Origin of the sequence: Sorangium sp. So ce726, assembly GCF_051521405.1 — a bacterium.
Classification (GTDB): Bacteria; Myxococcota_A; Polyangia; order Polyangiales; family Polyangiaceae; genus Sorangium.
Genome location: NZ_CP150349.1, coordinates 6,967,916 through 7,025,586, shown reverse-complemented (window position 1 = coordinate 7,025,586; position 57,671 = coordinate 6,967,916). Strand labels below are relative to the sequence as shown.

The 57,671-nt window shown below is 68.1% G+C and carries 37 protein-coding genes and 2 pseudogenes (2 of these 39 running past the window's edge); 18 read left to right on the top strand and 21 right to left on the bottom strand.

The genetic code is table 11. From position 1 onward, the window contains the following. The 4 genes from WME79_RS26070 to WME79_RS26055 form a co-directional block, all read left to right on the top strand. Positions 1-1,212, top strand: partial view of a protein kinase domain-containing protein gene (locus tag WME79_RS26070; protein WP_437520144.1) — the end only. It extends 1,533 nt beyond the left edge of the window; the window shows 1,212 of its 2,745 coding nt (coding positions 1,534-2,745); the start codon falls outside the window, past its left edge; the stop codon is at positions 1,210-1,212. 44 nt (positions 1,213-1,256) lie between these two features. Beyond that, positions 1,257-2,363, top strand: coding sequence for a serine/threonine-protein kinase (locus WME79_RS26065; protein ID WP_437520141.1), 1,107 nt, complete (start codon positions 1,257-1,259; stop codon positions 2,361-2,363). A gap of 520 nt (positions 2,364-2,883) precedes the next feature. Continuing rightward, entirely contained in the window at positions 2,884-4,527 is a 1,644-nt protein-coding gene (locus WME79_RS26060) for a DUF1592 domain-containing protein (RefSeq protein WP_437520138.1), read from the top strand. Further along, a complete protein-coding gene (locus WME79_RS26055) occupies positions 4,527-5,903 on the top strand; it encodes a DUF1552 domain-containing protein (protein WP_437520135.1) in 1,377 nt (458 codons plus the stop codon). Before WME79_RS26060 ends, WME79_RS26055 begins: the two co-directional genes overlap by 1 nt. Positions 5,904-6,167: 264 nt before the next feature. Here the strand turns inward: WME79_RS26055 and WME79_RS26050 are convergent, their stop codons facing one another. From WME79_RS26050 to WME79_RS26020, 7 genes are all read right to left on the bottom strand, one after another. After that, on the bottom strand, positions 6,168-7,247 hold the full coding sequence (locus WME79_RS26050; RefSeq protein WP_437520132.1) for an SGNH/GDSL hydrolase family protein: 1,080 nt from the start codon (positions 7,245-7,247) through the stop codon (positions 6,168-6,170). 140 nt (positions 7,248-7,387) lie between these two features. Continuing rightward, on the bottom strand, positions 7,388-8,707 hold the full coding sequence (locus tag WME79_RS26045) for a PAS domain-containing protein (protein WP_437520129.1): 1,320 nt from the start codon (positions 8,705-8,707) through the stop codon (positions 7,388-7,390). A gap of 48 nt (positions 8,708-8,755) precedes the next feature. Continuing rightward, positions 8,756-9,907, bottom strand: a complete 1,152-nt coding sequence (locus WME79_RS26040) for a poly(ethylene terephthalate) hydrolase family protein (protein ID WP_437520126.1) — start codon at positions 9,905-9,907, stop codon at positions 8,756-8,758. 133 nt (positions 9,908-10,040) lie between these two features. Beyond that, positions 10,041-11,480 carry a DUF1552 domain-containing protein gene (locus tag WME79_RS26035; protein ID WP_437520124.1) on the bottom strand — a complete coding sequence of 480 codons (1,440 nt, stop codon included), beginning with the start codon at positions 11,478-11,480 and terminating at the stop codon, positions 10,041-10,043. Beyond that, positions 11,477-13,129, bottom strand: coding sequence for a DUF1592 domain-containing protein (locus WME79_RS26030; RefSeq protein ID WP_437539954.1), 1,653 nt, complete (start codon positions 13,127-13,129; stop codon positions 11,477-11,479). The genes WME79_RS26035 and WME79_RS26030 overlap by 4 nt, the downstream gene beginning before the upstream one ends. Before the next feature lie 194 nt (positions 13,130-13,323). Beyond that, positions 13,324-14,478: an alpha/beta hydrolase family esterase gene (locus WME79_RS26025; protein ID WP_437520121.1), complete on the bottom strand. Its 1,155-nt coding sequence runs from the start codon at positions 14,476-14,478 to the stop codon at positions 13,324-13,326. Between the two features lie 123 nt (positions 14,479-14,601). Continuing rightward, a complete protein-coding gene (locus WME79_RS26020) occupies positions 14,602-15,387 on the bottom strand; it encodes an alpha/beta hydrolase family esterase (protein WP_437520118.1) in 786 nt (261 codons plus the stop codon). A gap of 1,287 nt (positions 15,388-16,674) precedes the next feature. Here WME79_RS26020 and WME79_RS26015 point away from each other — a divergent pair. From WME79_RS26015 to WME79_RS25990, 6 genes are all read left to right on the top strand, one after another. After that, positions 16,675-17,796 carry an alpha/beta hydrolase-fold protein gene (locus WME79_RS26015; protein ID WP_437520115.1) on the top strand — a complete coding sequence of 374 codons (1,122 nt, stop codon included), beginning with the start codon at positions 16,675-16,677 and terminating at the stop codon, positions 17,794-17,796. A 578-nt stretch (positions 17,797-18,374) separates the two neighbouring features. After that, complete coding sequence (locus WME79_RS26010; protein WP_437520113.1) at positions 18,375-20,069, top strand: DUF1592 domain-containing protein; 1,695 nt, start codon at positions 18,375-18,377, stop codon at positions 20,067-20,069. Beyond that, positions 20,066-21,442 (top strand): DUF1552 domain-containing protein, encoded by a 1,377-nt coding sequence (locus tag WME79_RS26005; RefSeq protein WP_437520110.1) that lies wholly within the window; start codon positions 20,066-20,068, stop codon positions 21,440-21,442. The genes WME79_RS26010 and WME79_RS26005 overlap by 4 nt, the downstream gene beginning before the upstream one ends. A gap of 101 nt (positions 21,443-21,543) precedes the next feature. Next, positions 21,544-22,752, top strand: a complete 1,209-nt coding sequence (locus tag WME79_RS26000) for an endo-1,4-beta-xylanase (RefSeq protein WP_437520107.1) — start codon at positions 21,544-21,546, stop codon at positions 22,750-22,752. 41 nt (positions 22,753-22,793) lie between these two features. Further along, entirely contained in the window at positions 22,794-24,536 is a 1,743-nt protein-coding gene (locus WME79_RS25995) for a glycoside hydrolase family 43 protein (RefSeq protein ID WP_437520104.1), read from the top strand. A gap of 30 nt (positions 24,537-24,566) precedes the next feature. Continuing rightward, positions 24,567-25,745: a family 16 glycosylhydrolase gene (locus WME79_RS25990; RefSeq protein WP_437520101.1), complete on the top strand. Its 1,179-nt coding sequence runs from the start codon at positions 24,567-24,569 to the stop codon at positions 25,743-25,745. A 527-nt stretch (positions 25,746-26,272) separates the two neighbouring features. Here WME79_RS25990 and WME79_RS25985 read toward each other — a convergent pair. Next, positions 26,273-26,695, bottom strand: a pseudogene (locus WME79_RS25985) (tyrosine-type recombinase/integrase); the annotation flags it as partial. 285 nt (positions 26,696-26,980) lie between these two features. Here WME79_RS25985 and WME79_RS25980 point away from each other — a divergent pair. Beyond that, positions 26,981-27,166 carry a hypothetical protein gene (locus WME79_RS25980; protein WP_437520099.1) on the top strand — a complete coding sequence of 62 codons (186 nt, stop codon included), beginning with the start codon at positions 26,981-26,983 and terminating at the stop codon, positions 27,164-27,166. Positions 27,167-27,669: 503 nt separating this feature from the next. On the opposite strand, the gene WME79_RS25975 is transcribed toward WME79_RS25980, so the two are convergent. From WME79_RS25975 to WME79_RS25935, 9 genes are all read right to left on the bottom strand, one after another. Then, positions 27,670-28,197, bottom strand: coding sequence for a hypothetical protein (locus WME79_RS25975; RefSeq protein ID WP_437520097.1), 528 nt, complete (start codon positions 28,195-28,197; stop codon positions 27,670-27,672). 845 nt (positions 28,198-29,042) lie between these two features. Beyond that, positions 29,043-29,513: a hypothetical protein gene (locus WME79_RS25970; protein WP_437520094.1), complete on the bottom strand. Its 471-nt coding sequence runs from the start codon at positions 29,511-29,513 to the stop codon at positions 29,043-29,045. Positions 29,514-29,852: 339 nt separating this feature from the next. Next, positions 29,853-30,596 carry a hypothetical protein gene (locus WME79_RS25965; RefSeq protein WP_437520092.1) on the bottom strand — a complete coding sequence of 248 codons (744 nt, stop codon included), beginning with the start codon at positions 30,594-30,596 and terminating at the stop codon, positions 29,853-29,855. A gap of 311 nt (positions 30,597-30,907) precedes the next feature. Next, positions 30,908-33,112, bottom strand: a complete 2,205-nt coding sequence (locus WME79_RS25960; RefSeq protein ID WP_437520089.1) for a hypothetical protein — start codon at positions 33,110-33,112, stop codon at positions 30,908-30,910. Next, positions 33,109-34,569, bottom strand: a complete 1,461-nt coding sequence (locus tag WME79_RS25955; RefSeq protein WP_437520087.1) for a hypothetical protein — start codon at positions 34,567-34,569, stop codon at positions 33,109-33,111. Before WME79_RS25955 ends, WME79_RS25960 begins: the two co-directional genes overlap by 4 nt. A gap of 136 nt (positions 34,570-34,705) precedes the next feature. Continuing rightward, a complete protein-coding gene (locus WME79_RS25950) occupies positions 34,706-34,930 on the bottom strand; it encodes a hypothetical protein (protein ID WP_437520084.1) in 225 nt (74 codons plus the stop codon). A 45-nt stretch (positions 34,931-34,975) separates the two neighbouring features. Beyond that, positions 34,976-36,484, bottom strand: coding sequence for a hypothetical protein (locus WME79_RS25945; protein WP_437520081.1), 1,509 nt, complete (start codon positions 36,482-36,484; stop codon positions 34,976-34,978). 35 nt (positions 36,485-36,519) lie between these two features. Then, positions 36,520-38,154, bottom strand: a complete 1,635-nt coding sequence (locus WME79_RS25940) for a hypothetical protein (protein WP_437539952.1) — start codon at positions 38,152-38,154, stop codon at positions 36,520-36,522. A gap of 20 nt (positions 38,155-38,174) precedes the next feature. Further along, positions 38,175-39,077, bottom strand: a complete 903-nt coding sequence (locus WME79_RS25935) for a hypothetical protein (protein WP_437520079.1) — start codon at positions 39,075-39,077, stop codon at positions 38,175-38,177. Positions 39,078-39,504: 427 nt separating this feature from the next. On the opposite strand from WME79_RS25935, the gene WME79_RS25930 reads away from it, so the two are divergent. From WME79_RS25930 to WME79_RS25920, 3 genes are all read left to right on the top strand, one after another. Beyond that, complete coding sequence (locus WME79_RS25930) at positions 39,505-40,635, top strand: sigma-70 family RNA polymerase sigma factor (RefSeq protein ID WP_437520077.1); 1,131 nt, start codon at positions 39,505-39,507, stop codon at positions 40,633-40,635. A gap of 120 nt (positions 40,636-40,755) precedes the next feature. After that, positions 40,756-41,652: a helix-turn-helix transcriptional regulator gene (locus tag WME79_RS25925; protein WP_437520074.1), complete on the top strand. Its 897-nt coding sequence runs from the start codon at positions 40,756-40,758 to the stop codon at positions 41,650-41,652. A gap of 193 nt (positions 41,653-41,845) precedes the next feature. After that, positions 41,846-42,409 (top strand): sigma-70 family RNA polymerase sigma factor, encoded by a 564-nt coding sequence (locus WME79_RS25920; protein WP_437520071.1) that lies wholly within the window; start codon positions 41,846-41,848, stop codon positions 42,407-42,409. Positions 42,410-42,891: 482 nt separating this feature from the next. Here WME79_RS25920 and WME79_RS25915 read toward each other — a convergent pair. Then, positions 42,892-43,149 (bottom strand): annotated as a pseudogene (locus tag WME79_RS25915) (transposase); the annotation flags it as partial. A gap of 74 nt (positions 43,150-43,223) precedes the next feature. Between WME79_RS25915 and WME79_RS25910 the strand changes: the two are divergent. The 4 genes from WME79_RS25910 (at position 43,224) to WME79_RS25895 (ending at position 52,267) form a co-directional block, all read left to right on the top strand. Next, positions 43,224-47,318, top strand: coding sequence for a protein kinase domain-containing protein (locus WME79_RS25910; protein WP_437520068.1), 4,095 nt, complete (start codon positions 43,224-43,226; stop codon positions 47,316-47,318). A gap of 1,792 nt (positions 47,319-49,110) precedes the next feature. After that, positions 49,111-50,457 carry a pectate lyase family protein gene (locus WME79_RS25905; RefSeq protein WP_437520065.1) on the top strand — a complete coding sequence of 449 codons (1,347 nt, stop codon included), beginning with the start codon at positions 49,111-49,113 and terminating at the stop codon, positions 50,455-50,457. A 680-nt stretch (positions 50,458-51,137) separates the two neighbouring features. Then, on the top strand, positions 51,138-51,932 hold the full coding sequence (locus WME79_RS25900; protein ID WP_437520062.1) for a hypothetical protein: 795 nt from the start codon (positions 51,138-51,140) through the stop codon (positions 51,930-51,932). After that, complete coding sequence (locus WME79_RS25895) at positions 51,851-52,267, top strand: nuclear transport factor 2 family protein (protein WP_437520060.1); 417 nt, start codon at positions 51,851-51,853, stop codon at positions 52,265-52,267. Before WME79_RS25900 ends, WME79_RS25895 begins: the two co-directional genes overlap by 82 nt. Positions 52,268-52,333: 66 nt before the next feature. Here WME79_RS25895 and WME79_RS25890 read toward each other — a convergent pair whose 3' ends face one another. From WME79_RS25890 to WME79_RS25880, 3 genes are all read right to left on the bottom strand, one after another. Beyond that, complete coding sequence (locus WME79_RS25890) at positions 52,334-56,524, bottom strand: ATP-binding protein (protein ID WP_437520057.1); 4,191 nt, start codon at positions 56,522-56,524, stop codon at positions 52,334-52,336. Positions 56,525-56,667: 143 nt separating this feature from the next. Beyond that, positions 56,668-57,069 carry a nuclear transport factor 2 family protein gene (locus WME79_RS25885; RefSeq protein WP_437520054.1) on the bottom strand — a complete coding sequence of 134 codons (402 nt, stop codon included), beginning with the start codon at positions 57,067-57,069 and terminating at the stop codon, positions 56,668-56,670. A 112-nt stretch (positions 57,070-57,181) separates the two neighbouring features. After that, positions 57,182-57,671 carry the 3' portion of a type I polyketide synthase gene (locus WME79_RS25880; RefSeq protein ID WP_437520051.1) on the bottom strand. 4,952 nt of this gene lie beyond the right edge of the window, so only the last 490 of its 5,442 coding nucleotides appear in the window; its start codon lies beyond the right edge, outside the window; it ends in the stop codon at positions 57,182-57,184.

Here is a 57,671-nt window from a genome sequence, read left to right as displayed (position 1 = left end):
GAGCACGACGCGCGCGCGTCGGTCTACGTGGCGCGGGGCGACCCCCTCGGCGCGGGCGCGCCGTTCGGCATGCTGGGCGAGATCGTCCTCGCGGCCGCCGGCTGCCTGCCCGGCGAGGCCCTCGAGGCGCGCCGCGTCAAGATCCGCGAGCACGTCGCGCGGGCCGTGCCCGCGCCGGCCGACGATGCGCGGCGCGTCGCCTGGTACCTCGGCGAGATCGCGGGCACGCCGTTCGACGATCCCGATCTGGAGCTGCGCGTCGCCCGCGGGGACGCGGTCGCCGTGGGCGATCAAGCCCGCCGCGCCGTGCTCGAGTGGCTCGCCGCGCGCTGCGGCGAGGGGCCGGTCGTGGTGGTGCTCGAGGACATGCACTGGAGCGATCACGCCTCGGTCTCGGTGCTGGACGAGGCGCTCCAGGCGCTCTCGGATCGCCCGCTCCTCGTGCTCGGCTTCGCGCGCCACAGCGTGATGGAGACGTTCCCCGGCCTCTGGGGCTCGCGCGGCGTGCAGCACATCAAGCTCGGCGCGCTCAGCCAGCGGGCGGCCGAGCGGCTCGTCCGCAGCGTGTTCGGCGAGGAGCTCTCGCTGCCCGAGGTGGCGCGGCTGGTCGAGCACGCGGACGGCCACCCCTTCTTCCTCGAGGAGCTCATGCGCGCGCGCGCGGAGGGCCGGAGCGACATGCCGCCCACGGTCGTGGCGTTGATGCACGCGCGCATCGAGGCGCTGCCGGCCGAGGCGCGGCGCACGCTGCGGGCGGCGAGCCTGTTCGGCGGCAGCTTCTGGCCGGACGGCGTGCGGCAGCTGCTCGGCGCCGGCACCTCGGCCGAGTCGCTCGACCGCTGGCTGAAGAGCCTGCTCTCGGAGGAGCTCGTCGCCCGGCGCGGCGTGTCGCGCTACCCGGGGCACGACGAGCTCACGTTCCGTCACGCCCTGGTGCGCGACGCCGCCTACGGGATGCTCACGGACGGCGATCGCGCCGCCGGCCACCGGGGGGCCGCGCGCTGGCTGCGCTCGGTGGGCGAGACCGACGAGCGGGTGCTGGCCGAGCACGCCGAGCGCGGCGGCGACGCCCCCACGGACAACGAGGGCCTCGTCGCCCGCGGCCCTGCGCAGGACCGCGCGCGGGAAGGCGGGGGCGGAGGAGGACAAGGCCGCCCCCCGGAGCGCAAATCCGAGCGTGAACGGAACGAAGCGCAAGGGGGCCAAGGTTGATGATCTTACATTGACGTGATAATCCGCCGCCCAGAGCATTGAGCATGGACTCGACTGATCTGGGCACCGCCGGTCCTTACGAGCTGCTGTTGCAGCTCGCCAAGGGCGGCATGTCCGAGGTCTTCATCGCGCGTCGCGCCGGCGCTGCAGGCAGAGGGGACGCGGGCGGCGCGGCGGGGGCGGGCGGCGCGGGTCTGGAGCGCGAGTCGCTCGTGGCGGTGAAGCGGATCCGGGCCGATCTGCGGTACGAATCGAGCTATTCGTCCATGCTCTTCGACGAGGCGGGCATCGCGTCGCGCGTCGCGAGCCCGCATTTCGTGCCCGTCCTCGATTACGGTCTCGACGAGGGCGCGCCGTACATCGTCATGGAGCTCGTCGTGGGGGTCACCCTCAAGCACCTCACCCGGGCTCCGGGGGCGCTCGGGATCGGCGACGCGATCGAGCTCATCGCCCAGGCCGCCGAGGGGCTGCACGCGGCGCACGAGGCGCGCGACAGCTCGGGGGAGCTGCTCCAGGTGATCCACCGGGACATCTCGCCGTCCAACGTCCTCGTCGGCGTCGACGGTCGGGCGTCCATCTGCGATCTCGGGCTCGCGTATGCCCTGCGCCGCACGACGCGGACGAAGACCGGAATGGTGAAGGGGAAGCTGAGCTATTTCTCGCCGGAGCAGGCGAACGCGCGGCCGCTGGATCGGCGCTCGGACGTGTTCTCGCTCGGGGTCGTGGCGTGGGAGGTGCTCGCGGGCAGGCGGCTGTTCGCCGGCAGCAACATGGTCTCGACCCTCCACGCCGTGCTGGAGCGCGAGGTGCCGCCCCTCTCGAGCGAGCGCGAGGGCGTGGGCCAGGCCGTCACGGCCGCCGTCGCGCGGGCGATCGAGCGCGATCGCGACGCGCGCTGGCCCACGGCGGCCGATTTCGCGCAGGCCCTCCGGGCCGCGGCCGAGGAGGAGGGGCACGCGGCGTCGCGCGACGCCATCGGCGCGCGGGTCGCCGAGGTGCTCCCGCCGCCCCTGAAGCCGCTCGCGCCGTCCTACGTTCCGGGCGGGCCGTGGGTCACGGAGGAGATCGTCGCTGCCTTGCAGTCGATGGGCGCGGCGGGCGAGGGGGACTCCGGCGGCCTGGCCGTGGCGCGGCGGCCCTCGCGCGGCTGAGCGCGCTGCTGCAGCGTCGGCCTCCGCGGGGGAGCCCGGAGCCTGGGCGCGCGCTGAACCCCACGACCAGGAGAATCATCCCGTCCATGTGTGGACGAGGGCAGGGGGCGAACCTCGGTGCGCCCCGCAGCGTCACCTTGCCCCACGTCGATAGGCGTTGACATCGGCAATGTGAGCGTTCACATTGCGGTGGTATCCTTTTGCTTCGCTCTGGGTGGGTCGTCATGTGCACCGCGAGCTTCGTCGTCGGGTATCGGGTCGATCCTGGCGCCGGCTCCGTTCGTTCGGTCGTCGCGCAGACGAGCGTCGAACGATGGTGATCGGCGTTTCACCAGGAGTGAGCGACCAGAGAACGCGACAGACATCGCCTGTTCCACGATTGTCGCGAAAAAATCATGGGTATTGCTCCCCGTAGCGTGCCCGCAGCGGGCGAAGAGAGAGAACCATGCATAGGCCCTCAGATCATGAGCAGGCGCGTCCTCTCCTGGGCTCTCGGTCAGCTGTCTCGATCGCGTTGATCGTGGCCAGCGGCTGCACGGGAGACCTGGGCGGGCTTCATGCCGAGGATTCCACGACGACGACGACGGACCCGCCGCCCACCACGGCGGGCCCGTCCGCTTGCGAGGACGGCGCCGTGTACCCCGGGCGAGCGCCGCTGCGGCGGTTGACGCGCTTCGAATACAACAAGACAGTTCGCGACCTCCTGGGCGATACGACCGAGCCAGCCTTTTCACTGCCGAGCGAGGATGTCGGGAACGGCTTCGGCAATGACGCGGACACGCTGTCGGTCTCGAGCCTGCTCGCCGAGCAGCTGGGCACCGTCGCGGAGGGCGTCGCCAAGCGCGCGACCGCCACCCCGGAGGCGCTCGCGAAGCTCGACCCTTGCGCGAGCAGCGTGACGGCGGAGAACGAGGAGGCGTGCGCGCGCACGATCATCGAGCGAATCGCGCCGCTCGCGTATCGAAGGCCGCTCGCCGCCGGCGAGGCGGACGAGCTCCTCGCGCTGTACAGCGCCGGCCGGACGGATGCCACGTTCGACGCCGGCGTCGCGACGGTGATCGAGGCGCTGCTTCAATCGCCGGATTTTCTCTACCGCATCGAGTTTGGCACACCCGACCCGGAGCGCCCCGAGCTCCGCCGGCCCACGGGCGACGAGATGGCGACGCGCCTATCGTACCTGCTCTGGGGCACGATGCCCGACGAGGAGCTGCGCATGGCGGCGCAGGCAGGTGAGCTCTCGACCAAGGAAGGCGTGCGCGCTCAAGCCGAGCGCATGCTCGACGATCCTCGGTCCCGGACCACCGTCCGGTACTTCTTCGACAACCTGCTCCCCATCAGCAACCTCGCGGATCTCGAGCGAAACGCGGAGTCGTTCCCGACCTTCTCGCGGACGATCGGTTCGCTCCTGCGTGAAGAGACGCAGCGATTGATCGAGCACGAGATCTTCGAGGAGAACGGTACCTGGGGGTCCGTCTTGACGGCCCCGTACACGTTCATGAATGGACCTCTCGCGGCGTTCTACGGCGTCTCCGGCGTGACGGGCGACGAGTTCCAGCAGGTGCAGCTCGACACGACCCAGCGCCTCGGGCTCCTCACCCAGGCGGGTGTGATGGCCGGGACGACGCATTCGAACAACACGAACCCCGTGGTCCGCGGCGCGTTCGTGCTCGACAAGCTGATGTGCCAGAAGATCCCGCTCCCCACCGGCGACATCCTGGAGAAGGTGAAGCCACCGGATCCGTACACCGGCGCGACGGCGCGGGAGCGCTTCAGCCAGCACAGCAAGGACCCGGTCTGCGCGGGGTGCCACCAGTTCATGGATCCGGTCGGGTTCGCGCTCGAGAACTACGACGCGGTCGGGCTGTACCGCACAACGGAGAACGACGTCCCGATCGACGCGAGCGGCGCGGTCCCGGGCACGGACATCAAGGTGAGCGGGCCGATCGAGCTGGTGCAGGGGCTCGCCCAGACCGAGGCGGTGCAGAGCTGCTTCGCCACGCACTGGACCGAGTACGGCTATGGTCTCACGCTTCGCGCCGAGGACGCTTGCACCAAGAAGGCTGTCACGGACGCCTTCAAGGCGTCCGGATACAATGTAAGGCAGCTCCTGATCGAGCTCACGCAGACGGATGCTTTCCACTACATGGCTGCCCAGGAGGAGTGATGGTTATGTCGAACTTTCGTTTGAGCCGACGTGCCGTGCTGCGCGGCGCTGGCGCCATCGCCATCGCGCTCCCCTGGCTCGAGGTCATGGGCACCGAACGCACGGCGAGCGCGCAACCCGCCCCCGCCAAGCGTTTCCTCTCCGTCTACACGCCGGGTGGGACCGTGATCAACCGCTGGCGGCCGACCGGCACCGAGACGAACTTCACCTTGGGGCCCATCCTGTCGCCGCTCGCGCCGGTGCAGGACAAGCTGCTCGTCGTCGACGGCCTCGACATGAAGAGCGCGGTCGGTGAGCAGCACCAGGCCGGGATCATCGCCTGGCTCACGGGCATGGCTCAAGGTCAGGCCGGCGGCTACGGGAACGGGCCGTCCATCGATCAGGTGATCGCCTCCCGGATCTCCGCCGGTCAAAAGGCGAAGGCGAGCATCGAGATCGCGGTGCGCTGGGCGACGGGCAAGTCCCACGGCCTGCTGTCACCGATGAACGCCGCGAATTTCGAGAGCGCCGCGCCGTTCAGGCCGATCCCGCCGCGCCTCGATCCGACGGAGATCTTCACCGAGCTCTTCGGCACGCTGGATCCCAGCGCCGGCAACGATGCCGCCCGTCGACTCGCGCGGAAGAAATCGATCCTCGACTTCCTCGACGGGCGCTACTCCGCCCTGTCCACGCGGCTCGGCGCCGCCGACAAGCAGAAGATCGACCAGCACCTGACGAAGATCCGCGAGATCGAGATGGGCCTCAGCAACGTCCCGGTTGAGACGAGCGCCTGCAAGGCGCCGGAGAGGGTCGACACGTCGGACTACAACCCGCGCACGGGGTTGAACTCCTCCGACAACGGCTCGATCAAGGACACCTCGACCGACGCGGCGATCCCCAAGGTCGGCAAGCTCCTGATGGATATGCTGGTGATGTCGCTCGCCTGCGACATCACCGCGGTCGGGACGCTGCAGTGGAGCGACACCGAGGCGAAGCACACCTTCCCCTGGCTCAACCTGACCGAGCACCACCATTTCTACCAGCACGACGGCGGCTTCAGGGCGGCCGAGTGCGAGCTCATCTGCAACTGGTATTCGAAGCAGCACCTCTATCTCCTGCAGGAGATGGCGAAGGTCGACATGGGTGGACACTCGCTGCTCGACGAGAGCGTCGTCTTCTTCGGGTCCGAGCTCTCGGATCCGCCGAGCCACAACAAGTCGAACATGCCGTTCTTGCTGGCCGGCGGCGGCGGAGGCCTGCGCACTGGACGCTGGGTCCGGTACTCCAACCGCCCGCACAACGATCTGCTCGTCTCGATCTTGAACCTGTTCGGCGACAGCCGAAACACATTCGGCGACCCGAAATACTGCACCGGGCCGCTCACGAACCTGACGTAGCCGTCGCAAGGGCGGAACGCCGGCCGGCGCGAACTCAACGACGCCGGCCGGCGCTCCTCGAGGTACAGGCTGGCGCCGTCACGGGGCGCGGCGCGCGCGGGATCGTCGCCCGGGGAGGGCGCGACCGCGACGTCGCCTCACCGCAGCAGGTCGCCGATCGCCGCGTACCAGACGTTCGCCATGCGCGCGTAGCCGGGCTCGTTCGGGTGTATCCTGTCCGGGAGCTCCGCTGTCGGAAATCCGGTGTGCGTTCGCCTTTCGATTTCAGCGGAGGTACGGACTCAACGCCTGGAACCAAACCTCGGCCATGCGGTTATACCCTGCCTGGTTCGGGTGGAGATTGTCGCCGAGGAGGGACTGCCTGTAGTTCGTGTCGTTGGTGAACGCTGTGTACATGTCCACCAGCACGATGTGCTGCCCCTTGCTGACGCGCGTCGAAACCAGGTCGGGCATGGCCGCGTTGTAGGCCTTGATGGCGTTGTTCGTGCCGTCCGTTCTCGTCGGCACGATCTGCGCGAGCACCACGAGGATGTTCGGATCACGCATGAAAATCGAGTCGAGCAGCTTGCCCAGGCGATTCGGTGCGTCCGCAAGGTTGATGTTACCGTTGATGTCGTTCGTTCCGATCATCAACGTAATGATGTTGGGCTTGTAATTCGGAATGCTGGTGCCCACGAGCTGCGCGATGCCGTTGTTGCCCTCGATCGTCCAACCGCCGTGACCCTCGTGGTTCCTCGGGAACGTCACTCCGTCCACCATGGGCACGCTGTAATCACTGGCGGAACCGACGAAGGTGATGTCGCGGTTCGCTTCGAGCGCGAGGTGGAACAGCGGGGCGCGGTAGCCGCCGGCGACGTTGAAACCCTGCGTGATTGAATCGCCGAAGGGCATGATCTTACAGGAGCCGCTCGCCGGGCAGGGCTGGAATGACGGGCCGCCGCCCGCGCCAGCGCTGCCCCCTGCGGCACCTCCGTCGCCCGTGGTACCTCCGACACCGTCGGATGCGCCGCCCATGCCACCCGAGCCCGCTTCGCCGGCGCCCCCGGTGCCGCCGCCGTCACCGCCGCCCGAGCCTGTCGAGCCGCTCGTGGCGACTCCCCCTCCAGCGCTCCCGCTGGTCACGCCGCCGCTCGTCACCCCCTCGCTGGTCGCGCCCGTCGTAGCGCTTGCGCCGGCTCCGGAGCTGGTCGACGTCGCTCCTTCCGGATCATCGGAACACCCGCTGAACATCGCCACCAGCGCGGCAGTCCCCACCAGCGTGGCCCACGTCGAGCGGCGCGGTCTCCGGATCTCCGCATCGTTCCGCTCGCGCGACCCACACAGCGAACCATTCCCTTGAACCATACGCATCGCATTCCTCCGTCCCACGCACGCCGAAGCGGAGCGCCGCCGGCAGGCGGGCTCCGCTGCGCCGTCGGGGTGATCGACCGAGAGCCTCCGAAAAGACACGCAGGTCGGTGGTTTGATGAACTCGACATGTCGCTTCACCGGGCGACGCGCGGGCGCTCCGTGGGCCGGAGCGCGTGGGCGATGCCGCTCTGCAAGGTGCCCATCGTGACGATGCCGGTGAGGTCCGCGCCGAGCTCGATCAGGGCGCGCGCCACCTCGGGGCGGAGGCCCGTGAGCACCACGCGCGCGCCGACCATCTGCGCGGCGCGCGCGGTCCGCGTCAGCGCATCAGCGACGAGCGTGTCGACAGCGCGCACGCCGGTGATGTCCAGGATCGCGGTGTGGGCGCGCTGGCTGCCGATCCCGGTGAGCAGCGTCTCCATGATCTGCCCCGCGCGCGCGCCGTCCACCGTCCCGACGAGCGGCATGACCAGGACGCCGTCGGCGAGCGGAATGAGCGGAGTCGACAGCTCCCGGAGCGCCTCCTGCTGCGCGGCGATGATCTGCTCCTGGAGCGCGGCCCGCTCCGCCTCCGCGCGCCTCAGGTCGGTGTCCTCTCTCACGACGCCGCCGACGCCGACCAGCTCGCCGCGCTCGTTGCGAACAGGGAACTTGACCGTGAAGAAATAGAAATTCTGGCTGCCGTAGTCCAGGACCTCCTGGTAGCGCATGGCCTGGCCGCTCGCGAACACCTCCCGTTCCTTCGCCACGATCCGGTCGGCGACGCCGGGCGGCGTGGCGCCGAACTCATGCTCGTCCTTGCCTAGGAACTCGATGGCGTGCCGCCCGAGGGCCCGCGCATAATGGCGGTTGAGGAACACGTAGCGCCCCTCCGCGTCCTTGATGAACATGACATTCGGCGAGTTGTCCACGAGCTGCAGGAGCATCTGATAGCGCTCGTGCAGCAGGCGCTCTCTCCGCTGCGGATCGTCGCCTTCATCCACGATGGCCGCGATCTCTCGGACGTCGCCTCGCTCATCGCGCAGCACGGCGTAGGTCCACCGGCAGGTGATCCCGTTTCCCTCTCTCGTCCTGCCCGTGCTCGTGGTCGTCGCGAAGAGGCTCTCGCCAGGATCGTGGTTGAACGCCTGCACCTCCTGGGGCGACACCGGATCCGAGGCCACGAGCTCGGAGAGCCGGCGGCCCACGGCCTCGCCCTCGCTCCAACCGAAGAGGCACCTGGCGGCGTCGTTCCAGCGCGTCACGGTGCCATCCAGGCGCCAGTGGATCAGCGCCGGCACCTGCGTGGCGCCCAGAGCGAACGGCGCGTCGAGGTGCGCCGCTGCCGCGCTGACCAACCCCCTCTCACGCCGGAGCTCGCCGCGACGACTGGCCAGCTCATGCTCCAGCTCCGCGACGCGCGCGCGCAGCGCCACGCACTCTGCCTTGTAGTCAATGTCGTCATCGATGTGCACGGACACCCCATACGCGCTCGCCGGAAGCGCCGGTCGCGCGCCGCACCCTCAGTCGATGTTCTTCGACTCGATCGTCCATGCCCGGTCGGTGCACAGGCCGCAGCTCGCGCCGACGAACATGCCCTTGCCGGTCGCCCCCATGTCACCCTTCAGCTGCCAGCCCAGCCAGGCGACGCCGACCCTGCCGAAGACTCCGCCGTTGTCTTGGCCGTACGTGCCGCCGTGGCCCACGTTGGTGCTCGCAAGGACGGCGGGCACGCCTTCGGTATTCTGGTAGTCCCGGGTCCCGTTCGGGTAAGCGATGTCATCCGGGCCGCCGAGGATGAACGCGATCGGCGCGTGGAGCGCGTCGAGGATCTTCGGATCGGGATTGATCATCCCGCTGCTCCAGATCACCGCGGTCGTCACGCGCGGGTCGCCGGCAGCACCTTCGGCCATCAATCCGCCACAGGACCAACCCATGACCGCGGTCTTGTCGGCAGCCAGGCTCCGGTAGTACTGGCTGCACGCTCGCCCGTTCTCCTTGATGGCCCAATCCAGGGAGTCGATCAGGGGCTGCCCCATGGCCTTGTAGTCGTTGACCATGGGCCTCGATCCGGAGCCATTCGGTTCGCCATCGGAGATCACCAGGTACCCGTGCGACGCGAGCTCGCCCAGAAAATCTGGGTTGGTGGTGCCGTTCAAGGAACAGGCACCCTCTCCCCACGCAACGATCGGGTACCTCTCGGCGCCGCCCAGGTCCTTCGGCCTGTAAATCGTGCGGCCAGACAACCCGGGGTCCTTTTCGACCACGACCTCGTGGGAGCCGGTAAACGCGGCTCCCATGGCTCTCACGTTGACCGGCGTCGGATCGGGGGTCTCGTCCGCGGGGTCACACGTCGCCGCGCCGCCCGCGCCCGCGCCCGCGCCACCCGCGCCCGCGCCGCCCGCACCACCGTTGCCCGCCGCTTCGCTGGAGCCGCCCGCCGCTCCGTCGGACGCGCCCCCACCCGCCGCGCCACCGGTCGCGCTCACACCGCCGCCGCTGCTGCCCGCGGACCCAGCGCCTGTGGTCGCAGCGCCGGCAGACCCGGTAGAGCCGGCAGCTCCGCTCGAGCCCGCCGGGGTGCCAGCGGCCCCCGAGGGCAGCGCGTCGTCAGCACCGCAGCCGAACAGGATGACGGCGATGGCCGCTGCCGTTACTTGCGTCACTGCTTGCATCAAGGTCTCCTCTCGTGCGATCCCCACGCGCACGACGTGCTTCTTCGCCTGCTCACGGGTCTCTCCCGGAGCCTATGTGATCGTTCACAACTCTGATGCCAGCTCCAGGGAGGCACACCGCCGGCGATGCCGCTCAGGCGAGCATGTCGTCGATGGGCCCGGAGCCCTTGCCCTCACCGAAGTTCTCCGTCCACTCGGCCTTGTCTCGAACGGCGGCGGCGATGAGGCCGTTGAAGAGCCGGTTGTTCGTCACGTCTCCGGCGTCGATGAACGCCCCCTGCTTCAGGTAGCCGCCGCCGCTCCCAGCGATGATCGTCGGAACGTTGCGGAAGCTGTGCGACGGGCCGTCCGCCACGTGGTTCGTCCACAGGATGATGGACTTGTCGAACAGGCCGCGCGCCTTGAACTGATCGAGGCCGTGGAGCAGCGTCTGCATGCGGAGCACGTCGATCTCGGCGTGTGCTTGCTCGGCCGTCGGATTGCTGCCCGAAGCGGCGTCCGATTGCACACGATGGCTGAGGTGGTGGAAGGGCCACCCGAGCTTCTCGTTCGACGGCACCGCATACTTCGTCTGATCCGTGCCGTCGCCGTGCTGCAGCGTCGCCACGCGGTTGAAGTTACAGGCGAACGCCAGGGCCACGAGCTCGAGATGGAGCTTCGCGACGTCTTCTATCATGCCGTCCGTCTTGAACGCGAAGCCGCCCTCGAGCGCCTCGAGCTCCGACGTCGAGAGGCCGGCCTGACTGCAGGCCCCGGCCATCTCGCCCATCGTGACCTCGGCGTCGCGGATGGCGTCGAAATGCTGCTGGAGGCGCTGCTTGTCGGCGGAGCTCAGCGCCGACATGCGCATCAGGCTGTTCAGCTCCTCGCGCACGAAGTCGTTAGCGCTCTTGCGGCTGCGGATGAGCTCCTCGGCGACCTGCCCGCCGCTACCGCCGCTCTTACCGCCGCTACCCGCCAAGCCGACGAGCTTGGAGTAGAGCGTGTACGGGTTGTCGTCCGCAGAACGCACCTGTCCGGAGCCGCCGCCCTTGAAAGAAATACGCTCGGCGATGTACCCGTTCTTGCGGTTGCCGGCGTAGAGCGTGAGCGGCTCGGCGCCCCCCTCGTTCACCAGCTGGGCGACGACCACGTCCGCGGACACGCCGCTCGAGGCCGCGGTCCTGCCGCCGCCCTGCGCCGGGCGCGCGGTGAGCGCCTGACACAGGCCCTGCGCGTGGCCGCAGTTGCTGGGGCCCCCCATCGGGAAGTTGATGCCGCGGAGGAACAGCAGGTTCGGGGCGTGAGGCGCGAGCACGTGCGTCGCCTTGTCCGTCATGGCGGCGAGCCCGTCGGTCGTGAGCTGGCCAGTCTCGTCCGGGAAGAACGACTTACCCACCACGCCGCACGCCGCCACGATGTAGAGGCTGAACACGGGCGAGCTGTCCGCGGCCCAGGCGGAGCGCGACGGCAGACCCTCGAGGAACGGAAGGGCGATGGCAACGCCGCCTGCGCGCAGGAACGCGCGCCGATTCATGCCGCGCCGGTGCGCTGCGTTCGGAGGAGCGAGGTTCATTGCGATCTTGGGGTTCACAGCGTACCTCCCATGCGAGTCCGGAATGCTTCCTTCTTGACGAGCTCGAGCATCATCTGTTTCACCGAGCCGCTGGCGCCGCGGCTCACCTCGGCGAGCGTCTCGACGAGCGGCAAGTCCGACGGGACGACGTCGCGCTGGAGCGCGAAGCTCGCGAGCTTCTTGGCGTAGCAGAGGTGAGCCTGCTCGCCCTCCGCCATGTGGTGCATCAGCTCGCCGGCGTCCGCGAACGACCTGGCCCCTTCGGAGAACGTGTAGACACCGCTGCTGTCGATCGGCAAGCCTCCGTTCTCCTCGTCCCGAGTTTGCCCCATGCCATCGAAGTGCTCGAAGGCGAAGCCGACGGGGTTGATGAGCTGGTTGTGGCACGTGCCGCCGCAGGCGGAGGTGAGCCGCGTGATGCGTTGACGGTTCGTCTGCCCAGGCTCGAGGGGCGGGACCGGCGGAATGTCGGGGGCCGGCGCGCCGAGCGGCGCGCACAGCACGTCGAGGTTGATGCTGACGCCGCGGTGGATCGAGTCCGACTCCTCGTTCAGAGCGTTCAGCGTCAGGTGAGGGAGCTGCGAGAAGAAGCCGACGCGATCGGGACCGAGGTCTCGCTCCACGACGCGGCTCCCGTTCGGCGTAAGGCCGTAGAGGCTCGCCATTCCCGGCCCCACGAAGCCCTTGGTGGACGTGAGGATCTCCTTGACGCCGAGACCCTCGGTGAAGATCTTGTCGAAGAACAGGTACGCGCTCTCCTCGTACTCCGCGTTCAACGATTCGTCGTAGCTCGGCACGCCGAGCTTGCTGATCGTGGCGTAGCGATCGAAGTGGAGCAGCTCGCGATGGAAGTACCGCATGCCCTCGACGGCTGTGGGCTCCTCCACCATGGTCTCGGCGACCGCGGCGATCGCTTCCGGTGTCGTGAGCGTGGGCGCCTTGTCGAGCAGCTCGTCGCTCGGCGCGGCGTCGCGCAGCCAGAGCGAGAGCTTCGCCGCGATCTCGTAACCATCGAGCGGCTTACGATCCTCGCCGAGCTCTGTGCGGTAGAGGAAGTGCGGCGACTGGAGCATCGTCCGGATCACGAGCTGCGCGCCCTTGGCGAACGTGCTCTTGGTGCCGGACATCGCCGTTCCGGTCTCGAAGAGGGCAGTGTATCTGGCGATCTCGTCGTCCGTCAGCGGGCGGCGATACGCACGGCGCCCCACGGCTTCGATGAAGCCGGCCGCGTCCGTGCCCGGGTAAACATCGGCGAGCGCCTCATCCGAAGCCGTCACCTCCTCGGCGAGCGCCTCCGCCGCCGACTGGTAGTCGCTCCACGAGCGCTGGTTCACGCTCAGCAAGTGCTCGTTGTTCGTGAAGTCCGTCGTGCCGGCGACGGGCTTCTCGAACCCGTCGGACAGCGACGGTGGATCGGCGAGGTTCAGGACCACCTGCACGCTGCGCGCCCACTGCGAGTTCGTGAGGCGCACGAACCGGTGGTACAGCGGCCCACCCGGCATGTCGATGCCGCGCGCCACGCCACCGGTGGCTGGGCCGCTCCCGTCCGGCGCCGGGCCGCCGCTCCCCTCCGGATCGCCCACGGAGCCCGTGCATCCCTCGAGCAGGAGCGCGGTGACGCAGAGCCCCGCGCCCAGCGCCCGCCTGCAGCGTGGCAAGCCGGTCATCAAAAAAGACGGTGGGGTCATCATTGCCTCCTGACCAAGCTCGGGTGACAGATCAGCTATTTCAGCGCAGTTACAATGCAACCATCATCGAGTAACTGTCTTGTTCATCTGAACATCGAGAATCCATGCATCGAAGAGATCGCGTTCACTCCACCGCCTGCGGGAGGCCGTGTTCACTCCACCGCCTGCGGGGCTCACTTGAGCGACTGGAAGAAGCGCCAGGCTCGCCCGCCCGCGCCGGACGGTACGGAGTGACCGCCGGGGTGCGTGCAGTACACGACCGGCTGGCCCTCCTTGCAGCCCTGGTACTCGACGCACGCGTCGCCGAAGCTCGACCGCATCGTGGTCGCCTGGCAGCCGTTCCGGCCGCGCCAGAAGTCTCGGGTCGCCTGTCCCAGCTGGGGGGTCACGGTCCCATCGGTGTCGCCTTGCGTTTGGATCAGCGCGTGCGCGGCGCTGGCGTCGCTGCACGTGGGCTGCGATCCGTTGGGCCCCCACCCAGCGACCGGTGCGAGGCCGCGGAACACGGAGGCGCGCTGGCAGCCGAGCGTGTTCGTCATGAAACCACCTTGGCTGAACCCGACCGCGAAGACGCGCTTCGTATCCACGCAGTAGTTCGTCTTGGCGTGCTCCAGCATGGCATCGAAGAACGCCAGGTCGGCCGTCATGCGCGCCTGATTGGCGTTGGGCGGCGGACCGCCCCAGTTGGAGTCTGCAGTGCCCCACTGCGATTCGGTGCTCGGAGGCCTGGATTGCCCGTCCGCCGGCAAGCCCTGCGGGTAGATGAGCAGCGCCTGGTTGTTGGTCTCCTGGATGAGCTGGAATCCGCTGTTGTCGTGAGCAGCCCACACGTTGTTCATGTTCAGGCCGTGGATACCGAAGACCAGCGGCAGCGGCTTGCTCGGGTCGTAGTTCTCCGGCACGTGAATCAGGTAGTAGCGCGTCACCCCACCGACCATCAGCGTCTGCTGCGTGCGAGGGTTGGGGCGCGTCACGGCCTTGCCGCAGCCCACCGAGCCGCCGTCGCCAGCGCCCGTCGAGCCGCCGTCGCCGGCGCCCGTCGAGCCGCCGTCGCCGGCGCCCGTCGAGCCGCCGGCACCGGTGCCGGACGAGTCGCCGCCCGTGCCGGCAGCGCTGCTCGTGCTCGCGACCGTGCTCGAGGCCGTGCCCCCGCCCCCGCTAGCCCCTCCGCCCGACGTCGCTCCCGAGGTGGAACCGCTGCTCGTGGATGCGCCAGAGGAGCCACCAGCGCCGGGGCCGATGGGATCCGCCTCTGAGGAGCATGCGGCCAGCCCTGCCGCCACGCCTACAGTGAAAAGAACGCTCAGTCCAAAGACATATCTACTCATAAGGACACCACCTCGCCAGGTGCTGCTCGTCGGTGGCTCGGGCGAGCGCGCGTCATCCGCCCCGCTCCCCCGGCCGGTTGATGAATACGTCAAGCGCCGGGCGCCGCCCGGTCAATCACGTTCTCAAAAGGTCGAGAACAGGCTCCAGAGGAACTTGGGCGCGAACGCGGGCCAGCCGTGATTGGTGTTGCTGTAGTTCGGGTCGCCGTGCTGGCACCAATAGACCGGATAGTCCTCGTCACAGCCCTGAGCCAGGACGCAGTTCGAGAGATCGTCCGTGTACCCTTCGACAGGCGTCGTGCTCGCCTGGCAGTGGTTTAGCTCGGTATAGAAGTCGCGCGTCTTCGGGCCGTTGTCCGTCCCGACCACAGAGTCGCGCTTTCCGTGGATGACGACCGCAGTGACCTGCCCGGTACACTTTCGGGTGCTGGCGTTGAGCGGGTACTGGGGTACGTTCTTGGTGGCGCACGGGCCCACCGCGCGCAGCTTGTCCGCGTGCTCGCAGCCGAGGATGCTCGAGAAGTCGCCGCCCGAGCTTTCGCCCGCAGCGAACACGCGCGCTTTGTCGATGCAGAAGTTGTCCGTGATCTGATCGTAGAACGGCTGAAAGAAGGAGACGTCGTTCGCCCCCCAGCCCGAGCCGGAGTTGGCCGGGTGAGGGTAGACGCGGATCCAGGCTTCCTTGGGGCCGGTCGCCTCGAAGCCCGCGTTCTGCTCTGCCCAGCTGATCGGGTTGCCCGTCGGGTTGAACATGATCATCACCGGATACGGCTTGCTGGCGTCGTAGTTGGTCGGCAGCTTCACGTAGTACTGGTGACCCGATACGGTGAGCGGGCTCTGTGCGCTGCCCGTCTGCGGATTGGCCTTGTCGCAACCGGTGCTCGGCTGCGGGGGGACCTTGCCTCCCATCGATCCGCCTGAGCCGCCTGCTCCTGGCGAACCGCCGCTTCCGCTCGTTCCTCCCTCGCCGCCCGCTCCACCCGCGGACGCGCCGCCGTCGCCGGTCGTGGTGCCGCCGCTGGTCGTGGTGCCGCCCGTCGTGGTGCTGCCGCTGCTGCCTGAGACGGCGGCCCCGCCCGCTCCGGGGTGAGGGTCGTCACCTGAGGTGCTCGCGCCGTCATCACCGGCTCCTCCGCAAGCCGAGAGGGCGCAAGCGCCGGCCAGCGCCGCGAACAATGTGGCTCGAACGAGTGTAGGCTGGTTCGTCATTCGAATACCCAGGCGCGATTTTTCCCCGCACTGGCAGCGTTCCACGAGGCGCGCCCGCAGCGTGAGGTCGTTTCCAGTTGATTGAAGGATCCGAGTCCGACCGCGGAGCCAGGATTCAGCGAGCTTGCGCGACGTTCATGTAAACAAGCCGTCTCGCTGGATTTTCGCTCGCCGCGATCGCGGCAAGGTGCGCATTGTGATCGTTCACATTCACGATGTCAACTCTTGTCGACGGGACCGTGGAGCTCCTCGAGCCCGAGGGAGGACAGGGCTGGCGTAGCTCCTCCGACGAAGCGGCGCGTCAATCGGGGGCACCGGGCTGCGGGCCAGTGGAGGGCCTGTACGACGAGAACGCCGACGGGCATCGTGGCCGTCGCCCCGCAGCGGTCGGCGGCGGACGCGCTCCGCCACGTTATCTTCGACCAGCCAGATCGCTCGGGATCGAGGAGAGCCGCGGCCTGGTCAATTTTGTTTGACGCCCTGAATGTGATCGTTCACGGTGCGCCCTCGGGGGTCCTGCTGCTTTGCCTTGGATGGGCCGTTCTGCCCAACGTGCCGTTCGTCCTGGGCTCAAGATCGGACCTCTGCGCTGGCTCTGTTCGCTCGGTCGTCGCGGGCGCGAGGTAAGGATGAGGTCGCGGGAGCAATGCTCGTTCCGTGCCCGGCGCGAGGTCTCACCTGCGACCCGCGCGCGCAACGCGCTCCGCATCGCGTGATGGCGCAAGACTGCTGACATCCTAAACTGAGCAGGCACACGAGCCGCGATGCGCGAATGGATGGTCCATTGGAGCGGCTCAAGGCATCGCGCTGGGTGGCGCCGGACTCTGCGGGGGCCAGCAGCTCGCTCCTGACGTGAACCTGGCTGGTGTCAGTGCATTTTTCTGCGCGCCGTGAAGAAGCGATCGAGTCGCGTTCCAAGAGGCCTCGGAGAACCACGATCGCTCAGCAGCGCGCCCAGAACGGGCTGATCTTGTCCCCGGAGTGAGCATGACGACACGTCGATTCCTTTCGTCACTGGCCTGCATCGGCTGCGCGCTGTCGCTCGCCGCTTGCGGGAGCGATGATGCCGGCAGCGGCGCCGCCTCCACCGGCCAAGGTGGCGGCGGCGCCAGCGCGCCGGACGCCGCCTCTAGCGGCTCCAGCGGGGGGGCTCCTGGAGGCGCCTCGGCGAGCGCGGGAGGTCAAGCGGGCGCCGGCACGGGCGGCGAAGCGCCCGGCGGCGGGACGGCGGCGGCCGGCGGCGAAGGCGGCGCCGCAGGGGCGGGCGGGGCGGACGAATTCGAGCCGGTGACCATCTCGTTCGGCACCACGCTCGATCCGCGCACCCAGGTGCTCGAGGCGCGAGCGCTCGCCGAGTCCGTCGCCGATCCCAGCTCTCCGCAGTGGCGCGCCAAAGGCGACCAGCGCAGGACGTATCGCTTTCCAGAAGCGGGCGCCGACGTTCCTTACCGCGTCTGCGTCCCGAATGGCTGGGACGGCACGTCGAAGCTGCCCCTCGTGATGTTCTTGCACGGCGCTTCGAACGACGAGAGCTCGTACCTGGATCAGAACAACAGGCAGATGGTGAATCTGGCCGACCAGCATGGCGTGCTCCTGGTCTCGCCGCTCGGCTATCAGGGCGCCTACGGCAACTTCCTGCGGCTGCCGGCCGTGTTTGGGCAACCCGAGGAGGCGGAGAAGCTCCTGGCCATGCGTACGCCCGAGCGAGAACGCGACCAGGAGCTCAGCGAGAAGGACGTCATTAACGTCCTGGAGCTGGTGCTGCACGAGTACCCGATCGATCGCAGCTCGATGTTCCTCACCGGACACTCGATGGGGAGCGGCGGCACCTGGTACATCGGCGCGAAGTACGCCGACTACTGGAAGGCTCTGGCGCCCATGTCCGGACCGTTCGTCCAGGAGTCGGGCTATCCTTGGGACCGGCTGCGCAACGTGCCCATCTTCGTGACGGAAGGGACCCGCGGCACGCCTTCCCTGACCGGCAGCCAGGAGCTGCGCGACTGGATGACGGCTGGCGGCTACACGATCACGTACAAGGAAGTCGATGCGGATCATCCAGGGATGGTTCCGCTCGTGCTGCCCGCCGTCTTCGACTTCTTCGACCGCTAGCAGCCTCCGCGATGGTCGCGCGCCTTCACGTCGCTCGGCGTACGCAACGGCGCTCTCAGCATGCGTGTCACTGGCGGAAAGTTCCAGTCCTCACGGCCCCGCGTCCATGCCAGCGTCCTGGCTTGGACCGGAGGAACCATGCGGGCGGGTCGATTGGGTTTGACATCGATCATGTGATCGTTCACATTGCTCCGGAGCGGTATCCTTTTGCTTCGTCTTGGGTGGGTCGTCATGCGGACCGAGACCTTCGTCCTTCGATGGATCTCGGCGCCGGTGCCGTTCGTTCGGCGGCGCGTGTCGCGGGCGGCGGACCGGCGCACCGCAGGTCGCCGGCTGTCGGGCCGCCCCCTCGAGACCGCGTGATCTCTCGTGATCACGTTCGTGCGCCAGCCCACGAGTTCTGATCGTGGTTGAATCGTCCAGCGTTGAACGGTTGCGGGCCACATGCAACAGGCAAGATCGACCCGCGCTTGATGACGGCGTGAACACGACGGTTTCCGTTGGATGGTAGGCGCGCTGATAGCGACGCTGAGCTGGCCGCTCGGTCGCCGGCGCTTGACCAGGAGAGGGAGAGAGGGATGACCCGACCGTCTTTTTCGATGATCCTCCTGCCACGCTGGAGGCGGGCGCTGGGCGCGCCGCTCTGCGCTGCGGCGCTCCTGCTCGCGGGGTGCACGGGCTCTCTGGGCGCCCACGATGAGGGCGACGGCCCCTTGCCGGGCGGCGCGGCGGCGCCGCAGGTCGCCGAGCGCAGCATGTTCCCGCGGCTGAGCCACGCGCAATGGGAGAACACGGTGCGCGATCTCCTGCGCCTCGACGACAGGCCCGGTCTCTCGGCGTCCTTCACGAGCGATCCGCTCGGCGGCGTGTTCGACAACAACGAGGCTGCGCTCCTCGTGACACCGGGCCTCTGGAGCGATTATCAGCGCGCCGCGGAGGAGCTCGCGGCGATGGTGACCGCCGACGAGGGCAAGCTCGGCCGGCTCGTGCCCGCGGACCTGCCGGCCGAGCCGGAGGCGCGGGCGCAGGTGTTCGTCGAGCGGTTCGGCGAGCGGGCTTTCCGGCGCCCCATCACGGACGACGAGCGGGACGCGTACCTCGCGCTGTTCCACCGCGGCAAGGAGCTCTTCGAGGGTGAGGAGCCGTTCGCTGCCGGCGTGCGCGCGGCGCTCGAGGGGTTTCTGCAGTCACCCCATTTCGTCTACCGGGTCGAGCGCGGCGCCGGGCCGGCGAAGGGCGGGCTCATCCCGCTCGGCGGCCACGAGATCGCGGCCAAGCTCTCGTACCTCTTCTGGAACACGATGCCCTCCGACGAGCTCCTCGAGGCGGCGAAGGCGGGCGAGCTCTCGACCCCCGAGGCGGTCCGCGCAACCACGGAGGGGATGCTCGAGGACCCGCGCGCCCGCGAGGTCGTCCGCGCGTTCCACCGGCAGCTCTACGATTACGAGCAGTACCACGACCTCAACAAGGACCAGGCGCTCTACCCCGAGTTCGTCCCCGAGATGGGCGACGACATGCAGCGCGAGGCAGAGCTCTTCGTGGATCATGTCGTCTTCGAGAGGGAGGGTGGCCTCACCGAGCTGCTCACCTCGCGCACCGCGTTCGTGAACGACCACCTCGCGGGGGTCTACGGCGTCGAGGGCGACTTCTCGGACGAGTTCGAGCGGGTGGAGCTCGACGAGGCCGAGCGCTCGGGGCTGCTCACGCGCGTCGGCTTCCTCGCGGCCAAGGCGACGGCGCGGCAGCCAGACTCGATCCATCGCGGCGTCTTCGTGAACCTCAGGATCCTCTGCGCGGCGCTGCCGCCGCCGCCTGACAACGCGACGTCGCTGCCGCCGGGCGAGCACGCGACCAACCGCGAGCGCGTCGAGGCGCACACGGGCAAGGGGACGTGCGGCGCGTCGTGCCATGGGGTGCTCATCAACCCTGTAGGGTTCGCCTTCGAGCATTACGACGCGATCGGCAAGTACCGCACGACCGACAATGGGATGCCGGTCAACTCCGCCGACGCCTACACGCTCGGAGGCCAGTCGCGGAAGTACGCGGATGCCATCGAGTTCAGCCAGCTCCTCGCCGAGAGCAGCGAGGCGCACGCGTGTTATGCGGAGCGCTGGCTCGAGTTCGCCCACGGCCGCGACGCGGTCGTGGAGGACAAAGCGTTCATCGAGCAGCTCGGCGAGGCGTCACGCGGCGGCGCCGCGACCAAGGAGCTCCTCCTCCAGATCGTCTCATCCACTCCCTTCCTCGCTCGAGTCCCCGCGGAGGCGCCATGATCACCCGGCGACGTGTGCTTCGAGGCCTCTTTGGCGTCACGGTCGCGCTCCCGTTCCTGGAGACATTCGCCCCGCGGCGCGCTTCGGCCGGCACGGGTGACGTTCCGCCCTTCGCGATCTTCATGCGCCAGGCGAACGGCGTGGCGCAGGCGACCGGCGACGAGCCCGAGATGTTCTGGCCCAGCGAGACGGGCGCGCTGACCGCCGCGTCGATGGAGCGGGACAGCGACCGCGCGGTCAGCGAGCTCAAGGACCATGCGAGCAAGCTCATCATGCTGCGCGGCGTGGATTTCGCGTTCAAGGCCAACGGGTGCGGCCACTCCGGCGGCGGCAACCAGTGCCTCACGGCTGCGCGCGTGTCGGACCAGCCGGCGGGCAACGAGTCGCTGGCGATGGGCGAGTCGATCGACAACCGCATCGCGACCGAGCTCAACCCGGCGGGCGTCGAGCCGCTGACGCTCTACGCGGGCAGGATGGCCGGTTACATCAACGAGGTGCTCTCGTACCGCGGGCCAAAGCAGCTGCGCGCCGCCGAGCGCAACCCGGTCAACGCATACCAGAAGCTCTTCGGGCTCGCCGACGTGGACACCGAGGTCCAGCAGTCGCTGGCCGAACGCCGCACCAGCGTCAACGACCTGGTGCGCGGGGAGATGAGGGCGCTCATGAGCCGGAAAGACATCAGCAAGAGCGATCGCGAGCGGCTACAGCTCCACTTCGAAAGCATCCGCGATCTCGAGGTCGCGCTCGCGTGCAAGCTCCCGGAGGTGCAGGTCGCCGAGATGGAGGCGATCTCGCCGAACGTCGGCAAATCCGAGAACGTGGAGGCCGTCACGCGGATGCAGATGGACATCATCGCGCTCGCGATGGCGTGCGGCGTCACGCGCGCGGCGACGCTCCAGGTGGGCGACGGCAATGACGGGACCGAGTACACGATCCACGGCGTCCGGCAGAAGAGCTACCACAAGATCTCCCACCGCATCGACAGCGACGGCACCTCGGGCCCGCCGATCGAGGGCGCTCAGGAGCTGCACCACCAGATCGACCGGATCCACGCGCGGCTCTTCAAGCACCTGCTCGACAGGCTCTCGTCTTACGAGCTCGGCTCTGGGACGCTCCTCGATCACGGCGTGGCGGTGTGGCTCAATGACAACGCCGACAAGTACCACGGGTTCCGGAAGGTCCCCTACATCCTCGCCGGCGGCGCCGCGGGCTACCTGAAGACCGGCCAGTTCGTCGACGTCAAGATCACCAACAACAAATTGCTCAACACGATCGGCGCGGCGGTCGGGTGCACCAACGGCCAGGGAGGCCCGCTCGACGACTTTGGCGACGAGAGCCTCGAAGGCGGGCTCGTCGACCCGATCATCGCCTGAAGAAGCAAAGAATCCAGACGTTTCGGAGCTCGAGCCGCTGCCTGTCGGCTCGCCGCTCAAAGCATCGCCATCTTCAATCGCTCAACTTGCGGAAATTCAACATGAACAAGAATCATTCTTCTCGATGGCTGCGCGGTACGACGTGGATAGCGCTCGGGGTCGCGACTCTCTCTGCATGCGGCGATGGGGGCGACAGCGGTGGCGCGGGCGGCTCGGGGGGAGCTGGCAGCACCACGAGCGGCGCGGGCACGACCAGCAACAGCACGAGCGGCGCGGGCACGACCAGCAACAGCACGAGCGGCGCAGGCACGACCAGCAACAGCACGAGCGGCGCGGGCACGACCAGCAACAGCACGACCAGCGCCAGCACCGGCGGGTCGAACGAGGGCGGCGGCGGTTCGGACGCCTCGAGCAGCACGTCCACCGGAGCCGGCGGCTCCGAGCCCACGGGGAAGTTCGTCGGCAACATCACGACGCGCGGCGCCGTGCGCGACGGCTTCGCGAAGTACTGGAACCAGATCACGCCCGAGAACGAGGGCAAGTGGGGCTCCGTCGAGAGGACCCGCGGCCAGAAGGACTGGAGCGCGCTCGACAGGATCTACAAGTACGCGCAGGACAACAACATCATCTTCAAGCACCACGTCTTCGTGTGGGGCGCCCAGCAACCCGACTGGGTCGGGCGCCTCTCCGGGTCGGAGCAGCAGGCGGCCGTGCGGGATTGGATGAAGTCGTTCTGCGAGCGCTACCCCAAGACGAAGTACATCGACGTGGTCAACGAGCCGCCGCCCCACACCACGCCCTCGTACAAGAACGGCATCGGCGGAGACGGCGCCAGCGGCTGGGACTGGATCGTCAACTCCTTCAAGTGGGCCCGCGAGTTCTGCCCGAACGCGGTCCTGATCCTCAACGACTACAACAACATCGAGTACCAGAACGACCACAATAACTTCATGAGGATCGCGCGGGCGGTGATCGAAGCGGGCGCCCCGGTCGACGCCATCGGCGCGCAGGCCCACGACGCCTACAAGATCAACACCAACACCGTCAAGGGCTTCATCGACGGGCTCGCCTCGCTGGGCAAGCCTGTATACATCACCGAGTATGACATCGGCATCGCGGACGACAACCAGCAGAAGCGGGTGATGGAGGAGCAGTTCACGATGTACTGGAATCACCCCTCGGTAAAGGGCATCACCTTGTGGGGTTACATCGTCGGCACCACCTGGCGGGACAACACCGGCATCCAGCACGACGACGGCAGGATGCGGCCGGCCATGCAGTGGCTGATGGACTTCCTGGAACGCGGGTGATTGATGTCACGCTGAAGAACGGGAGCAGCAAGGATCCAAGAATGGCAACGAGCACGATATCTCTCCAGCGTAAGCTCCTCGGGGCGGCGTTGTTGCTCCGTGGCGTGACCGCATTTCCGTCCGTCGCCCTGGCAGACAATCCCATCGTACAGACCCTTTATACAGCCGATCCTGCTCCCATGGTCCACGATGACACGGTATACCTGTATACCGGGCATGACGAGGACAGCGCCACGGACTGGTTCGGGATGAACGAATGGAGGGTGTATTCCTCCAAGGATATGGTGAACTGGACGGATCACGGGTCGCCGCTCAAATTCAGCGATTTCAGCTGGGCAAAGGGGGATGCGTGGGCAGGCCAGGCCATCCACAGGAATGGGAAATTCTACTATTACGTCCCTGTCACGAGCCGCTCGCTGAACAGGATGACCATCGGCGTGGCCGTGTCGGACAGCCCCACCGGTCCGTTCAAAGACGCCCTGGGACGGCCGTTGATCACGGCCAATTGCGGAGACATCGATCCGACGCCGTTCATCGACGATGACGGCCAGGCTTATCTGTACTGGGGAAACCCCAGCGTGTGCTACGTGAAGCTGAACGAAGACATGATCTCCTACCAGGGAGACGTCGTGCGCGTGCCCATGACGGCGGTGAGCTTCGGACAGCGCACCGGAAATGACGATGGTCGCCATACGACCAAGTACGAAGAAGGCCCGTGGCTCTACAAACGCGATGGGCTGTACTATCTGGTGTACGCGGGCGGCCCTATCTCAGAATACATCGCCTACTCCACGAGCAGCAGCCCCACCGGCCCGTGGACTTACCGGGGTGTCATCATGCCCACGGAGGGCAGCAGCTTCACCAACCACGCGGGCGTCATCGACTTCAAGGGGAACTCCTACTTCTTCTATCACAACGGCGCCTTGCCGGGCGGTGGAGGTTATCACCGTTCGGCGGCCGTCGAGCGGTTCACGTTCAACGCCGACGGTACATTCCCGACGATCAAGATGACCAAGGAGGGCCCGCCTGGCGTCGGTAACCTGAATCCGTATGTCATGACGGAGGCCGAGACCATCGCCTGGGAATCCGGGGTCGAGACCGAGGTATGCGGCGAGGGGGGAATGGATGTCGGGTCGATCGAAAACGGGGACTACATCAAGGTCAAGGGCGTCGATTTTGGCACCGGCGCTGTGTCTTTCGACGCGAGGGTGGCCTCGGCGACCAGCGGCGGCAGCATCGAGCTGCGCCTGGACAGCGCGACGGGCACGCTGGTGGGAACCTGCATGGTTCAGGGTACCGGTGGCTGGCAGACCTGGGTCACCACGTCCTGTGCGGTCGACGGTGCGACAGGAATACACGATCTGTACCTGAAGTTCACCGGTGGGAGCGGGTCCCTGTTCAACGTCAACTGGTGGAAGTTCACTCCGCTCGACGCCCCGGATCCGACCGGCGCGGGGGGCGCTGGCGCCGGGGGCGCTCCGGACGTGGGTGAAGGGGGAGCGACGGGCAGCGGCGGATCGGGCGGGGATGTGAGCGGCAGCAGCGCAGCGACGACCGGCAGCGGAGCAACGGCGGGCAGCGGAGCAACGGCGGGCAGCGGCACGGGCGGCGCTGGCGGCACCCCCGCAGGCGGCGCCAGCGGCGACGAGGGTGGGTGTGCCTTCCGGGTCCAATCGGGGCCCAGCTCCCCAGCGGGCGCGGTCGCCGCCTTGATCGCGCTGGGCGCGGTCGCCGCGCGGCGGCGTGCCCGAGGAGGCGAGCCGAGCGGGGCCGCCGCGAATTGACGGTCTGGTGCAATCCTTGGAGGTTTGATCATGTTCACGAGAATCCGCGCAGGTCTGATGCTCGCCGCTGCCTCGCTGGCGCTCGCGGTCAGCGCGACCGCGGCAGCGAAGCCTTACAAGGGCGCAGAGCTTTACTCGGCCCAGAGCTATCTTCACGGTCGCATCGAGATGCGCATGCGCATGGCGCGCGGGAGCGGCATCCTGTCGACCTTTTTCACCTACAAGAACGGCTCAGAGATGTCCGGCGCGTTCTGGGAGGAGATCGACATCGAGGTCTTCGGGAAGGACAACGCCCAGAGCTGGCAGTCCAACATCATCACCGGGATGGGCACGAGGGTGACGTCGGAGGGGGTGCACAACGCGGGCGCCTCCCTCGCGGACGGCTATCACACCTACGCGCTGGAGTGGACGCCGGACTACGTGGCCTGGAGCATCGACGGGCGAGAGATCAAGAGGTCGACGGGGGCGCAGGTGACCGCCCTGAAGAATCCCCAGTCTTTCCGCTTCAACACGTGGTCCTCGGATGCCACCGAATGGGTCGGACCGTTCGACGATTCCGTCCTCCCGCAGCACCAGTTCGTCAACTGGATCAAGTACTATCGCTACAACAACGGGGGCTTCGAGCTCGCGTGGCAGGACGACTTCAACTCCCTGGACAGCGCGCGATGGAGCAAAGCGGACTGGACGTTTGACGGGAACCGCGTGGACTTCGACCCACAGAACGTGACGGTGAAGGACGGCACGCTGGTGCTGTCGCTGACACGGGAGGGGCAGACCGGGTTCACCGGAAATGTACCCCGCGATGAGGACACAGGGTCGGGCGCCGGCGCTGGCGGGGCGGGGGTGACGGCCAGCTCCTCCGGCAGCGGCGAGGGCGGGGCGGAGACGGCGACCTCCTCCGGCAGCGGCGAGGGCGGGGCGGCGACGGCGGCCAGCTCCTCCGGCAGCGGCGAGGGCGGGGCGGGGGTGACGGCCAGCTCCTCCGGCAGCGGCGTGGGCGCGGCAGGGACGGCGGCCAGCTCCTCCGGGGGCGCCGGCGCACCGGGCGAGGGAGGTGGGAGCGGCGGAACCACGCCGGACGAGGAGTCCTCCGACGGAGGTTGCGGGTGCGTCGTCGCCGGAGGCAGCTCCACGGCGAGCTCGTGGGCCGCGGCGCTCGCCGTGGGGCTTTCCGCCCTGGCGATGCGGCGGCGCCGGCCCCGCGGCTGACCTTGCAGGATGCTCGCAGGCGCCGCGGGGCGGGGGAGGGCGCCCTCGCCGCCGCGGCCGTGACGAGGGCGGGCGCCGCGGGGCGCGGCCGGTTCTGCGTGCAACGAATCCCGCCAGGATTTCTGAGACGTCGAGGCGGAGGCGGACGAAATATTAATAATTTCAATCTGTTCTGTCTGATCCGCAGCCGGATCGCTCGCCGGCGTGGCCCAACGCGGGCCCAACGGGCCGCCTGCAGCCACCGGGGCGCCCGCTGCGGGCTGGCCGGCGTGGTCAACCACCGCGCCCGACGCTCGGTGGTGCCGCGCGCGGACAAGGGACGCGTCGTTGCTCGGCGACGGCGAGCCCGCCTCCGGGCCCGCGGACATGGGATCACTTCCACCTGAACGGCCGCCCCTGCCGTTCAGCTCGGGGATCGCCTCGTCCAGAGGAGCGAAGTCCCCCAAGCCGAGCTCAGCGACCTTGCGCGCCGCGCGCTTGTAGTGGTGGATCTGACGGCTCGACTTATGCCCGGTCCGATCGGAGATCCACGTCTCCGTGCGGCCGTTCGCGAGCTTGATCGTGATGAAGGTCGCGCGGGTGTCGTGCAAGCGGATATTCAGCCGTGACTGCGTGGTCTCGAACAACTCGGACCGATCAATGCCAGCACGGCGCAGGTGATTTCGAAAGTTGTGCGCCCCACTGCGCCCCGGCAGGGGCCCGCTCGGCCCAATGAAGACACGCTCCTTCGGGGGACATATGGCGAAATAGGTCCGAAGCGCGCGCACGACGTCGGGTGAGAGTGCCCAGGCGCGAGGGTCATCCGTCTTGTTCTCGTCGAGCACTACGGCGCCGCGCTCGAGATCCAGGTCGGACGGCTCCAGCCTTCCGGCCTCGTCTGCCCGCATTCCCTCGCGAATCAGGAAGCCATAATAGATCCGATAAGACAACGGAATATTCACCGCCGCCATGAGGCGCCTATCCTCATCGGGATAGAGGGAGCCTTTGGCCTTGTTGTCCTCCGCCTTGGGGATCCATCCACGTGGCAGCGGATTGCTGGCGATGATGCGCGCCGGATAGGTCGCGAGCGCGAGTATCCGATGGATGACCTTTGCGACTCCTTGACGCGAGGAGTCCTCAAGATGTCCTGGCAGCATGGAGATCGCTCGATCCGCATGATCGAGCGTCAAGCGAGAGAGAGAAACGGGGCCGAGTACCCCTAGAACATGATTGAGCTTATGCCGGTATTGCTCCGGATGGCGAAGCGCTTTCACATGCAGTGGGTATTGCTCGGCGAGCCTTCCAGAAACAACCAAATCGGCGAACTCAGCGAAGGTTGTTTCCCCGGACGCGCGAGCACGCGCTTCGCCCCTGCAGAGCTGCTCGATGGCAAGCCGGACGTCGCGGAGCGCGCTGCCCTCGCGCGCCGCAGCCCGCTCTAGCAGTGGCAAGCCGAGGACGATCTGGCCGGCTGCGAGCAGGCGCCCGGCCAGCTCGGACAGCACCTCCAGGCGCGCATTGGCTTCCTGCTCGGTCCGGCACGTCGGCAAGCTGAACGTGGATCGACCGGCCTCGCCGAGACTGAGGCGCGCGGTCCACGTCTTCCCGCGCAGCCGGACGGACCCGGAGCCGTTGGCGCGCTTGTCTCCTGCGGGCCTGCCGGGTGCGCGAGTCGCCAGCTTCGGGTGCTCCGTCGTGCTCGCCGAGCCCGGCGAGTCTGCGGCGCCCGCCGCTGCTTCCGCCACCGGAGTGGCACGTCCGGCGGAGCGGCTCGAACGCAGACGCCGATCAGTCGATGCCGGTGCAGGGAGGGATGAGGCGGGGGACGACGCCGAGCGCTTGGCGCGCACCCGTCGCTGGGGTACGTCGGTCATGGGTCGGTCTCCGGTGAACGCGGGGGTCGATCAAGGGCCCGTCCGGCGTTCCAGCGCCGAGCGGGCCCGCTCTACTTCGGCGGCAGCCTAGCACGGCTTGTTGCTGCGGGAGGAGCGCTCGCCCGGTCGGTGCGCGGGCATGGGACAGATTCGAGGCCGGCAGAGGCCAGCACGGCGGCAACCCGCGTGCGCTCATCCGCCTCTGTCGTGTGACGCGAGGCCGGCTCACTGGCCAGCGCCCGCAGGTAAGCCACGAACGCCTCACGCTGGACCAAGCGCAACTTGCCGAGTTTCGTGATCAGCAGGGGAAAGCCCGGCGCGCGGATCGTGTCGAGGAAGACGCGCGCGGGGATGCCGGTCACCGACTCGACGTTCTTCTGTGAGAGCATCTCCGGCGGCGGCGCAGTAATCGTCAGCCCATCCAGCGGGATTGCAAGCGTTGCGGTTGCCGTCGTCGTCGCTGTCTGGTCGATCACCTTCGGGCTGGACCATCCGCCGGGGGGAAGCTCCAGGCTCTCTCTGTAGCTGGCGCGCACGCCGCTGCCGGCCTGACGAAGAGCAAGCGGTGCCGATACACGGGCGAGAGCCGCTCGTGTCATGCTGTACCTCCATCTGTGTTGGGTTCGTGTGCAATCGTGACCGACGCCGCCAGAAGGTGCCCGAAAAGGTATCTCGGAGCCGACGGTATCTCACTGCGAGATACCCGCTGTGCGCGTTTAAGAAAACACCGCGTCGTGTCGCGAGGTTAGGTGTTCTGGAGGGCCCCGAAGAGGGGCCGGAAGATGGGGGGAGCGAAGGGCGTCATTTGGTATCTCGGAGCGACCGGCCGGCACCGCCCGGGGAGGTCGCGCCGCGTCGCGCGCTGAGACCGGCTGCGATCGCGGGTGCGGCCGTGCCGTGGCGGTAAGAGGCATCGGCGGCATCGTGTCATCGCCATCGCCGATCGGCACACGCTGCCAACGCAACGGCGTCAATTCCGTGCGGTACCGGTCGTGGGGCACTCCTCGTCGGCGACGAGCTCGGGCGGCCTCCAAGCGCCCGGCGCGCTCGGCGAGCACCTCCAGCCGCGGGTTGGTTTCGTCCTCGGTCCAGTACGCCGGCAGGCTGGCGGTCCAGGTGTTCCCGCGCAGCCGGACGGAGCCCACACCGTTGGTGCGCATCACTGTCGTTGGTTTGCGGGCGGCGCGAGCGTCTGGCTTCCGGCATTCCGCCAAGCTCGCCGGCTCGGCGACGCCGCGTCGGGTGCAGCTGTCTCCCAGCACGACGACGGGCCCCCGCCGCAGCGGCTCGAGTGCGCCCGCCGGTTCGGCGGACGACGGCGCGGGGAGGGACGCGGCAGGGAGCGAAGGCGAGCGCTTGGCACGCGCCCGCCTTCGCTGGGCGAGATGATTCATGGGTCGTCTCCGGTTGCCTGGGGGTCCGATGACGGGCTCGCGCGGCATTTTCAACGCCGGACGAGCCCACCACGCGTCCGCCGCAGCCTGCCACCGCCTGCGCCGTGCGGAGGCGCGACCGCTCGGCCGGTGCGTGCGCACGGGATGGGCTCCAGGCCAGCAGCCGCCAGCACGGCGGCAACGCGCGTTTGCTCATCCCCCTCTGCGTCACGGTGCGACGCTGGGTCACCAGCCAGCGCCTGGAGGTAGGCGACGAACGCCTCGCGCAGGACCAGGCGCAGCTTGCCGAGCTTCGTGACCCGCAGGGGGAAACCCGGCGCGCGGATCGTGTCGAGGAAGACGCGTGCCGGGATCCCGGTGACCGACTCGACGTTCTTCTGCGAGAGCATCTCCGGCTGCGGCGCTGTGACCATGAGCCCGTCCAGCGGGATCGCGAGCGTCGCGGTGGCGGTGGCCGTGGGCGTGCTAATCCTGGGGCTCTGCGATCCTCCGACGGGCGCCTTCAGGATCGTCCTCTCCATCGGGCGTATGCCGTTGTCAGCCTGACGATGAACAAGTTGTGCCGATACACGCGCGAGAGCCGCGGATGCCATTCCGTACCTCCGGCCGTTTTGGGTTCGGGAGCAACCGTGACCGACGCCGCCGGAAGGTGCCCGAAACGGTAGTTCTGCGCTCCCGGTAGTTCAACGCGAACTACCGGTGTACGCGCCCGGAAAGAACATCAAGCGATGTCGCGGGGTTAAGTGTTTTTGGAAGCGCCGCTGAGGGGCCGAAAAACGGGGAAAATGAAGGGCGCGATTTGGTAGTTCTGCGCGGCCCCCCTCGGCGCCTCGCGCGGAGGTGACATCGGGGGGTGTGCGTTAGGACATCAGGCCGAGCACGAAGAGCGCGTCGGCCCAGAGCGGCCAGAGCGTCCGGTACGGATGCGTCGCCAGCATCACGCCGCCGCTCGGCAGGCGGCGCACGTGGAAAGGCGCGTGCTCTTCGAGGAAGCGGACGTGGCTAGCCGACGTGACCCTCGCGCTAAACGCGGGCGGCCCCTGGCCCGCTGGGGCTTCCCCGAGTTGGCGGAGCAGCGCCATGATCTCGTGCGCCTCGGGCTCGGCGGCGCGCCACGTATCGTCGGGCACCGCTGCCGCCTCGAGGGCATCGAGCAGCGCGGCCGGCGGCGTCGCGATCGCCTTGAGCACGGTCTCGCGCGACAGGGAGCGTGTGAGCTCGCTCGTGCCTTTCATGGGCACGCGCGCCCCGCGCGGCGCGGCGTCGATGCGCGCGTGCAGCGCATCCAGAGACGTGCCTGCGATGCGTGAAACGCTCTCCTTGTCGTGAAGGCTCAACCACGTGAGGGCCAGATCGCGCGCGATCTCCGCGGCGTCTGCGTTGTAGGTGGCGCACATCTCGATGGGGGCTAGCCAGTCCTCCTTGTCAGTGCAGGCGCCGGTCAGCACGCGCCCGCTCGTGTCCGGCGCGCAGAGGCGGAGCAGGAGGTCCTCGATGTCACCTTGGACCAGGTGGCAGGCGACCGCGGCCTCGGCCTCCACGAAGCGTGGGCTGTAACTGCCCACGGCAATCTCGAACGGGAAGAAATCCCGCTTCTCGCACATTCGCAGCTTGAGAGGGCCGCTTGGAGAGCGACGTTCGCTCTCTTCGGGGTAGCACGCGATGCCGGCACAGATGTCGCGCTCGGAATCGCGCAAATTCACGCCGGACAGTATGTGAGCGCTCTTCAAACCTCCGAAGTGGGCGCGGACCATGGCGAGAACCTCGTCGACCGAATGCGTCTCGCACGATATGCTCGCGCTCATCATCAGGCCGATGAGATCCCCCGGGATGACGAGCGCCGATAGCGCCGCGGCGAACGCATCGAGCCGTTCTACCTCGTCACACCACGCAAAAAAGTGCGGACCTGATTCGCTCATAGGCGGATCACCATGATGAACTTGTTGAAGTCTATCAGGGGCACGGCCTTGCCCTCGTCCGAATCGAACAGATAGCCATCCTTGACCGTGTACTTTTTCGGTTCGAACTCCGCGCCCTGCTCCATGATAAGCTCGACCCGCTCCACGTCTCCATCGAGCCTCTTCTTCTTCAGGGCCTTCATCGCGTTTGACAGCTGGTTGCGCACGTCGTCAACATAGATCTTTCCGCCTTTCGCTTCGCTGATGATCAGCTTGTGCCCCTGGGATATTGACACGAAGTCGGGAGCCATCGCTTCCTTCGTTTTGGGGCGCGAGGTCTTCGGAATGCCGACCACCTCGCGCACGCCGTCGTCGCCGACTCCGACGAGCGATCGGCCGTCGTCCACCAGGAACTTCGCCGCCTTCTTCTCGAAGATGTTCACCTCGAACTTCGTGATCGCCCCAGTGAGCGTCTTGTACCCCCTGACGCGGTTCGTCTTCACGATCTTGGCGAACACCTCCTCGATCTCGGCGATCTCCCCGGCCACCCGGATCGCCGCCGGCCGCAGCCCGCTGCTGATCTTGACCGCGCGCCACATCGGCCCGACCGCGCCGAGCCCGAACCCCATCCCCGAGAAGATCCGCTCCTCGTCGCTGAGCTCCTCCCCCGACGGCAAGCACCACGCCTTCCCGGTCACCGCCTCGCACAGGTCGAGCGCCGGCCCGACCACGGGCACGAACCCGACCCCAATGCGCGTCGTGGCGTGGACGAGCGTCTGCATCACCTCCGCGTACGCCTCGAAGCCCTCGGCGACCGTCGACATCGCCCCTGCGAAGGCGCTGATCGTCTGGTAGAGCTCCGTCTGCTCCAGGTCGAGCCCGTCCCCCGTCCACAGGTTGAGGTTGTCCTTCATCTGGTCCGCGAGCGCATCGAACCGTGGCTTCAGCACCGTGTCCACCTGCGCCCGCAGGTCGGCAGGCACGGGCGAGTCCTCGAACCAGTCCGACGCATCCATGAACTGCCGCACGAACCCGGTGATCCGGTTCTGCGCCTTCAGGAACGCGTTGGTCTCCGCGAGCGACACGCCCATCCGGTCGCGCAGCGCGATCTCCAGCGCCGCGCTGTTGGCCCTCCACGCCCGCACGTTCGCCACGAAGTCCGCCCGCAGGACCACCACCCGGCCGCTCACGTCCGCCTCCAGCGCCGCGAGCACCGCGTCCGCGTACGCGGCATAGGGATCCCTCCCCTCCTCGAACGCCCCCTCCACCTCCGCGATGTCCGGCACCTCGACCCACGGCACCTCGCTCTCCCCGAGCGCGTACGCCTGCGGGTCGTCCGGGTCCCACCCCTCGGCGCGTGCGTCTTCCGTCGCCAGGTCCGCCACCTCGTCGGCCTGCGCGCCGAACTCGTCCATCAGCCGCGCGAGCTCGTCCTCGAGATCGCCGACGCTCTGCTTCAGGTCGTCGATGAGCTGCTCCATCGCCGCGCGCGTCTCCGGCGCGACCGCGTCCTCGTACCGGTCCAGGATCGCGTCGAGGTCGGTCCGCGAGATCTCATCCAGCGGCCGGCTGACCAGGTCCTTCAGCTCGGTGTCGAGCTGCTGGAGCAGGTCCATCTTCTCCGCCAGCAGACCCACCGCCCGTGCGTTCGCCACGAGCGCCGCACGCTCCTTGGCGATCTCGGCCAGCAGGATCTCGATGTCGCGCGCCAGCGCCGGGTTGATCTCCGCGAGGCTCAGGTCGAGGGTCGTGGCGCCGGAGAACGCCGTCCCGCTGCGCCGCACATGGAAGAGCGGCTTGTTCAGGCCGAGCGGCTCCGAGACGAGGCTCACAAGCTCGTGCGCGTCGGTGCACCAGTCGTCACCACCAGCGTTCCGCACACCGAAGTGGAAGTCGTTCGCTCCGAACCGGAGCAGCACCGAGTCGAACTCCGCCTCCGCCTGGTGGCTTTGCGAGCCGTCATCGTGGGTCACCAGCGTGTCCGGAACCTCGTAGGTGGGGAGCGGCGTGTCGTTCACATGGAAGTACGTCCCTCCGTTGTGAGCGAGGAAAGGGGCCTCGCACGACGCGCTGGATTCCGTGCTAATCCAGTCCAGCCTGTACGGCGTGCCGGCCCACGCGAACGAGGGCGCCACTACCGCCAGCACCGTGACCAGCGCGACGAGCCTCTGGAACACCGCGGCGCTCCGGCCGCGCAGCGCAACGTCCTTGCAGCCTCTCATGTCCCCTCCGCGCCGCGCACGGCGGCGTCGTACGCAATCGCGGCGCCCTTCACGTCCCCCGCGTCGAGCCTCGCCTGAGCCGCGTCGAGCTCCGCCGCGGCCATGCCCCTCTCCCGCAGCGCCGCGAGACCCACCGCGATCTTCTGCGGAACCCCCGTCCTGAGCTCGGCCTCCGCAGCGTCGAACCTTCCTCGAAGCTCCGCACACCCGGCCTCGCGCCAGGACGACCCCGCCGCCTCGCAGAGCGGTCGCAGCTGCGCCAGCGCCAGGAGCTCCCCGCACCGCTCGGCCAAGAGCGGCAGCCCGAGCTTCTCGCTCACCGGCGGCGCCGCCGACAGCGCCGCGACCTGCGCGCGCGCACGCTGCTCGAAGGCGTCCGACGCCTTGCGCGTCCGCGCCCCTGCGACGGCCTCGCGCGCCCCCTCGTCCATCTGCAGCACGCGGAGCGCCTGCCGGCGCAGCGCGATGCCGCCGAGCAGCGCCGCCGCGGTCGCGTCGCTCCGGGCGACGCGACCCTTCACGTAACCCAGCATCGCGTTCAGCAAGCGCAGCGCGCCCGACGTCATATCCGGCAGCACCGCGCCGTGCGTCGCGAGCAGCTCCCTGTGCGGCGCCATCGCCTCATCGAAGGAGGCCGCGAAGACCTGGAGCGTCGCCGACCACCTCAGGATCTCCGCGGTGAGCTCGCCGGGCGAGCGGCTCGCCTCGCGCGCCGTCTCGAGCACCGCCTGCTCCACGCCGTCGAGGCCGTCGATGTCCGACCGAGACGCCTGCGCCGAGAGCGCCGCGTACGCCGCCGTCTCCGCCGCCTCGGTCGCGCGGTACGCGGCGAAGCGCGCCGCGACGCCCGCGTATTTCGATCGCAGCGGCGCGACGTCGCTCCGGGCCTGGTCGAAGATCACCTGCACGGCCGCCATGGCCTGCCTGTCGGCCGCGAGCGCGGCGGCGAGCGGCTCCCGCTCGGCGCTGGCCTTGTCGATCATTGCCGCCTTGAAGTTGCCGGCCGCGTCGACCGGCGCCTCCGCGAGCAGCACCCTCTGGCGGTCCCTCGCCTCGTCGAGTAGCCGTGCGAGCTTGCCCGCGAGCGTCGCCCGCAGCGACTCGGCGTTCCTCGCGTCGTCGCGCACGAACGCGATCGCCTCGTCGATGTGGCCGAACCATACGCCGAGCGAGGTTTCGCTCGCGACGATCTCCTCCGGCGTCTTGTTGTTCGGCCATGTGGCCCACACCTCGATGGGCAGCGCGCCGTCCTTCTCGGCCTGGGCCCACGCGACGCCCGGACCCTGATTCTCGCCCACGCAGTGCTCCTCGCCGCCCACCGCCGCCGCGCAGAAGCTCCCGAACGTGTCGTCCCCGAACTTCCACAAGCACCCGGCCCCTGCCGTGCCGAGCGCCAAGGCGGCCACAGCGACCGCAAGGATCGTCCTCCGTCGCCTCGGTCTGGATCTTTCGCTCATGCGCATTGCCTCCACCCCGCGATTTTTCTCGCCCGCGCACGCTCGCCCGCACGTTTTCCAGAAGCAAGCGTCCCCACCAAAGCGCTAGGACATTGCTCGGCCGTGGATCGCGCCCCGAGCGCCAGGTTGTCCGTCCTCAATGCGCGGACAGTCGCGGAACCGGAGAGGTGTGCTTGGGGGTGCGTGGCGCCACGGCCTGCGGACCGGCCGCGGGGTCGAGGCGGAGGCCGCTGAGCTCGTGGCCCTCGCCGGCGAGCTCCGCGAGCGAGGTCTCGGCGTCGTGCTCTTGGGGCGCCGCGCGGCTGTCCACGTCGCCACCAGCAGGCCCGCGGGCGCCCTCGTGGAGCTCCGAGCGTGCCACCGTCGGCGCCCTGTCACACCAGGGTTCGCCTGAAGTGTCGTGATCCTATTCAGGGAAACGCTGCGTCTCGACCCGGATGCCGTCCTCCCCCCGGATCTCTTCGCCAGACCAATCCCAGCTCACGCCGCCCTTGCCTGGCAGCCCCAGCTTGTAGGTGACACCCTCGATCGTGAGCTGGTCCTCATCGAGGTAGGCGATGCCGATCGAGTCGCCGCCGCGCCCCGGGCCGCCGTAGCCGCCATCGCCACCTCGGCCGCCGTTGCCGCCTTCACAGCCCCACCTGCCATCGCCCACGGCCCCGCCAGGTGCGCCTCGGCCGCCTTTGCCGCCATCCTCGGGCTCCCCGCCGTCACCCCCCGTCCCCGCGTCGAGCGTCTCGATCTCGCTATCGCGCACCGTCAGCTTGGCGTGGAGCGCGACGATGCCGATCGTCGGCTGGCCGTTCCCGCCCCCTCGGCCGCCTCGTCCGCCGCAGCCCCCTGCGCCGCCCGAGCCGCCGCCGGCGCCTCCCTTCGAGGCCTCGCCGCACACGACGAGCCCGCCGCGACGGCCGCCGCCCCCGCCGCCGCCTTGGCCCGGCATGCCGCGGCTGCCCTCGGCTGCCCCATCGCCCTCCCATCCGGTCTCGGTGATCCGCCCGATGCCCTCGCCAACCGCGCCCGGTGTTCCCCAGAGGCCAGGACTGCCGTGGAATCCACTGTCGCAACCGCCGTCTACTTCGCGGTCTCCGTCCCCGCCCCGTCCTGAGCTGGTGGGGTCGGACGCAAGGACGGGCGTGCCGGTGTCGCCATCCTCCGCGCCGTCGGGAAGCCCGTCACCCCCCTTGCCACTGACGCTCGGCATTCCGCCGTCGCACGGGTTGACCACCGCCGGCCCGCCGACGATCGTGGCCGCCGAGCACGCATCCCCGCCGTACATGCCGTGCGGGCCGTCCGCTGCCTGGGATGGCCAGGGCCACTCTTCGCCATCGCGGCCTCCCAATCCCCAGGATGCGCGGATCTTGCCCCGGGTGAACTCCACCACGGTATCCGACCGGACCAGCATCCCGACATGAATCCCGCCCAGGACGGTCACATGGTCGATCGTCGAGACGCCATCTGCTGCCCCGGTGTCGCCCGCGCCCGCTGGCTCGACGATCAGCGCGATGCTCCTACCGGAGCGGGGGACGATCTTGGTCGTATCACCCGGCCCACGTCCCCAATCGACGAGCTGGAAGCCTCCATAGATATCCACGCCGGAGGGCAGCGTGACCTGCTCGTCAAGGCTGAGGTTGGTTAGGAACACGCGACCGCGCCCGGTGCGTGCGAGCTCGATCCCGCGCTGCATCGAACGAACCGGCCTGTCCTTCGTGCCGGGGTTCGCGTCGTCGCCGCCGAAAAACGGGTCAGTGACGAACACGCCGCAGCCATCGATCACCTGATCCATGGCAAGCTGCTCGATGCATAGCGATTCTGGGACCGCCTCGCCGGGATCGTTCACCCCTGGCGTGGTGCCGCAACCGGCAGCGACGAGCGGAACAACAAGGAGAACGAAGAACGTTGAATTGGACATCATCGGCATCCCTCGACGGCAGCGCTGCGGTGAGCGACTCAGCGGGGTAGCTCGTTTTCCGCACCGAAACGATAGAGTTGACCCGATGGGCCGGGCCCGCCTTTGCCCACCTCGTCATTGGCATCGGCGTTTCCTGCGGGGCCGCCGTCTCCAGCTCCCCCAACCTCGATGGTCGTGCCGGGCAGGATGGCGAAATGGGGGACCACGTAGGCGATGCCGACCGAAGCGCCGCCGAGCCCGCCACCGGCATCACCGCCGCGGCCACCGTCACCCCCCCGGCCGCCGTCGCACGCGTTCCACATACCATTACCAAAACCCAAACCGCCTTGACCTCCCAGTTGACCGACGCCGCCCAGTTGGCCCGTTCCGCCAACCCCGCCCTTGCCACCGTTGCCCGCGACAACCAGCGTCGCCGCCAGCTCTAACTCGGTGTCCTCCAGTGCAATGATGGCGATGCTCGCGCCGCCATAACCGCCGCCCCTGCCCCCCGTGCCGCCGCAGCCGCCACTTCCGCCCGAGCCACCGGCCGCACCACTTTGGGGGCGGCTTGTCGGACACGCATACATGGGCCCGCGCGACTTGCTGCCGCCACCCCCGCCGCCCGCTTGGCCGACGCCGCCCGTCTCTCCGTCTTCGCCCAGAACGCCGACCCATCCGTGGATGTTGAGATACCCTTCACCAGCCGCGCCGTCAGCGCGACCACGGTCGGCGCCCGCCGCGCCTTTCGCCCCGTCTTTGCACGGTGCGCTGCCTGCACCGCTTCCTCCAAGGCCTTTGCCCTCGGGATTTTCCGCGGGCTCGGGCTGTCCTCGCGTGCCATCGCCACCGCCGTTAAGCCCGCCGTCGCCGCCGTATCCGCCCGTCGACTCGATGCCGTCGTCGCACATGTTGGCCACCGGAAGGGCGCCCACGGCGGCGTCGGCCGTGCAGGAAGACGCGCCATCGTTCCCCTCCACGCCATCCATCGCTCGATAGCTCGGCGCGTCCTTGCCCGGCTCTCCATCTTTGCCGTCGCCCGCGAGAATGGCGCTCTCCCGCACGCTCGCCCTGGCCCCCGTGCTCAGAATCATCCCGATCGACGACTTGCCATCGCGCGCCGAGGCGTCCGCCGCAACAACGCGCACGCCGGCGATCACCGACGTCGCGTCGTTCCCCGCGAGCGCCGTACCCTCCTCCCCGAGGATCCGCAGCGGGATCCCCCCCGGCGGAGCGATGATTGTCGGGTGATCCGGCCCTTCGAATGAGCCCTCGTACGACCAATCCCCGCCGTCACACCGACGCCCTCCCCAGAGGTCGACGCCCGAGGGCAGCGAGATCGTCTCCGTGAACTCCCCGCCGCACGCGTACACGCGCCGGGTCGGCTCCTCGTCGTGGCTTCGCCCATGCGCGGCGAGCCCAATCGCGTGTTGCAGGGTCTTCACCGGAGCGTCCTTCGTTCCGGGGCTGTTGTCGTCGCCCTGCTCGCTGACGAACACCCCGCACTCGTCGAGCGCCATTGCGGTCACTGGGTCGCCGTCACAGAAAGTCGGCTCAGGCGCAGGGACACACTCCATCACTTCCCAGCAATCGTCACGGTACGAAGTGCAAGCCATCAGCGTGCTGCTCGCTCCCCACGCACAGACCACGACAGCAACGGCGGCGGCCAACGCTCTTCGGCGTTCCCGTGGCCGCATCCCCTGGGTACCCGGCATGCTCACCACACCCCCTCGATCCTCACGCCCCTCTCGTGCCCGGTCACGACGGGCGATACATTGACCCGCTCCTGAGCAGGCGTGCGTCCCAGGAAGGAGAAGTCGGTGAAGAAGGACGCGGCGGTGGCCGCGCCGATCACGCCGCCCGTGATGACCAGGGCCATGCCCACCCGGTCGGACAGGTTGCGCGCGTCGCGCAGCCGCCGCAGCTCGCCGCATGGCGAGCGCTCTGGCGCTTGCCAGCACATCGACGAGCTCGAACCTGGGTCGGTCATGAGCTGGTCACGCCGAGCGCTCATATCCTGATCGAGCTTGCTGGCGCTGATCATGAGGATGGCGCCTGTCGATACGGTGCCCGTCGCGAGCGTGATTCCCACGACACGCAGCGTCCCCGGCCAGGAAGCCCACGGGCTGGGGGCCTGCGCGCGCGGAGGGGGCAAAGCACGCACGGGAGTCGGCGTCGCGGTCGCGGTCCCCTTGGCGCCGCTCGCCGCCGCACACAGCAACGGCATCGTGAACTCGTGCTCCGCGCCCGCCACGGCGCGCAAGGAATGAAGAGCGTCCTTGCAGCCCGTTGCACGGCCCCGCACCATGTGCTGGCCCGGCTCGAAGAACAGCGTGTAGGTCCGCGCGGTCCGGCCGATGCGCTGGCCGTCGACGAGCACCTCGGCGTCGGGCGGATCGACGCCGAGCACGAGCCGCGCGACGTGCGGCGCTGCGTTGCGCTGCCCTGCCTCGAATCGCTGCTGGAGCGCTTCTGGCAACGCTTCGCGCTGTTCTAGGCTCCTGGCCAGGTGCTCGGCCGCGTCGCGGTACTTGTGCAGCGCGAGCTCGCAAAGGCCGAGCTCGCCGGCGAGCTCCGCGCGCTCCACCTCGGTGCTGGTCGCCGCGTCCGCGGCCTCCAAAGCTGCCTTGTATTCAGCGGTTGCCTCGGTCCACAGCCCGGCCTTGCGCGCTTTCTGACCACGGCGAACATGCTCCTTCACCGTCGATCGGTCGCTCGGTCCCGCCTTCGGATGGATATCGTCCGCGCTGGCCGAGTTCGGGAAGCCTGTTGCGGCCCCGAGCGCAAGAAGAATCGAGAGCGAATGCGCAATGCAACGCATGCCGCGACGGTACCGACGCCGGCTGCTAGGCGTCAACCGGCAGAAACCGCCACGTCTCGGCGGCTTCGGTGGGAATTGGCGGTCGGATGAGGGAATGCGTTCAACCATCCGTCAGACATGGCCAAGCGTAGTCTAAGAGACTACATGGCGGCACATTGTCCGACCGAAGTTGCTCCTCGACTCATTTCTCTGAACCTTTTGGGCCGCCTCGCGTGTGCTGCTTACCGTGGCCAAGCCAGCGACCGACTCTACCGGCTTCGAGCTCTTCCGGCGCCTGGCCAGGCGCCACGGTGTACCGCCGCGAAACGCCGAGGATGTCGCCCAGGAAGCGCTGCTGCGGGGGCTCGACGCCGACCAACGGATCGAGCCGGGCGGAGACCCGGGGCCCTACCGCGTCACGATCGCCGTCAACCAGGCGCGCAATCACGTCCGGGACGCGCGCTGCCGCGGCGAGGTGCTCACGTCGTTCGATGAGGGCGAGATCCGAGATGAGCTCCCCACGCCGGAAGAGCTGCTCCGCAGACGGCAGCGGGAGGAGTTCACCCGGCAGCTGATCGACCAACTCGAGCCCAAGTACCGGGATCTCGTGATCAAGCACGACCTCGAGGAGGTCCCGCTCGCCGAGATCGCCGCCGAGCAGGGGCTCCCGCTGGACACGGTGAAGACGCGACACCGGCGGGCCCACAAGGAGCTCGAGGTGCAGGGGGGACGGTGGCAGGCGCAGGAGCGCTCTCAGGGAAGGGACGGGAGCATCTGCGTGCCGCTTGCACTGGGGTTCGGCCGTCGCGCGTGGTGGGTGGCCTCGCTGCGCCGGCTGGGCCTGAGGATCGTCGTTCAGGCCGCGCTCGTCCTGCTGACCGGCGCGCTCGTCTCCGCTGTGCCGCCATTGCCCGACGTGGAACCGTGGATCAGGGCGGCGGCGGTCCGCGTCCCTGCCACCGCGCCCGCGGAGCAGGACGCCGTGGCGCCCCCCGCGCGAGATGGCGCCCAGAGCGCCGCGGGGCCCGCCAGCGGAGATGGGGCGCTCGGCGCCGCGGCGCCCGACGCGGCGACCGCGCACGAGATCTCGTCGCGCACGGAACACGGAAGCGCGCACGGCGAGGCGATGGCGACCGGCACGCCTGCACCCCCGAACGCGACGACGAGAAGTCACCGGGCCGCGCCTCCGGCGATCGCCGTTCGACCGACCGCCGGCGAGGTCGAGAGGAGCCTGGTCAACCAGGCGCGGAGGGCCATCGAGGCCAACGACGTCATGGCCGACGTCGAGGCTCGGCGGCTGCTTGAGGCCCACGCGCGGCAGTTCCCGCGAGGGCGGCTCGCCGCCGAGCGCGAAGAGCTGTTAAGGCAGCTTCGCTGAATCGTCGGCTACCCATCAACAGCTAGGCAGGCGGGGATAGCGGTGCTGCTGTCGCGCAGCGCAACGCCGAGATCCGCGTTGTGTCGGACAAGAACGCTCACGTCCAGGAGGCGAAAGATCATGGAAGACATGCTGGGTGCGATGTGGCTCGTGTCGCCGCTCGGGCTCGCGATGATCGCGTGCGTCGCGATCGGCTTCGCGGTCACCGCGCGCGAAGCGCTGGGACGCGAGCGCGGGCTTCGCGAGGCGCGCGAACACGCGCATGATGACGAGGAGGCGGCCCTCACCGATGCGAAGGAGCAGGCAGCCGGGGAGCGAGACCGATATCGGCGCCTTCTGGACTGTCACGTCGACGCGGCGCTTGCAGAGCTGACAGACGCCCGAGCGCGCCCCGCTCCGCGGCCGGGGAGGGTCCTGGAGTCGTTCTGTGCGACGACGCCTTCGTGGAGGAGAAAGCTGGGCGAGAGCACGGGGCTGGAACCGAGGGAGGTGGAGCGGTTGCTGAGGAGCGACCTGCCGATGACACCCGGCCTCGCGCGGCAGCTGGAGGCCTTCACCGGCGCGCCGGCGCGGTACTGGGAGCGCATCGGGCGGCTGCACGACGACCACCGATCGGACGCGGAGGAGACCGTGGTGATCCAGGTGGGCGAGCACGTCACAAAGCGCGAGAGCTCGGCGCGTCCGGCGGAGTCGCCGGCCCCGAGTTTGGCGCCGCCGACTCCGCCGACGGTACCTCCCCGCGCGCTCGACGTTCCTCCGCCCGTGGTGCCGTCTCCCGAGCTTGTGGCCAGGAGCCCGCGGGCGAAGCTCCCGCCGCCTCCACTGCCGCGGCTTCGGTCGCCGCGCCCTGTTCGTGCCGTCGCGGGGGAAGAGCTCGCCCGTCGTGCTGCCACCCTGACGAGCTTCCCGCTACAGCCTGACGAAGGAGGGGCGAGTTCCGCCAACGGGTCCGATTGGGAGGACGCAGAGCGCTCGCCGCTGAACACTACGCTTCCGGGAGTAGGAGGCCATGGGTGAGCGCCGCCGCGGCTTGCAGCTACACGCCATCAGGGGCCTGCTGGCGAGCACGCCACCGCTACGGGAATTGAGCAGCTACGGCTGACGTCTTCCTTTGGTAGCGGACGGGGAAGACCGCGAACCGGTGCCGCAGAAGTGCGGACGCCCGGCATCATCCGCTTACGGGTGATTGCCCGCGGGGGAGGGTAAAGCTATGGGTCGTCTGTCGAATGACGACGAGCGCGCCGCCGCGCATGCGCGCTTATTTTGCCCGGCGCTGGTTCGTGCCGTGCTGGGCTGGCTGAGGAGGCTGGGAATCCCACGGTGCCATCGTACCGACGTCGCAGGCCAAGTCTGGCTCAACGCCTGGCAGAGCTGGCCCAGGTTCGATCCGAAGCGCGGCAGGCCGGAACGCTGGTTGAACGCGATCACTGTACACGTTGCCTCGCACTATCACGAGCGTATGCGGCGTCGCAGGGAGGAGCTCGTCGCCTTGATCGATGTGGCCGATCCAGCGCCGGATGCCGCTGCTACGATGGAATCCGACAGCATCAGGGCGGGCGCCATCGATGCGGTGAACGAACTCGAACCGAAGCTGCGCTTCGTTCTCGTGGCACACGACCTGAACGGAGTTTCCATGGCCCATATCGCCGAAGAGGTGGGGCTACCCCTCTCTGTGATTTACAAGCGACGCACCCAGGCCATCCGCGCGCTGCGCGACATCATCGAACTTCGGGAAAACACGGAGGACTTCGCCCGGAGAGCGGGGCAGCAATGACCATCAAAGGCCTGGTTGTTCACTTCCGGCCAAGATCACCTCGACGATGCCGCAGTGGTGGTGGAGCGCGTTATCCATCGTTGAGGGAACTGAGAATGCGTCGCTCGAAGCGGCTCGCGCGGCGGTGCTCCAACGTCTGCGCGCCCTCGGATGCACCTCAATCTCGAACCACTGTGATGAAGAGACCCGCCGCCGAATGCCAAGCACCTGAACTCCCTCGCTCCGGGCCGAGCAAGAACCCGGGCCAGTGGGCGCCCGAGAACCCGAGCGCCGCGACGCCGAGGCCTGCGGACACGCGCGTCCGCTGTGAGGTGAACCACCACCGCCGCGCGCCGATCGCCGGCGTCCAGCCACCGGCGGCTGCTCGTCGCCGAGAACCACGCGCGTCGTGCCGACCTCGACCGACCACGGGCGCTTGCGCTCCTCTGCGGCGGCGTGGCCGACGAGGAGCATCTCCGCGGCGAGCGCTGACAGCGCCGCCCTCACGGATGGTCCCCTCCACGCCGGGGGTCGCACGGATGCGCTCGTGTGGTGCGGTCGGGTCCGATGCGCGGGCGCCATGACCTCGCGGAGGCCAGCACCCCCGCGGACTTTAGGGTATGGAAGCGCGGCGGGACGCTCGCGACGAGACGCCATAAGAGCGAGAGCGGAGCCATATCGACCGCGATCGTTCCGTCATCAAGGGCGCGCTTGAGGGAGAACCTCACCAGCCCGTCGTTTTGCAGCGCGACGCGGTCTTGCGCGAGCGGGGGGAGTTCGTGACCCCCCCCGCCGGGGTTGCCAGCCCGCTCGACTCAGGCAAAACTTGCCGGCCGTGCCCCCTGTCGAGGAGCCTCCCCTCCGGCTGCTGATCAGCTTCGCGCCCGAAGACCGCGATCTGAAGGACCAGCTCATCCAGCACCTCCAGGTGCTCGAGCGCTTCGCCGGCCTCAAACTCTGGGAGGCCGATCGGATCCGGCCGGGCGACACGACGCTGCAGGCATTCGATGCCGCCCTCGACCAGGCCGACGTGGCGTTGATGCTGATCAGCCCCGACTTCCTCGCGTCCGATCTTCTCCAAGACGTGGAGGTACCGAAGCTCTTCCAGAGGCACGAGCAGGGCGGGCTGAAGGTTATCCCGGTGCTGCTTCGAAGCTGCTGCTGGGAAGCGCATCCCTGGCTCGGCACGCTCAATCCGCTGCCGACCAGCGACGAGGCCATCGCCTCGTTCGAGGGAGATCGACGGGACCGAGCCCTGACCGAGGTGGTGAGGGAGATCGTGGGGCTTGCGGCAAAGGTCACAGGAAGCACCATCGAGAATCAGCGCGTCAACTCGCCGCAGCGGAACGCGATTGCGGCCAACGTCACCGATGGCAGTAGGGGAGCATTCAGGACGTCGGGCACTTCACAGGCAGCGACGGGGACTGTCCCGACCTACCCCGATGCCGAAACCCGCCTCTTGAGCGAGAAGTTGGTCACCACTCAAGCTCGGAAGCGGCGGCTTCAAGAGCATGGCGCCAACACCGCTGAGGTCGAGCAAGAGATCCTCGATCTAAAAAGGCGGCTTCGAGAAGGAGGGCAACTCAAGCCTGGAGACTCTCTTGGCGATGGCCGCTATTTGCTCCTCGACGTGCTCGGTCGAGGAGGGTTCGCTACGGTGTGGCGTGCCCACGACGCGACGCGAAACGAAGTAGTCGCCATCAAGGTGTTGCACAGCAACTTGACCGGAGATCGGGTGCGCCTCGATCGCTTTAAGCGCGGGGCGCGAATCATGCAAAAGCTAAAGCAAGAGGCGGTGGTCCGTGTTCTGGAGCCGTATGGCGAGGACGGGGGTTGGCACTACTTCGTGATGGAGTACTTACCTGGAGGAGACCTTCGGCAGGCAGTGCTCCAGACGCGCCTCGAACAGAGCAAGATCGTCCTGCTCATAACACAGGTCTGCGAAGCGGTGGCGGCTGCGCACTCGCAGAGCATCATTCATCGCGACATTAAGCCGGCCAATATTCTTCTGGACGAACGTGGACGCCCTAAGCTCACCGACTTTGATCTCGCCGCTGCCGCTGACACGACGGGTGGAACGAGGACTGGCGCGATGGGAACTATAATGTATACAGCGCCGGAATTGCTGAAGCATCCCACTGATGCTCGCTCTAATGCTGACGTCTATAGCCTCGGCATGACAACTTTATTTTGCCTATACGGACACGATCTACCTATGGAGGTCCTTCGTGAGCCTGAGGTTGTTTTTGACTCGATCTTCTTGACTGATTCACTTAAAGAGGTGCTGGCCCGCGCCATTAGCTGGAATTGGCGGGAACGCTATCCAGATGCCGGAGAATTTCGCGATGCCCTTATGGAAGCCGCGATCAACCCGAACATGGTAGGCACCGCTACTGTGCCGACGTCCGAAGAGTTTGTCGGCGACGAGGCAGCCTATCCACCTCGCTTAGCGGAGACCCAGCACCTTTCGGAACCGCCCGAGCTGCACGCCGGGATCGAATACAAGCGCATGCACAATAGTCGATTCGGTCTTGCAGTGGGGAAGAACGCGCCGCGCATGCAGCAACGGTTCCGGGGGGCGGTACCGGAGAACGTTGTCGATCCCGTCTACCTAGTGCTGGACTTCGAAGGGCAGGACTTGTCCGGGCAAGACTTCTCCGGAAAGGTCCTGCGTGGGGCCAATTTCCGGCGAGCGAATCTCACTGGCGCGACGCTCATCGGGGCAGATGTGCGCGGGGCGAAGTTCGTTGGGGCAAAGCTCTTGCGCGCCGATTTGCGGCGTGCCCTGTTTGAGGGGGCGGACCTGAGCGACGCGGACCTGTCGTGGGCCAACTTGATCGAGGCAGATCTCACAGCGGCGAAACTCGTGGACACGCAGTTACGGCGGACGAAGCTGCTTGGCGCAAAGCTGCCCAGGTTGGTAGAGAAGGAAGCGCTCGGAGCGGCCCTGACGGCCGACGAGGCACTGCCGATGTGGGCAGCGCGCGCGCGCGTGCTTACGCTGGCACTCAGCCCGGATGGGATGCTGCTTGCAACCGGCCACGCGTACGGGGCCGTGTGGCTATGGGACGTCGCGACAGAAGTGCCGCTCAGAATGCTGGAAGGGCATGAAGGACGGGTCTTGAGCATTGCGTGGAGTGCGGACGGCAGGATGCTGGCCTCAAGCTCGAGCGATAAAACCGTGCGATTGTGGGAGGGCGGCACGGGCAAGGCGCTGCGTGTGCTCGGGGGTCACGAAGGAGGCGTCCTCAGCATAGCTTGGAGCGCTGACGGTATGACGCTCGCCTCAGGCTCGCGCGATAAGACCGTACGGCTGTGGCAAGGCAGTACGGGCACAATGCTGCGCGTGCTCAATGGCCATAAAGGACCGGTCCAGAGCGTAGCGTGGAGCGCGAATGGTACAATGCTGGCTTCGGGCTCGGACGACAGGAGAGTGCGGTTGTGGGACGGCAGCACGGGCAAGGTGCTGCGCGTGCTCAAGGGCCATGAAGGACCGGTCCAGAGCGTAGCGTGGAGCGCGGACGGTACAATGCTGGCTTCGGGCTCGGACGACAGGACCGTGCGGTTGTGGGACGGCAGCACGGGCAAGGAACTGCGCGTGCTCAAGGGCCATGAAGGAAGGGTCCTTAGCGTAGCGTGGAGTGCGAACGGCGTGATACTGGCATCGGGCTCGGACGATATGGTACTGAGGACGTGGGACGGCAGCACGGGTATGGCGCTGGGGGGAAATGCGGGCCATGACAGCGGAATCCACAGCGTGACATGGAGCGCGGACGGCGAGACGCTGGTCTCGGGCTCGCAGGAGAAAGTCTGGTTGTGGCATCGCAGCAATGGCAATACGCTGCGTGCGCTCAAAGCCATTTTAGAGCGGGTTTGTGGTGTCGCGTGGAGCGCTGATGGCGTGACGCTGGCATCGGGCTCGGACGACAAATCCGTGCGGCTATGGCATGGCAGCACGGGCAAGGAACTGGGCGTACTCAGAGGCCATCAAGGATGGGTCCAGTGCGTAGCGTGGAGCGCGGACGGTACAATGCTGGCTTCGGGCTCGGACGACAAGACCGTGCGGCTGTGGGAGGGCATCAAGGAGCTGGGAGTGCTCAAGGGCCACGACGGCTGTATCCGTAGTGTAGCGTGGAGCGCGGATGGCAGGACGCTGGCCTCGGGCTCAGATGACCATACGATTCGGCTGTGGGACGGCAAAACGGGCGAGACGCAGCGCGTGCTCAAGGGCCATGACGGCTGTGTCCATAGCGTAGCGTGGAGCGCGGACGGCAGGACGCTGGCCTCGGGCTCAGATGACCATGCGATTCGGCTGTGGGACGGTAGCACGGGCGAGACTCCGCGCGTGCTCAATGGCCATCACGGCTGTGTCCGTAGCGTGGCGTGGAGCGCGGACGGCAAGATGCTGGCCTCGGGCTCGGATGATAAGACTCTGCGGCTTTGGGAGGGCAACACGGGCAAGGAGCTGGGCGTGCTCAAGGGCCATGAAGGACGGGTCCTTAGCGTAGCGTGGAGTGCGGACGGCGAGATTCTGGCCTCGGGCTCGGCCGACAACACTGTGCAGCTGTGGGAGGGCAGCACGGGCAAGGAGCTGGGCGTGCTCAACGGCCACCAAGCAGAGGTCGTGAGCGTGGCGTTCCACCCCGACGGCCGCACGCTCGCTTCCACATCGTCGGACGGCACTATCCGGCTGTGGAACGTCGCTATCCAGCGATGTCTCGCCATTCTCCTCGCGCTCCCCGAGGGCTGGGTAGCCTTCACCCCCGATGGCCGCTACAAGTTCGGGGGCAATCTCGCCGGCAACTTCTGGCACGCCGTTCACCTCTGCCGCTTCGAGCCCGGGGAACTCGGCCCCTACGTCCCCGGCCTCCGCCTTGAGGAAGACAAGCCCCTCCTGACCGCAACCCCGCGCAGTCCGGGATTCCCCTGATCTGACCGGCTCTCCGAAATTGCCTTACCGCGTCCCTGTTGCCCGCCCACGGTCGCGCCATGCCCGCCACGACGGGTCCCGGTCTCGGCGTTGACCCTTCCGCCATGGCATGAGGGATCCATGCCGGAGCAAGCTCTCTCGCTCCCATCTCCGACAACGCGGTCTTGATCCACGCGCACTCTGAGCGTGCGAGGCGCTCCGGCGTGGCTGTGGTGCTGGCCATGGGACCGGCGGCACGCACGCGCCGCGCTCCTTGGTCGACGTCGCCAGGGCTCAAGATCCGCACGCAGACGGTGCTGTGGCTCCGCTCCCCGTGCAAGGAGTTCGGCCCAAGGGCGTCCGACAAGCCGTGATAGTTCGCGATGATTTTAAAGGCGGCCTCGCAAGGCGACGGAAGGCTCAGCGCGAAGGGACTCGCCGCTTCGTGGCTGGTGGTGGGTTGAGCAGCTGACCGATCGCCTCGTGGACAACCCTGGCCGCCATCTCATCACCAAGGGCGACGGCGCGGCTCAGGGTGCTGGCGAGCGAGGCGACCACGGTCGCCCGAGGCGACGGCCCGGTCACGGCGAGCTCCCCAGGCCGAAGGCTTGACGCTTGGGCCCGGGTTGGGCCCTCGCCTTCCGAGGGGCTGCGATCCGTCGTCACGTCCTCCCAAAACCCCGGGGCATCCGACGGATCGCAACGGTTCGCCCCCGCGGAAGAGTCCCGCCAGAAAAGCCGGTCGATGACGAGCGGTCGCCGGAAACAGTGGCAATTTTGATAGTTTCCGACTGTCTCCCCGCCGAGGGCGGCTCCGGTGTGGCCCAACGGGGCGCCCTCCGCCGTCGCGTCCCCCGCGGTGAAGAGCCCGCGGCATCACCGATCGGGGTCGGCACCTGGCCTGGCGGCGCAGCGCCGAGGGATTCTCCTTCGCTCGCCACCCTGTTGCCGGGCCCTTCGATGCGCTGCCGCCTGTTTCGGGATCGTGCCTGCGTCCCCGCACTCTTCCGGCCCAACGACTGGAGTTGAGCTGCGTGGTCCCGAGCGAAGCGAGGGCCATGTCAGCTTCGACTGCCTAGTTAGGCAGCTTCCGTCGCGGCTTCTCACTCAGGCCCTCGAAGGGCTATGAACGTGTTTTTTGTGAATCTATAAATCCTAGCGAGGGCGAGACCCTACCTGGGGAGGAGCTCAGCGTGGCGTAGACAATATACAACAGCCGAGTGAACTCGTTGGATCTGTTGGTTCTTGTAGGCGGATCAGTGGTTCGTACTTTTGTACGTTATGTCAATTGCCGATCGTTGACGGGCAATTCTTGACAGGTCGGAATAGCTTTGCGCGGGCTATCCTCCGCTGTTACGGCCGACGCGCAAGCCACGGATCGCGTCCGCCGTCGCCTCACCCAGAGGCTCCTTCGGACTACGCGCCCGGAGCGGGTCGAGGAAGACCACACCATCGTGATCAGCGCGATCATGAGCGTGATCCCGCTGATCACGATGGTGCATCCTGGCGATCACGATGCGCTGATCTGAGCGATCGCGATGCGGTGATCTCGGTGATCACGATGGCGTGAAATCCGCATCGAGGCACAGCGTAGCTGCTGCGGCACGGCAGAGTGGACCTCGGCGAGCTCGCCGAGGTCCACTCTGCCGCGAGGAGGAGCCGGGCCTCACACGCCTGAGTATGGACGTCAACTCGCGGTTGACAGTGTAGATCGGAGCAGTTTACGCAGTCCGGAGCGCCATTGGTCTTCCTTATATGGAAGAGAGGTATCCCCGGTGGTTCAGAGATTGCATGGCCGGCCGCAGAGGTCGTCATGAATAGGAAGATAATTCTTTTGGGGCTGTTCGGCGGGGTCTTTGCTTCAGCAGTCTCGTGCGGTGGCAATGAAGGGAGCGAGTCGAGCGAAGCGGGCGGCACGAGCTCGACCACCGGCGATAGCAGCGGAAGCGGTGGCAGCCAGGTGGGCGTGGGTAGCTCGGGCTCGACCGCGAACGGCTCGGGCGGGTCGGGTGGCTCGGGGGCCTCGGGCGGCTTGGGTGGCTCGGGGGCCTCGGGCGGCTTGGGTGGCTCGGGGGCCTCGGGCGGCTCGGAGGCCTCGGGTGGCTCGGAGGCCTCGGGCGGCTCGGAGGCCTCGGGCGGCTCGGAGGCCTCGGGCGGCTCCGACGGCTCCGGGGGCGGTGACGGTGGTGGGGGCGCGGACCAATGCAAGCCCATCGGCTGGGCCACGCGCTCAGGTCGCAATGGTGGCGCCTTCAATGTCACGGGCGGAGGCAGCGCCGAGCCCATCGTCGTCAATAACTTCGCCGATCTCCTGAAGTACGCCAAGGATGGGGAGGCGCGGGTGATTCACATCGACGGCACGGTGGGCGGTGGTTGGTCGGGGACTTCCGGGGATCGACTGGAGATCAAATCAAACAAAACCATCGTCGGCCTCCACGCGGGTACGCAGATCAAAGCGGCTATCCATATCAAGGACGCGAGCAACGTCATCCTGCGCAACATCGTCGTCCGTGGGCCGGGCTCCAACGGCGACCAGGCCTGGGACAACATCAGCATCGAGGGCAACTCCAAGAACATCTGGGTCGACCACGCCGAGTTCTGGGACGGGCAAGATGGCAATGCCGACGTCGTCAAGGGGGCCGACAACGTGACGTTCACGTGGAGCATCTTCGGCTATAGCAAAAGAGGCGATCACAACCTGTCGAATCTGATTGCATCCTCGGACAACGAGCCCGTGAGCGAAGGCAAGCTCAACATCACCTTCATGTTCAATTGGTGGACCGGGGTCGCAGAACGCCAACCCCGCTGCCGGTACGGGTGGATCCACGTCGTCAACAACCTCTACACGGAGGACACCTCGGTCGGCCCTTCGAGTCTCGGCGTGTCGAACGGCTTCAAGTGCAACGTGCTGACCGAGAACAACCATTTCATCGACCAGAACGAGCCGATTGACTTGGGCAAGCAGAAGGGAGACGGCTCCGTGCAAGAGGCGACGGGCAACCTGTTCGAGGGCTGCTCCGGAAATCAAATGGGCAGCGGCGACGCCTTCAACCCTCCGTACGAATACAAGTCGTTCCTGGTGCCGGCCTCCCAAGTGAAGGAGCTGGTGCAAGCGCATGCGGGGGCCACGCTCTCCAGCCCGACTGCTTGCTCGCCGTAGAAGCGGCCTTAAGCTGCGGACCTCGTTAACGATGGGGCCCCCACGGCGCGAGAGGGGCATCCCGATCGCGCCCGTGCTGACGGAGCTGCTCGTCGAGGCGAACAGCTTGCTACCGTCGGCGCGACCTTTCTCCCCCCTCCCGTGCTGGCACCAGGCCGAGCAGCCGACCGATGGCCTCGTGAACGATCCGCGCCGCCTCCTCATCCCCAAGGGCGACGGCGCGGTTCAGGGTGCCGGCAAGCGAGGCAACCACGACGAGCCGAGGCGACGCGCCGGCCGACGCGAGCTTCCCAGGATCGAGGCTCGCCGGCTGGGCCCGGGTTGGGCCCACCCCCACCGACGCGCTGCGATCCGCCGTCACGGCTCCCTGAAATCCCGGGCAAAGCACCGGATCACACCGGTTTGCCCCCGCGGAATCGTCCCGCCAGGGATTTCTGCGACAGCGAGAAGGGGCCGGAAGATAGCTCGGCATTTCCAACACTTTCCGTCTGTCTTTCCGCCGAGCGGGGCTCGGCCGTGGCCCAACGCGGCGGTCGCGGCGGTCGCGGTGGAGCGCGCCGATCTCCCGCTGTTCTGCGCGGCGGTCTGCGGCGTCGGTCTGCAAGGCGCGTTCGTGCAGCAGTATCGCTTCGCGATCCTCGAGGGGCAGCCGAGCAGCAAGGGCGCCGGGCCTGCTGGCCATGATCCAGCTCGCCAGCGCCGCTGGCATCGTCCCCGGCATCTCGCTCTTCGGCCTGCTGGAGGGGCGGACGTCCAGGTACATGCCCGCTGCCCTGCTGATGCTCGCGGCGCTCCAGCTCATGGCGGCGCTCTCGTTCGCGGCGTACGGGCCGCAGGAGGCGCGCGCCGCCGAGGCCTCCGCCGCGCCGGACGCGCGTGCCCGCGCGCTGTACTGGCCCATGGTGGCCATGGGCGCGGGCGCCTTCCTGGTGATGAGCCTCCTCATGGTGCCGACGCCGCTCCAGATGTGCGGCGTCGAGCAGTGCTCGGTCCAGCAGGCGAGCTGGGTGATCCAGGTGCACCTCCTGAGCATGTACCTGCCCTCGCTCTCGGTCGGCGCCCTCCTGAAGCGGATGTCGATCGCGCAGCTGCAGGGCGTGGGGCTGCTGTTCCTGCTCGTGGGGTTTCTGGTCAGCTGGGTTCCGGGGTTCGAGGGGGCACCTGGTCGGCTGGCGCTGGTCGGGGTCGTGTGGTGTTACGTGTTCGTGACCGCGACGACCCTTGTCGCGCGCAGCCGCCCGGGCTCCGAGCGCTTTCGCGCGCAGGGCGTCGCGCGTCGCCTCCGGGGTGCTGTATGCTCGGCCGAGATCAGGCTCGGATCGGTACGGGAGCAGCGGAGCGCATGGAGTCCTCGGAGAGAAAGCCGGCAAGTCCAGAAGATTCGGTTCGCCAGATGCTCGTCGAGTTCGCGCGCGCCTTCGAGCGAGGCGACGTGGACGCGTTATGCGACATGTTCGTACGTGACGATGCCCTGATCTTCTACGGCACACACGACAAGCTGCACTTCACGCGCTGGGCCGAGATCGAGGCCTCGTTCCGGCGGCAGAGCGAGATCCTGAAGGACCTCGTGTGCAGGATCACCGGCGATGTCCAGGTGCGTCTGCTGGCCGGGGGAGCGGCCGCCTGCGCCGGGACGGCCGGCTTCGGTATCCACGCCACCATGGGCGGCGTGCGCTTCGACCTGCCCGCGCTCCGACTGACCTGCACGGTGGAGCGCCACGGGGATCACTGGCGGTTCGTGCAGCTCCACCTCTCCGTGTCGGACAGGCCGTTCCTCGACAGCGTGCGCCACGTGCTCGAGAGCGCCTGAGAGCGCCTGAGAGCGCCTGAACGCCGCGCCGCCACACCACGCCGGTGCGGCGGCGCGGCCCGCGCCTCACGTGGGGACGTCGCTCGACTCCGCCAGATCCCGGAGCGCCCTCTCGCTCCGGCGCAGCGCCTCCTCGGTCCGCTGGACCTTCAGCGCCTCCTGCTCCAGCTCGCCGCGGAGCACGGTGTTCTGCAGCGACAGCGCGGCCAGGAACTCGAGGAGCGGCAGCCGGCGCAGGATGAACGCGCCGTGGACCAGCCGGTTCTCCAGGTAGAGGAGGCCGCCCACCTCGCCGGGGTTCTTCATGAGCGGCATGCACAGCACCGACTTCGGCCGCTCGCGCACGAGGTACTCGTCCCCGGCGAAGGCGCCGCTCGCCCCGACGTCGCTGAGCACCACCCGCTCCCGCGTCCGCTCGACATAGTTGACGATCGACGCCGGGACGCGGGTCGCGAGCGGCGCCGTGCTCCGCTCGTACACGCGGATGCTGATGCCGTCGCGGTCCACCACGGCCTCGGCGGCGAGCCGCTGGCCGTCCCCGGTGAGCAGGAGACAGCACCGCTCCGCCCCCTCGTGCTCGACGACGAGCCGCATGAGCGACTCCATCATCTCCTTCGGCGTCATGTCGCTCGAGAGCGACCGCGAGACCTTCACCGCGGTCTGCGCGTCGATGGCCTCCGCCGCCATCGTCATGACGCCGCGGCTCGTCGCGCGGCGCTGCTCCTGATTCAGGACGAGCGCATGCCGCTGCTCGAGCTGCCTCACCTTCTCGCTCGCGCCCCAGCGCGAGTACGACGCCACCGCCTCCCGCAGGTAGAGCCCCGGCAGGCCGCTGTAGCCGCGATCCAGGTAGAACCGGGCGGCGAGCTCGCTCGCGAGCGCCTCCTGGTGGATGAACCGGGACTCGCGGAAGGCCACGATCGCCTTATCGTAGAGCGCCGCGGCCTCGTCGTGCCTGCCGTCGACGCGCGCGCGCTCCGCCGCTACGAGCGCGTGTTTGCCGGCGAAGTTGTCGGGGCAACTCTCGGCCCAGACGCGCAGCTGCTCCTCGTGGCCGGCGAGCGACCGCCGGAGCCCGGCCTGCTCCTCGGCCGGGGCCCCGGAGAAGCGGGCCGCCCGGGCGAGGGCACAGTAATAGTGGCACTCGGCCGCGAACAGCGACCCGCTACCCCCCGCGATGTTGCGCTCCGACGCCTCCGCGGCAAGGGCCGCCCCCTCGTCGTTGCACGCAAGGAGGTGCTGCGCGGTCTTCATGATATAAAAGACGAGCCGCACGCTCGGGAAGCTCTCCTTCTCGAGGCGGGCCTCGAACGCCTGCTCGTCGAAGTCGTCCCCGCTCATCGTGCCGAGGTGGCGCGTGGCGCCCCTCAGCGCCTGGACCAGGCGCAGCATGCTCGTCACGGCGTCCACGGCGAACGTGATCTTCGCCTTCGTCGCGTAGTCGAGCGCGCTCACCGCGACCTTGTACGTCTCCTCGATCGGGTCGCCCCGCACGAGCACGTTCAAGGTGAGCTGGATGTTGCTGAAGCTCCCCCACGTCAGGTTCCCGACCTCGTTCGCGGCCTGGATGCTCGCGAGCTGGCAGGCGATCCCGGTGTCGATGTGGCGCGTCCAGACCGAGATCAGGCAGCCATAGAGGTTGGCCACCTCGGGCTTGTAGACGAGCGCGTTCATCTTCTCGGTCAGCTCGTATCCCACCCTGCCGATCCGGTCGCCGTCCTGGTACGCGTTGAGCCTCACGCACAGCGCCTTGCCGAGGCTCGTGTACCCGATGCCGGTCGACTCCGCGTTGCCGTGGAGCAGGCTGAGCCGGACCATCTGACAGACCAGGAGGTCGTTGAGGTTCGGATCGGTGTAGAACGACGAGGCGTACATCACCGCCATCACGCCCATCGCCGCGACCATCGGCGGCGCCGTCATCCTCGGCTGGCCCAGGATCTCGTCGGCCGTGCGATCGCGCAGCGCGTCGCGCAGCGCCGTGATCTCCGCGGTCACCTCCTCGTCGGCCGGCTGCCTCCGGAGCTTGATGCCGAGCAGCGCGAGGCACTCCAGCCCGACGCCGATGCACGCGTCGTGCTCCGACCGGGCCATGTGGTTCTGCATCAGGACGCGGTAGGCGGCCGCCTTGTCGAGCTGCGTGCGCGCGCGCTCGAGGAGCACCGAGCAGAGGCCGACGGACCGATCGAACTCCCCGTTCACGCTCGCGCTCTCGGCGAGATCGAGGTGCAGCGCGAAGGCGAGCAGATCGTCGGCTCCCGCCCAGTCGTCCTCCCCGATCAGCGCGCAGCCCGCGGCGAAGTAGGCCACCGCGGAGCCGTAGGCCCCGGAGGCCCTCGCCTTCCTGCCGGCGCGGAGGTTCAGCTCGGCCGTCCTGCGCCGCTCGCCCGGATCGGTGATGAGGGAGGCGCCGATGTTCAGCTGGTTCGTGATCTCGAACAGCCGGTCCTCCAGCGCCTCCTCCGGCGTCTGGACGAGCAGCAGGCGCCCGATGCGCAGGTGCGTCGAGGCGTGGTTGCCCTCGCGGATGAGCAGGTACGCGGCCTGCTGCACGCGGTCGTGGAGGAACTTGTACGTGCCGCCCCGGCGCGCCACGAGCCCCTCGCGGATGGCCGGGGTGATGGCGGCGTGCGTCGCCTGCGTGGACTCGCCGTACATGGCCGAGAGGACCTCGGCGTCGAAGCGGGCGCCGAGGCAGGCGGCGAGGGAGAGGACCCGCTGCGTCTCGCCGTCGAGCCGCCTGAGGCGGGTCAGCACCAGATCGACGACGTTGTCAGTCAGGTTCTGCGCGGCGATGGCCTCGATGTTCCAGCACCAGACGGCGCTCACGGGGTCGACCCAGACCAGCTTCTGGCGATAGAGCTCCGTCAGGAACTGGCCCACGAAGAACGGGTTGCCGCCCGTCCTCTGGACGAGGAGCCTGGTGAGCTGAGCCCCCTGCTCGTCCTCGCAGCGGAAGGTGTCCATGACGAGCTCGAGGACGTTCTCGTGCGGGAGCGGGTCGAGGCTGAGCGTCGAGACGCGCGCGCCCGTGGCGTGGATCTGCCGGAGCACCTCCATGAGCGGGTGCGACGGGCTCACCTCGTTGTCGCGGTACGCCCCGATCACGAGCAGGTGCCGCTTCTCGGGCACCGCGACGATGTCGCGGATGAGCCTCAAGCTGGCGGGATCCGCCCACTGCAGGTCGTCCACGAACAGCACGAGCGGGTGCCGCTTGCGCGCGACCACGCCGAGGAACGCATGGAACACGCGGACGATGCGGCTGCGCGCCTCGTTCGGCGCGAGCGGCGGCACCGGCGGCTGCTCGCCGAGGATCAGCGAGAGCTGCGGGATGATGTCGGTGATGACCCGCCCCTCCTCGCCGACCGCGTCGCTCAGCCGGTGCTTCCACCCCGCGAGGGACTGCGGGCTCTCCGTCAGGAACTGCCGGACGAGCTCCCCGAACGCCTGGGCGATCGTGCGGTAGGGGATATCGCGCTGGAGCTGATCGAACTTCCCGGAGATGAACGCCCCGCGCTCGCGGACGATGGGCTCCTGCACCTCCTTCACGAGCGAGGTCTTTCCGACGCCCGAGTACCCGGCGACGAGCACGAGCTCGGCGGTGCCCGTGACGACCACGCGATCGAACGCCTCGAGCAGGAGCGCGCGCTCGCGCTTCCTGCCGTAGAGCTTCGTCGGGAGCTGCAGCCGGTCCGGGATGTCGGCCGTCCCGAGCGGGAACGAGTCGATCATCCCGAGCTCCTCCATCTCGGTATGGCACATGAGGAGATCCGACCAGAGCCCGCGGGCGGTCTGATAACGCTCCTCCGGAGACTTCGCGAGGAGCTTCATGACGATGTCGGAGACGATCCGGGGCACGTCCTGCACCACCTCCGCGAGCGGCACAGGGGCCCTCGCGATGTGGGCGTGCGCCCACGCGGGCGCGTCGTCTGCGTCGAGCGGCAGCTTGCCGGAGAGCAGCTCGTACAGCGTGACGCCGAGCGAGTAGAGATCGGCGCGCTCGTCGATCGGCCAGTCGACGCGGCCCGTCCGCTCCGGCGCGATGTAGGGCAGCGACTCCGGGTTGATCTTCGCCTCGTCGGAGAGGCCGAGATCGCCGCGTACCACGGCCAGCCCGCCGTCGAGCGACACCTCCCCGCTCTCCGGGTGCACGGAGAGGTTCGCGGGGCGGATGTCCAGGTGAAGGGTGCCTGACTTATGAAATTTAGATAGCGCCGATGCGATCTGCACCGCGTATGCGAGGAACGGACGAAGATCCATGGGAGCCCTGGAGATCGTCGACAGGACGATCCTGAGTTGACGGTACTAGAAGCAAGATCCCTGTCAATCTTTCCTCCGGCCTCGCCGGCCCGACGCCGGCCGCCGGAGCGCCTCGACATCGACCCGCTCCGCGCGGACGTCGATCACGACGCGTCAGGGATCCTCGTCGTGTGGAGCACGAGCGCTCTCCACTCACCGCCCTGGAGCTCCCAGACCGCGGTGAAGGCGATGGTGTTATCGAACTTGACACCACCCTTGATCTCGGCGCGTGAGCGGTAGACTCCGGTCACGATAGCGACGTCTCCGCCGGCGATACGCACGTCGCACTGCCGGAGCTCCTGCGTGTACGTCAACATGCTGTCGACGAGCTTCAGGTACTCGTCCTTACCGCGTTGCACTCCGCTGTAATCGACGTACCTCCAGCCCTCGGCCAGGTGGCGGTCGAGGAAGCCGTAGTCCTTGACGGCCCCCCCCACCGCCTTTGTCCACGCCTTGAGGAGCGCGACGTGCTCGTCTCTCGCCTGCTCCGCGGTGATCTTCGACATTCTCCACCTCCGCCGCGCGCCCTGGCCGTGCTCGAGCCCGCGCGACCGCGCGGGGGCGTCGCCGTCGCCGCTCCACACCCATGGTAAAGAGCCCGCCGGCCGGGCGTCAACATCAGCCCTGATGTCCCGCCGCCTCGAGGGCCGCGCGTAGATGATCGGCCATGACTTGCACGTTCGGCTGCAAATTCATGGTGATGTGATTGCCAGGGACCTCGTGGACAGTGAGCTGGCCCTGGATCAAATCGAGCCATCCCCGCGCCGGGTTGTTCACGGTCATGGCGTCGCGCTCGCTCGCCTCGAAGAAGAGCACGTCACCCGGGTAGGGGCGGGGGACATAGCGCAGCATCGCCTGCAGGTTGGCGGTGACGATCGTGCGGAACGTGGCGAGCTCCTGGAGCGCCAGCTTCGGGAACATCCGGGAGACACCCTTCTTGCGCTGGAGCACGTGGAGCAGCTGCTCGTCCGGGGAGAGGTGCCGGATCTCCTCCGCGGGGACGGGGAGACTCGCATCGCCGCTGATCAGGTAGGCGAGGCGCTCGGGGGTGTCGAGATCCTCGGGGAACACCGCCGAGGGCGCGGGCGTGTCGATCATCATGAGAAGC

Excerpts from the sequence above, each read along its gene's own strand:
- WME79_RS26065 (WP_437520141.1), top strand. The coding sequence starts at position 1,257 with ATGGACTCGACTGATCTGGGCACCGCCGGTCCTTACGAGCTGCTGTTG.
- WME79_RS26055 (WP_437520135.1), top strand. The coding sequence starts at position 4,527 with ATGGTTATGTCGAACTTTCGTTTGAGCCGACGTGCCGTGCTGCGCGGC.
- WME79_RS26050 (WP_437520132.1), bottom strand. The coding sequence starts at position 7,247 with ATGGTTCAAGGGAATGGTTCGCTGTGTGGGTCGCGCGAGCGGAACGAT.
- WME79_RS26040 (WP_437520126.1), bottom strand. The coding sequence starts at position 9,907 with ATGCAAGCAGTGACGCAAGTAACGGCAGCGGCCATCGCCGTCATCCTG.
- WME79_RS26030 (WP_437539954.1), bottom strand. The coding sequence starts at position 13,129 with ATGACCGGCTTGCCACGCTGCAGGCGGGCGCTGGGCGCGGGGCTCTGC.
- WME79_RS26025 (WP_437520121.1), bottom strand. The coding sequence starts at position 14,478 with ATGAGTAGATATGTCTTTGGACTGAGCGTTCTTTTCACTGTAGGCGTG.
- WME79_RS26020 (WP_437520118.1), bottom strand. The coding sequence starts at position 15,387 with ATGGGAGGCAAGGTCCCCCCGCAGCCGAGCACCGGTTGCGACAAGGCC.
- WME79_RS26015 (WP_437520115.1), top strand. The coding sequence starts at position 16,675 with ATGACGACACGTCGATTCCTTTCGTCACTGGCCTGCATCGGCTGCGCG.
- WME79_RS26010 (WP_437520113.1), top strand. The coding sequence starts at position 18,375 with ATGACCCGACCGTCTTTTTCGATGATCCTCCTGCCACGCTGGAGGCGG.
- WME79_RS26005 (WP_437520110.1), top strand. The coding sequence starts at position 20,066 with ATGATCACCCGGCGACGTGTGCTTCGAGGCCTCTTTGGCGTCACGGTC.
- WME79_RS26000 (WP_437520107.1), top strand. The coding sequence starts at position 21,544 with ATGAACAAGAATCATTCTTCTCGATGGCTGCGCGGTACGACGTGGATA.
- WME79_RS25995 (WP_437520104.1), top strand. The coding sequence starts at position 22,794 with ATGGCAACGAGCACGATATCTCTCCAGCGTAAGCTCCTCGGGGCGGCG.
- WME79_RS25990 (WP_437520101.1), top strand. The coding sequence starts at position 24,567 with ATGTTCACGAGAATCCGCGCAGGTCTGATGCTCGCCGCTGCCTCGCTG.
- WME79_RS25980 (WP_437520099.1), top strand. The coding sequence starts at position 26,981 with ATGGCGAAGCGCTTTCACATGCAGTGGGTATTGCTCGGCGAGCCTTCC.
- WME79_RS25975 (WP_437520097.1), bottom strand. The coding sequence starts at position 28,197 with ATGACACGAGCGGCTCTCGCCCGTGTATCGGCACCGCTTGCTCTTCGT.
- WME79_RS25970 (WP_437520094.1), bottom strand. The coding sequence starts at position 29,513 with ATGGAGAGGACGATCCTGAAGGCGCCCGTCGGAGGATCGCAGAGCCCC.
- WME79_RS25965 (WP_437520092.1), bottom strand. The coding sequence starts at position 30,596 with ATGTGCGAGAAGCGGGATTTCTTCCCGTTCGAGATTGCCGTGGGCAGT.
- WME79_RS25960 (WP_437520089.1), bottom strand. The coding sequence starts at position 33,112 with ATGAGAGGCTGCAAGGACGTTGCGCTGCGCGGCCGGAGCGCCGCGGTG.
- WME79_RS25955 (WP_437520087.1), bottom strand. The coding sequence starts at position 34,569 with ATGAGCGAAAGATCCAGACCGAGGCGACGGAGGACGATCCTTGCGGTC.
- WME79_RS25945 (WP_437520081.1), bottom strand. The coding sequence starts at position 36,484 with ATGATGTCCAATTCAACGTTCTTCGTTCTCCTTGTTGTTCCGCTCGTC.
- WME79_RS25940 (WP_437539952.1), bottom strand. The coding sequence starts at position 38,154 with ATGCGGCCACGGGAACGCCGAAGAGCGTTGGCCGCCGCCGTTGCTGTC.
- WME79_RS25925 (WP_437520074.1), top strand. The coding sequence starts at position 40,756 with ATGGAAGACATGCTGGGTGCGATGTGGCTCGTGTCGCCGCTCGGGCTC.
- WME79_RS25920 (WP_437520071.1), top strand. The coding sequence starts at position 41,846 with ATGGGTCGTCTGTCGAATGACGACGAGCGCGCCGCCGCGCATGCGCGC.
- WME79_RS25905 (WP_437520065.1), top strand. The coding sequence starts at position 49,111 with ATGAATAGGAAGATAATTCTTTTGGGGCTGTTCGGCGGGGTCTTTGCT.
- WME79_RS25900 (WP_437520062.1), top strand. The coding sequence starts at position 51,138 with ATGATCCAGCTCGCCAGCGCCGCTGGCATCGTCCCCGGCATCTCGCTC.
- WME79_RS25895 (WP_437520060.1), top strand. The coding sequence starts at position 51,851 with ATGCTCGTCGAGTTCGCGCGCGCCTTCGAGCGAGGCGACGTGGACGCG.
- WME79_RS25890 (WP_437520057.1), bottom strand. The coding sequence starts at position 56,524 with ATGGATCTTCGTCCGTTCCTCGCATACGCGGTGCAGATCGCATCGGCG.
- WME79_RS25885 (WP_437520054.1), bottom strand. The coding sequence starts at position 57,069 with ATGTCGAAGATCACCGCGGAGCAGGCGAGAGACGAGCACGTCGCGCTC.